A 55,939-nucleotide genomic window follows, 5' to 3' on the forward strand; every position below is an offset into this window, starting at 1 on the left:
TCCTCCACTGTCAGCGTCGCGAAGATACCACGCTCTTCCGGCACGAAGCCGATGCCGGCATGCGCCGTCCTGTGCAGCGGCACGGCCATCATGTCTTTGCCGTCGAAACGGATCTGGCCCTTTCGCTCGCGCAGGATGCCGACGATCGTGCGCAGCGTTGTCGATTTCCCCACGCCGTTGCGGCCGAGGATGGTAATCATCTCCCCTTCGCCCACCGTCATGTCGACGCCATGGAGTACGTGGCTCTCGCCATACCAGCTGTTGAGGCCCTTGACCTCCAGCAACGGTCTCATCTCAAGCCTCCTCCGTACCCATGTAGGCGACGCGGACCTGCTCATTCCGGCTGACGGTTGCATAGTCGCCCTCAGCCAGAATCTCGCCCCGCTGAAGCACGGTGACGTGATGGCAGATATTGGCCACGACCTTGAGGTTGTGCTCGACCATCAGGATGGCGCGATCCCTGGAAAGTGCGGTGATGAGGCTGGCGATGACGCCGACATCTTCCTGCCCCATCCCGGCCATCGGCTCATCCAGCAGCAGCACCTTCGGGTCGAGCGCCAGCGTGGTGGCGATCTCCAGCGCGCGTTTGCGGCCGTAGGACAGGTCGGCAGCGACACCGTTGCGCCATCTGTCGAGACCGACCATGGAAATCAGCTCGTCGGCGCGGGCGTTCAGGCAGTTCAGCGACGCCATCGGCTTCCAGAACTGTGTGGCGAGGTTGTTCGGCCGCTGCAGCGCCACGCGGACATTGTCCAGCACCGTCAGGTGCGGAAAGACCGCGGAAATCTGAAAGGACCGAACGAGACCCATGCGGGCGACCTTGTCCGGCGGCATGTTCGTGATGTCCGTCCCAAGCAGCGCAATCGTGCCTGCCGTCGGCTGAAGGAACTTCGTCAGGAGGTTGAAGACAGTCGTCTTGCCCGCGCCGTTCGGTCCGATCAGGGCGTGAACGCGGGCATGATGGACATCGAGATCGACGTTCTTCACCGCAGAGAAGCCACCGAAGTCTCGCCGAAGGCCGCGGGCGGAAAGCACCACCCGCGGATCCGGCTGCGTCTGTCGTTCAGACATAGCCATGCTTGCGTCCAGACCTACTGGCTTACCAGATCGCAGCCGCTCTTGGCCGGATCGATGAAAGCGTCCTTGCCGGGAATGGTCGCCAGCACCTTGAAGTAATCCCAATCGACATTGCTTTCGCCCGGCTTCTTCACCTCGAGCAGGTACATGTCGTGGATCATCCGGCCGTTCGCTGCAACCGTGCCATTCTTGGCGAAGACGTCGTTGACGGGCATTTCGTGCAGCGCCTTGGAAACCGCATCGGCCTCATCCGTGCCTGCCTTGTCGATCGCCTTGAGGTACTGGGTGACGGCGGAATACGTGCCCGCCTGCACCATGTTCGGCATGCGGCCGGTACGGTCGAAGAAGCGCTTGCCGAACTTTGCCGACTCCTCGTCGCGGTTCCAGTAGAAACCCTCGGTGAGCGTCAGGCCCTGGGCCGCTTCCAGGCCGAGGCCATGGACTTCGGCGAGCGTGAAGAGAAGTGCCGCAAGGCGCTGGCCGCCGGCGACGATGCCGAATTCGGCTGCCTGCTTGATGGCGTTGGCCGTGTCGAGGCCGGCATTGGCAAGGCCGATGACTTTGGCGCCGGACGACTGGGCCTGGAGGAGGAACGACGAATAGTCGGTCGTGGCGAGCGGGTGGCGGACCGAGCCTGCGACCGTGCCGCCGTTCTCCTTGACGAAGTTCGACGTGTTCTCCTCCAGCGAGTAGCCGAAGGCATAGTCGGCCGTCAGGAAGAACCAGCTGTCGCCGCCCTGCTTCACAAGCGCGCCGCCGGTACCGACCGCCAGCGAATGGGTGTCATAGGCCCAATGGAAACCGTAGGGGCTGCACTGCTTGCCGGTCAACTCGGTCGTTGCCGCACCGGTATTGATGGTGATCTTCTTCTTTTCCTTGGAAAGCGCCTGTACCGCGAGACCGACCGACGAAGACGTCAGCTCCATGATGCTGTCGACCTGTTCGGTGTCGTACCATTGGCGGGCGATGTTGGAGGCGATGTCGGCCTTGTTCTGATGGTCGGCGGTGACGACCTCGACCGGTGCGCCGGCCGCCTTGCCGCCGTAGTCCTCGACGGCCATCTTCGCCGCCTCGTAAGACCACTTTCCACCGAAATCCGCATAGACCCCGGACTGGTCGTTGAGAATGCCGATCTTGACCTTGCCGTCGGATACATCGGCAGCAATAGCAGCCGTACCCATCGAGAGCAGGATGGCTGTGGACGCAATAAGACTGTTACGCATGTATCTCCTCCCCGAGATCAAAAAATGCCGATCTGTTCAAAAATTGGCCGACTGTTCTCCCGACAGCGACCCTCCCACCGCTAGTTTCCCAAAAAACCCGATTGACGCAAGGTTCGTCTGAAATTAATTGCAAACAGGGTCTGTTCATTTTTGAACAGAAGGGACATTCATGTCGGCGTATCCGCAGTTCACCTGGGACGATCTGATGTACTTCCTGGCGGTCGCCCGGACGGGGCAGTTGTCGACGGCTGCACGACAGCTAAGGACGAGTCACGCCACGGTGTCACGCCGCATCGACCGACTGGAATTCGCACTGAAGGTGAAGTTGTTCGAGCGCAATCCGCGCGGTTACGTCCTGACCTCGATGGGCCAGCGCTTTGTCGATACGGCCGAAAAAATCGAGGCGGAGACCGACAGGCTCCAGGCGGAAGTTTCCGGAGGTGCCACCGCCCAGCGCGGCGTGATCCGCATGAGCGCACCGGAAGGCTTCGCCAACTTCTTTCTGACCCATCGGCTGCATGATTTTGCGGCCAGCCATCCGAACCTCGCGCTCGAACTGGTGACGATCCAGCAGATCATGTCGCTCTCGCGCAAGGAAGCGGACCTCGCCGTTTCGCTCGATCCGCCGAAAGCCGGCCCCTATGATTGCGAGAAGATCGCCGACTACAGCCTGCATGTATACGGCTCCCGCCGCTACATCGAAGAGAATGGCCCGGTTCAAAACCGCGACGAGTTGCTCCAGCATCCCTTCATCGGTTACATCGAGGACATGATCTTCGCACCGGGCCTCGACTATCTCGGCGACGTGCATCCCGGCATCAAGGCGCGCTTTCAGAGCTCCAGCATCTTCGCTCAGTTGACGGCAACCCGGAACGGTCTCGGCCTTTGCATCCTGCCGCATTTCGTCGCCAAGCAGCATCCCGAGCTCCAGATCGTCCTTGCCGACGAGGTTGAGCTTCGCCGCACCTACTGGCTGATCTGCCACCACGACCTGCGCAACGTGCCGCGGGTGAAAATGGTGATCGACTTTCTCTTCCGGATCGCCCGCTCGAACATATCTTCTTTCCTGCGGGAGCTCGACGACGACGTCTATCGGTAAGGCCGTTTGCCCCCGGGGTCCCTCGTCCGTGGGAGTGCAAGCGGCTACCGCGTCACAAATGGCAGGCCTGTAAACAACCGCGAGACACAAGATCCTTTCCTTCGGGATCTGAGGGACGATCCCAATGCGCTAGATTGCCAGATATCGATTGCGCAACTCCCTATCGGCGGGAACGTCACGCGCGGAGCCGACATCGACGGTCCGCCCATGGCGATGATTACCGCCCTGTCGGCAAGCTCCAGAGCAACGGCGCAAGGCCGGAGGCGAAGGCGATTTCCGGGAGAACGCGGACGAAAGCGGCGGCAGCTATCAGCAAGGCCGCCCCATGGGCCTGCCACGGCAGGTCCAGGAGATCGCGGCCCGTGTGCCGCAGGCCCGCGATGATCAGCACGGCCATCACCGCGCAACCGAGCGCCCCGACCGACAGCATGTGCAGGCCCGCGACAGGCGGAAGATCAAGGCCGAGCCGCGTTGCACCGAGCACGAGGAAACCGGCACCTGCGAAGGCGTTGCCGAACGCCAGCACGGCCACCTCGGTCTTGAAGGCGGGCTGGCCGATGAACCATTCCGCCAGCCGGTCGAGGAACGCCGCGCCCGCCGCCAGCGCTAGCCAGGCCGAGACGCCACTGTCGGGAGTGACAAGCACCGAGGCCATATAGAGCAAGGTCATCGCCGCCGCCGCGTGGCGTCGCCCGGGATGCGGCCTGTAAACGAGAGGCTTGCAACGGAGCCATCCTTCCTGCTTGGCCATCGTTATGATCACATCATAGAAATTGCCCGCCGTCAGAGAAGATAGATCGAATCCCGGATCGGTATCGAATTTGGCGAAGACGACGGGTTCGGCTGCGCATGCTGCAGTGCTGTCATCTCCCTTGATGACAATGCGGCAGCTCATTGGGGCGTCGATATCGCCGACCTGGGCCGTGGCTGCCAAAGTCGTGAAGAGCACAAAAGGGGCGGGAGGGTTGCCGGAAAGGTCACGCTGCCAAAAGGAAAAGACTTGCCGCGATCAATAGCAGGCCAGCAACCAGCGGCGTACGCGCATTGGCGCGCATGGCTACGACTTCATCCAGTTGCTCGCCCTCGGCCAAGCGATCGAGTGCCTCCTTGCGGAAACGGACTGAACCGCTCTGGCCATTTGTTTCATTGCCCACAATTTTGGACCTAAAATCCGTTGATCTGCGAACGCCCGCCGGTGTCTATGCGCGGGAAGCTTCCAATTCGCCGCTACGCTCGTCGGCCAAAAGAGTCAAGCATGGCATTCAACCAAATCTGGCGGCATCTGGGGCCGTCCTACAAGCGTTTCACACGGATGAGCGGTGATGGTTTCGTCGCGACACCGCAGCGCCTACAAGGTATGGCAGCGGAATGTGGTGCCGTAGCACTTGCCATGCTCATGGCGCACTATGGCCGGGACATCCCACTCGATGTCCTTCGGCGCCGAATCTGCTCCCCGCTGGCGGGGTCGACGTTGCGGAACCTCCGCGATGCGGCACGAGAGGAAGGCTTCTCAGCGACAGCCCGGCGGATCGACCTCGACGGCTTGGTCAATGTACCGCTCCCCGCAATCGTACATCTGCGCTTCCTTCATTTCGCAGTGCTCGAGGCTGTGTCTAAGGTCGGCGTTCGCCTTAACGATCCCGCTGAAGGGGTAGTTGAGTTGGATATGCTTGAATTTTCGCGCCAGTTCACCGGCATCGTCCTCACCATCGCATCAAATGAGCCGCGCGAAGCCGAGCGGACACACCTGATCCAATGGGACAATACGCGCGGCGGACCTGTCTGTCTTCCTGCAACGCTCCTTGCGGTTGGCGCACTCGCAGCCCCGCTAGCCCTCACCACAGGACAGGTCGGCTTGACGTTCGTCTCCGTCCTGTTTTTGCTTGCCGGGGACGGCTTAGCCATGCAGCGAACCCGCGTTGCTGCTCGCAGCAGGGCCGAGCGACATGCTGCAAGTCTCGAGGAACATGTGAAGCGCTGGCCTGCCCAAGACATGGTCCTGTCGGGACGGTACCGGCTCGATGCAATGCTGTCCGCCATTGGGGCCCTCACCGATCCGCTCACACAGCGAAACGTCATATTCCTGCCCGCGCTTGCCGCCTGTTTGGCGGTACCGCCCTTCCTTGCGAGCCTCTTGGGCCTAGCACAAAGCCTGCTGCTGCTTGCGGCATGCAGCTTTTTCATCGCCACATCCAACGGGCGGGGACAACGGCACGCCAAGAGAGGCGATTTGGAGGCCGAACCCGGCCTTCTTACAGCAATGCTGTTCGCGCCAGCTGCCCGTTGGCGCCTTGGGGCTGGCCCGCAGGCGATGTTCGTCCGCCTCTCCGGCCTGTCAACACAGACGGAAAAGCCCCTCTTTACTGCCGTCGAGAAAAACCAACGCCGTACACTTCTCTTTTTGATTGCGGTTGCGGCCAGTCTTGCGCCGGCTTTCGCCGCGAGCGGCGACAGGACACTTGCGATGCTGTGGTGCGGCCTCATGGCCATCTGGCTATGCTTTCGCCTTGTTGATGGGTTGGCAAGCAAGCGGGCGGCCGAGGCCACCTTCGCTCGTCTTTCCGACACCCCTCCGGATGGTTTGATTGGCGCACCGACCGGTGCGCGGGCGTCCGACCGGCTCCACGCCCTCGAATTTCGCGGCGTAAGCTGGCGGCCGTTCGAGCGGTCCGAGAGTGTATTCGGGCCTATCAGTTTCCAGTTTCCCCCCGGCGGATTGCTTGCTGTGGAAGGCCGCTCAGGTAGCGGCCATAGCCTCCTGTGCCGCTTGAGTAGTGGCCTCCTCTCGCCATCCGAAGGTCAAGTTTTGGTGTACGGTCATCAATGTTGCGGACCACAGGCGGGAATCATCCTTCTTGACGGCGAGGAGCCGATGCCACGGGGAAGCGTGCGACGTTTCTTGGCCGTCGAAAGCGACATGGAGAAAAATAGAACACTCGAACTAGTGGAACTGGCCGGAGCGCTTGCGCCACGCGGGGGGCTTGACCTCTATCTCACCGCCGGCGCGCCGGAGCTCAGCGGCGGCCAGAGGGCACGGTTGCAACTCGCGCGCGCCCTTCTTGCCCAGCCCCGCCTTCTCGTCATCGACGGGATGCTTGATTCGGTCGAGGCGGAGCTTGCCGAGCGCATTCTTGCGCGCCTGCACAAATCCGGCCTGACAATGGTGGTCTCGTCTTTGCGCCACCTGCCGATGGAGCTAACCAGCCATCGTGTGGCGCTTGGTTCAGCGGAAACATCGCCATGAGCGGGCGTTATTGGCGACGACGCATCCGACCGCTGGCGGGACATTGGCGCGGCGAAGACATTGGCCCAGTTCTTACCGGCGAAACCGAGGACGACGAGCATATCCATCAGCCGGGAACGACAGGATATCGCCGGCTTGCAGACATGGCGTGCGGCGACTTGAAAATATATGCCTTTGCCGAACGGGGACAGGCTTTGCGGCCTCGCCCGCCGTGGCTGGCCGCGCTCATGCAGGCCGGTTGGCTGGCACCGGGCGGCGCCCTTTGGCTTTGGCAAGCGGACACCTCAAACTGGGCCGGCTTACTCCGGCCCCTTTTCTTCGCCTTTGGGCTTTTCTTTCTCGCCTATGCCGGCCAAACCATCGCCCTGCGCAACATTCGCGATGCCCGCATAGCGATCCGTCACCGCTCTTGGGACAGGTTGCTTTCCTCGCCTGGCGACCGCCGCGCGCATGCGGACCGGCGGGAAAGCCGTGCCAATCACGCAGAATTGGTCTGCTTCTGTGCACGGATGGACTTGCAAGCTTGGCTACCGACGGGCCTGATTGCGCTCCTTGCACTTTCCCTCACGGCAGGGCCGGCGGGTACGATTGCATCGTTGCTCGTCGCAACAGTCCTCGCTGTCGCCGCCGCGATTTGCGACGGGCTGAGCATGGAGCATGGCGTGAGGATGCATGAGCGGGCGGAGGCTGCGCTACGGCGCGCAGGTCCACTCAAATATGCTCCGTGGTCCATCGGATACGGCCAGCTCGATGGGCGACTGCAGAAGGCGCGAAGCTTTTTGGCGGACCGGGTCAGCCGTCTGCACCGGCAATCCGCATTTGATGATGTTGCCCGCAGCATCGATCTTGCAGGGCTGACCTTGACGCCGCTCGCTGCCTACGCCTCGGCATCGGCAAGCAGTCGCCCTTTGGCGGCACTTTTCGCCCTTGCACTCGGCAAGGCTGCGATATCAGTTGCGAGGGCAGCGCTGCGGCTGCGAACCGCTGCCACGCCAACGGTTGCATGCCGAGCTCGCACCGGCGCGGCAGATGAACCTTCGCCCTTCATCAGCCTGGAGGCAAGAGCCGTAACCCACGCCCACGGCACCGGCGCGCCTCTGTTTCAACCCGTCTCCTTTTGGCTGAGGCCAGGAGAGGTTCTGGCACTCACCGGTCCGTCGGGGATCGGCAAATCCACGCTGATGCGCATTCTGATGGGCCTGGAAGAACCGCGGGCAGGCCGACTGCTACTGAATGGCACGCCTCTCAACGGCGCGCGCGTGCAAGCTTGGCGCGTTTCTGCCGCATGCGTCATGCAAGACGAGCGCAATGAACCCGGCACGATTTCCGCTGTGATCGGCGCAGGACTTGACGATATGTCGCCGGTCGCCATAGAGGCAGCAGCCCTGGCCGCCCACGTTCATGAGGAGATCTCGGCCCTGCCCATGGGCTATCTTACCTTGATGATCGAAGGCGCTATGCCGCGAGCGCTCAGCTCCCGCATTGCAATCGCGCGCTGTTTTGCTGCCCGCCCCAGGATCCTTTTTCTCGATGAAACGCTATCCTGCCTCGACACCGACACAGCCGCGCGGATCCTCGCCAATGCCCGCGCTCAAAATATTGCCGTCGTCATGATCTCACATCGGCCGGACGTATTGGCGCTAGCCGATCAGACTGTCGCGATCGGCGCCCCAGAGAAAGTGAACGTGGAGTAGAGGTGTCGATCGTGAAAATCTGCGAACTCCCCGGCGTACCGATCGAGAAACGCCGCCATACCTGGATGTTCCGGTCCTGTGTTGTAGCGCCAGCGCCCCGTTGGGCCGAAGGCGGCATGGTGCCGGCGACAGACCTCCACAAGAAGTGGCATCAATGCCCCCGCGCTGGTCGAGAGGCCCCGGTTGTATAGGCTGCAGAACCAAACCTCGCCCGGCCCGCTATTCTGCACCACCATCCAGCCGTCAAGGTTCATGTTGCGGTACATGAGCAGTGAGAGCTGCTGATTAACGTTTACGAGCGGGTCAAACGGACGCCAGCGACCCGGGACGCCCTCGGCTTCGAGAAGCCCATCGATCTCGGCCCGCTCGCTAGCCGTCACAGCGCCGAACTCGCGAAATTCAATGCCCGGACGGACGGTCATGCGTTCCATGCGGCGGCTGTCGGACCAGACTTTCGTCTGCTGTGCATTCGCGGAAATGCGGACGCAATCCAGCGCCGGCGTGCTCCAGCCAAGCGACGCGAGGAGCCTGGAAAGGGGCTCGGCGCCCGGCAAGCTATCCGACCAGAAAGCCGCCAGTTTGCCGGATCCGGCAGTGCAATAGATTTTCTGTGCCTGTCGCATTAACGCGCGCGCAACACCTTTTCTACGCCACACCGAAGCTGTAAAGACCGACAGAAGCCGTCTGCCGCCCTCGTCACTCTCGCGCCACAGCGCCAGTCCGCACAGTTCCGTTCCCTGAAACGCGACAAAAATGTCGTGGCCCGGCGCACCGTCCAACAACTGCCGATACGCCGGAAATGTCATTCGCTGCGCTTCCGCGCCGACAATAGCATTCCGTCTTTCGACGGTGAATGGATGAGTATTCGGGGTGAGCATTCCCGTTTTCCGCTTTTTTTGACCGGTATCCGCAAACTCTGTCGCGGATACCCGCAGGTTCACCATCCGGCCTTTTCAAGAGGCCGGAGTTTTTTAGCGGCCGAAGCCCGAACCCTTGACGATTTCCTTCATGCTCGGACGCGCCGGATAACCGCCCGAAACCATATCGAGTGCGGCATCGGGAAGCTCGTCATTGACGATGGTCTTAACGTCCTGGCTCTTGATCTTCTTGTCACTCATGTCTGTTCCTTTCGGCCCTGATCGTACAGGGCGGTTGGTTGCGAACCGTCGGTTCCGGAACCGCGCGGTCTTTTTCATTCGGCGCCAATGCCAGAGAAAAAAGCCCGCAGTTATCCCTCCGTCGATCAAACGAGACTCATTCTCGCCAGCGATCGCCGGAAAGTTACTGTTCAAAACCTGCGGTTTTTTGCTTTTCCTCTGGACAGAGGAGGTAGAATTCTCCCGGCCCGCGTTCAAGAATATTCGTTGAAGCTCCCAGATTTGGTCTGTCACGGAGCGGCCAACACCTCTTCGCCGGCAAGGTCCTGGAAGCAGCCACCGGCCCGGGCGAGTTCGTTGAAGGTCCCGGTTTCGACCACCTTGCCCCGATCGAGCACGATAATGCAGTCGGCCTGGCGAATGGTGGACAGGCGATGGGCGATGACAATGCGTGTCGCGTTCAAACCGGTCAGCGTTTCGGCCAGCCTGGCCTGCGTACAATTGTCGAGCGCACTTGTTGCTTCGTCGAGCAGGAGGATCTTCGGTTTGTTTATCAAGGCTCGAGCAATCAAAATACGCTGGCGCTGACCACCGGAAAGCGTGCTGCCGCCATCAGCCAGTATGGTATGCAGGCCCATCGGCATGGCGGCCAGATCCTCCTCCAAGCCTGCAAGTCGGGCAGCGCACAGGACCTCCTGTGGTCCACAGTCGGAGGCACCGACAATGTTGTCGTAGATCGAACCTGCCGATAGCATGCCGTTCTGCAGTACGACGCCCGTTTGGCGGCGTATGAAGCGGGGCTCCAATCCATGGACAGGAATGCCGTCAAAGAGAATTTCGCCGCTTTCCAACGTTTCGAAACCAAGCATCAGCCGGAGGAGCGTCGACTTTCCACTGCCAGACGAGCCGACGATCGCCACGAACTGCCCGCGACCCACATTGAAGCTCACGTCCTGCAAGATCGGAGGGCCATCCGCGTGATAGCGGAAGTTGACATTGCGGAAAGCGATATTGCCTTCAAGATCAAGGCCATGCTGGGCGGGACGTATGCCTTCCTCCGGCTTCGCCTCGAGCACCGGCCGGGTGCGTTCCAGCAAGGGCGCGACCGCCATAAGGCCGGAGATTGCGCCGATGCCGGCACGCATGGCAGCTGTCAACTGACCGAACGCCGTCGCAAAGCCCGCAAATGCCGCGACGGTCAACACTGTCGGCGCATCGTCGCTGTCCGCCGGGGCCGCAAGTGCGTCGAGGATCGCCTTCTTTTCATCGACATCGGCCAGCCATATCACAGCACCGTAGATCAGAAGCAAGCAAAGCCAGGGCATCGAAACCTGCAAAACGCTCTGCCACGCCCTGTAGAGCCTTGCCCGCATGAAGGCCTGCCGCTGCCGGGCGCTCTTCCATGCCCATTGGGTCAGCGCGCGTTTTTCGGCATCGGCCCCACGCAGTCGCACGATGCCGAACAGCAGTTGCAGAACGAACCCCTGCACCACGCCACGCGCCGCGACCTGTCGACGCTCTTCCAGAAGCTGCTGCCAGGAGAGCACCATCGAGACCAGCGCAAGCAAGCTTGCAGCCGAAACGCCGATCAGCGCAAGACGCCAATCGATAAGGAACAGCACCAGGGCGCTGACCAGGATCCCGAGTACGCCGAATAGGCCGGAAAGCATGCTGCCAGTAACCATTTGCCGCGCCTCCTGCAGGCTCAGCACGCGCTCGGCGAGGTCGCCGGTGGTGAACCGTTTAAAGAACCCGACGGGAAGGCGCAGAAGCCGATGGAAAATGGCGGCCTGCAGGGTTGCGTCTAGGCGGGATTCGATGCGCGCCACCGCGAAGGTCCGAACCAGATCGAAGGCCGTTTGCCCAAAGGCGATCGCCACAAGGCCGATCAGGATTTGCCAGAGATTGACCCGGTCGCCCGATGGGATCACGTGCTCGAACAGCAGGGTCGCCGCGACAGGCAGCACCAACACCGCAAGGCTCGCCATAACCGCCATCGCCAACATGCGCAGCACGTCCATGCTCGCGCCGCGAAGACCGAAGCGCAAAAGGCCGCCAAGTGTTGCGGGCGCATCGGGTAGCACGGGGTAGACCTGGATTGCTGCGGAGCGTACCCGCGCTGCGATGCGCGCGTTCGCCCGAGCGAATGTGCCGCCGGCAACGATTTTCCAGCCACCCTGTGCGGCGGGAACCAACGCGGCCGGCGTGCCGTCCTCCAGTTCGGCCAGCATTGGCAATCCGTCATAGCGCCACCAGTCCACCGCTAGCTCCACCGGGCGATAAGCAATGCCCGCCCGCCGCAGCAAGACCGGCGCTTCGACCCAGGGATCGTGGGCCGCCAGATCGCGCAATGTTTCCGTAGATATCGGATGGCCGGCCGCCTTCATGGCAGTAGCAATCGCCGTAACCAGAGGCGTGCTGACCACTTCGCTGCCGCTACCTTCGCCAGCGAAAAGCTCGAATAGCGCCAACGTCAATCCGGCATCGGCAAGTTTTTCGCGCTGCGTGGTTGGTGACGGTCGCTGCGTCATGGCGCATTCTCCCGCACCAGGGAGGCATACTCACCCTTAAGCGCAAGGAGTTCCGCGTGGTTGCCGCGCTCGACGACCCGTCCGGCCTTCATGACGATTATTTCGTCGCAATCGCGAACAGTCGCGATGCGATGGGCGATAACGATGCAGGAACATCCCCTCCGGCGCAGGCTCTCACCGATCTTCTTTTCCGTGACCGTATCCAGCGCCGAGGTCGCCTCGTCGAGGATGAGTATCTGCGGATTGCCACCAAGTGCCCGAGCAATTTCCAGACGCTGGCGTTGCCCGCCGCTGAAGTTGCCGCCGTTCTCGTCGACCGCTGCAAACAACCGCCCTTTGCGCGAAAGGATATCATCCAGCACCGCCGCATCGGCCAGCGCCTGCGTGATCGTTCCTTCGGATACGCCGTCGTTCCAGAGTGTCAGATTATCGTGAACCGTTCCTTCGAACAGGAAGATGTCCTGGTCGACATAGCCGCACAGCGCCGCGCGCCGTGCGGCGGGAATGGCCATAAGATCAACGCCACCAAGCTTGAGCGAACCACCCCACGGCTCCAGAAGCCCGGCGAGCAGGCGGCCCGCGGTGGTCTTGCCGCTGCCAGAGCCGCCAACAATCGCGATCCGCGACCCAGGCCTCAGTACCAGCGAGAGACCTTCTATCAGTGGTGGATCCAGCGGACTGTACCCGAAGCTCAGGTCTTCTGCTTCAATCACGCAATCCTTCGGAGCGCGCGCCTCGACCGCTGCCGCAAACGCCGGTGCCCGCATTACGTCGTCAGCCCGCTCCAGATCCGCACGTACCTGCTGGATCTGTCCTGCTAGCGCCAACAAGCCTGCGATCGGAGCAGAAAAACTCACAGCTAGGGCCTGGAACGCAATCAGCGTACCGGGCGTCGCTGCCCCGTCCATCACTCGGAGTCCGCCCACGCCAAGGACAAGAGCGCCGGCCAGCGCCTGCATCAGTGCGGGAACGGCCGCCAGCACCGCATCAATATGCCCCTGATCGCTGCGCAGGCCGAGGAGCCGCGCCTGATGCCCGGCCCAGCGCCGGAAGGTTTCGTTTTCGAGACCGGAAGCCTTCACCGTTTCCAAGCTGCGAATAGGCCCGATGGTAGCCGCCACTAGCTTACCGGCTGCTGCCACCTGCTGACGGGCATTGATTCCTTGTCGTCGGATGGCTTCACGCAACACCAGCGCATAGACGCTCTGAATGGCAATGAGCAGTGCCGCCAATACCGGATCGAGGGCGAGCATGATCGCCGCGTAAGCCACAATGCTTGCGAGGTTGAAGACATGCGTCGCCAGTTCCCCGGAAAGCAAGTTCGCGAGCCGCTCGTTGGCGTCGAGCCGGCTAGCAAGCTCCCCCGCATGACGTTGCGTGTAGAAGCTGATCGGCAGGCGCAGCATGTGCCAAAGCTGCCGGGTCGTCGGCAGGAAGGCGAGTCGCGTTTCCAGTTTCATTAGAAGGAGTTGCTGGAACAAAGCGACAGCAGCCTGGAACAGGATAACGCCGAAGAGCAGCAGGCAGAACGGCAGGAGCCAGTCCTTTTGTTGGCCGATCAGAATGTCGTCGATGAAGCTTCGGGAAAGCACCGGTAACACGACGCCCGGCACGACGAGAAAAAGTGAGGCCGCCAGAATGGAGAACAGGGCCGGTCGCGTTCCTCTCAACCGCTCACCGAGCGACGACAGCGGCGACATCCTCTTTCCACCGGGGCAAAACCGCTCGCCCTTCCGGAATGTCAGCGCGACGCCGGTAAAGCTTCCAGCGAGTTCCCGCATCGATATCGTCCGCCGCCCCTCGGCCGGGTCGACGATCGTGGCGACACCACCTGCAATGCGCTCCAGAACAACAAAATGGTTGAACTCCCAGTGCAGGATAGCTGGTCCCTCGATATCGCATAGCTCTCCAGGCTCGGCACGCAGCCCCCGCGCTTCCAGCCCGGCCCAGCGTGCGACACGCAACAGGTTGCTGGCCTTGGTGCCGTCGCGTGAAACGCCGGCCCGGATGCGCAATTCGTCGAGGCCTATATGCCGGCCGTGCCAGGCCAGCACTGTGGCGAGGCAGGCGACGCCGCATTCGGCGTGCTCGATCTGCAAAATCGTCGGGACCGGTCGTCTCGACGCCGGGAACAGGCGCCCCATGTCAGGTCCCAGTCAACGTGCGCAGGAACGGCAGGAGAAAATCGATGGGCGCGCGTTCCTCGATCGTCACCTTGCCCGTGCCGATTGCCCCTTGCCCCGGCGGCTCGTCCGGGCCATGGCCGCCGCGCCAGAGATAGCCTCCGGGCGTGTCTGGATCTGCCGCCAGCTCGACAACCGCCACGAAGGGCGTTCCTTTTGCCGAAAAGCGCGAAACTAGTCCGTCGTTGCGCAAAGTTGCAAACATGCCCTCACGGGTTGCCGGAAAGTCCGAAACGGAAACCACAGTGCCCTGGAGCGTACCCCATTGCTCGCGCGGGAGGCCGGCGATCTCGATATTGACAGGCATTCCCTGCCGCACGCGCTTGCCGCTCGCGGGCGGCAGATAGAGTTGCATCTGAAGCGGGCCGGTACCTGTGGCGACGCTCGCAACGGGTGTTCCGGCCGCCACCTGCGCCCCTGAAGGAGCCTTCCATTCGATCAATCGGCCCCCAGCAGGAGCGACCACTTTACCGAAATCATCCAGCTTTTGGCGCAATTGGTCGCGGTCGGCGGTCTCTCGCAACAAATCCTGCCGCAAATCCTGCAATCGCCGCAATCTCTCAGCATGAGCTGTGATCAACGCAGCATCAAGTTCAAGAAGGGCTGCACGCGTCGAGGACAAGGCTTGATTGGCCTCTTCCACCGCTTCCCGGGTTTGCTGCAGTTTCGTGGTCGTGACGGCCCCCGCACTCGCCAGCTTCTCCTGCCGGGTAAGTTGGGCGAGGTAGGTGTCGCGCCGCCGGACGGAATCCACCATCTTCTCCCGATAGGCAGCACGGAGAGCTCCAGCGTTCGCCTTTCGCGCGGCAAGCACCCGATCCTCATTCTCTTCCACCGCTTTCAGGTTGTCCCGCAACCGCTCCACCCGCTGCGACGCCGCCTCAAAACTCAGGCGCACATCCGGCTGATCGATACGAGCGAGCACGGCGTCAGCCGCAACAGCTTCACCGACGCGACTTGCAGTCGTCACAAGCGTCCCCGACACTAGCGCCGCAGCGTCTATGATCTGTCCGCCCGCCAACAGCAGGATGCCCTGGCCCTCGACGCGAGCGGGAATACGCCCGACAAGGCCCCACACTGCGAACAGGAGGAAAAGCAGAAGCATGGCAAAAAGTCCGACCCGACCGGCGGTGGTGTTGATACGCACCGCCTCTTCCAAGCGCTCAGGCGAAAAATTCCGCTCCAGCGCTTCCTTGCGGAAAAGCCCCTCATCCAGTGCACTCATCCACCCTGCTCCGAGACAATGTTCCCCACGCGATTAAAGCAGTCGAGTGCGCGGGCGAAGATGCACCCCTCACATTCAAGGGCCAAATCTGGGAGTATTGATCCGCTCTTCCATTACAAGCCGGTCGGCCGCGGCCTCCGTCCTCTCGCACAGCCTCACTGCGATCGCCCGCCTGACCCCACAGTCGGCACCGTTGCCAAAGAAAAATGAAAGGCCTCATCGAGAGCCGAGAACTTTTGCGCCTGCCACCACAAATAGTCTTCGAGGAAATGTCGGGAGAGCCAAAGGACCTTGTGCCCACGGCGCCCTTCCCAGCCGAGGCAAGCTTGCTCCTGTGCCCGTTTGAACATTCGTTTGATGTTGGTGGCGGAGATCCCATACTGCATCGCCAACGAATGAACATTGACGGGACCAACGACCACTCTGCCATCTACGGCCGTAAAATCCGAGATCTCGAACATGAACTCGTGGATAATCATCCCGCCGAATTCCGAGGCAAGGAAATGGCTGATACTATCAGGCGGGTAACGCCAAATAGGATTGGCGATCAGCGCTGCGGCCGCGTGTGGCTGCGCAGTGCGGAAGATCAGCGGATTTTCCGCACAGTCAGCGACTCGGTTGCCGCCATCCATTCGGTCCAGCCCACTCATGTGCCCCATGAACCAGCCGCGCATGGCCGCGTCGCTTGCCGGGGTTGTCCCAAGGCTTCGTATCCGCCTGTCATGCCGCGAAGGAATTTCCTGCAGAAACTTGTAGGCGAGCAACTCCTTGAGAAAGGCATCCGCGGTGTTCCGGCTCGCAACTCCGATCGACGTAACCGACTCGATAAAGCGGCTTGCATGAAGCCCGACGGCATCATTGCCTGTCGCCCTCTGCATGCACAGGGCGTACATGGATTGCGTCATGAACCACTTTCGGTGAGAAGCCTTAAGGCGCGCCAAGCGGGGCGTCTCCCGATGAATTTTGATGAGGTGAGCGGCAAGTTGTCTGTCGACGGCAGGGAAATCCGGATGGTGGAAAATTGCCTCCGCGGTCATCCAACAGGAGCCGGGCGCATTGGATAGCGCATCCTTGTCTAACAGCTCAGCCATGGGAACATCTAAAGTATAATATCAAAGTATGCCGTTTCCACGATGGATAGAGTTTATATGTTAATTAATTATTCTCGACACGTTGGAATACCGAGTATCCGTTCCACTGCACCTTCCAACTCGCGGCAGATTGTACCGAACTCCGCTACGGGTAGCGTCGCCTTAATTAGACGCAGTCGCAGCGAGAATTTGCATACCGAGACTCAGGCAGCGATCGACCACGCTGTTGCGCGCCCGGTAGAGATGGTATGGGGGCGAAGCTGGCGGTGATCGGCGGCCGTCCGATGTTTGCGATGAAAGTTGAAGAAATTGGCGATCTGACCGTGGGCGAAAACGAAACGTTGGCATTGCCGCGCTGACTACAAGCGCATCATGCGCCGTTCTAGGGTCGAGCCTCAATTGCGGGTCCACCAAGTGATAGCGGCAGCGATACAGACGGCTGACAGGAAGATGTCGGCGCGTTTGTCGTAGTGTGTGGCGATGCGGCGGAAGTCCTTCAGACGGCAGAACATGCGCTCGATGCGATTTCGGCCGCGATAGGCGTCGCGGTCTTAGGCGTGCGGGTTCTTGCGGGTCGGATTGGGTGGAATGACGGGCCCGGTTCCCCGCTCGGCGAGCCAGTCGCGTAGGCTTGCTGCATCATAGGCGCGGTCGGCCAGCAGCTTGTGGCTGGGGCAGCGGATGGCGAGCAGCGCCTTGGTGCCGGCGAGATCGTGGGCGTTCCCGGGTGTCAGGGCGAAGGCGACGGGGCGGCCGCAATCATCGCTCAGCGCGTGGATTTTGGTCGTGCGCCCACCGCGCGAAGTGCCAATGGCGTGATGACAAGCCCCCTTTTGCGCCCGCTGCCGAGCGATGGGCCTTGATGTGCGTTGAATTCACCGAGCCGGTGAACACGCCGCTCGATCCGGTCAGGGCGTAGAAGATCCGCTCCCGCACACCCTGGCGGCTCCATCGGTTCCAGCGATTGTAGATCGTGGTGCAGGGTCCATAGACCACTGGACAGTCCTTCCAGCGTCCGCCAGAGCGCAACATGTGCATGTTTCCCGAGATTTCCCGGCGGTCATCCACTCATCGCGCTCCACGCCGGCCGCTCGGCAGATGCGGTTGGATCGCCTCCCACTCCGCATCCCAAAACCAATAAACGTCCCGCTTCCTTGCCATCCGAAAACATCCGGATCACAGGGAATCAGACACTCACATCATCAGCAACCCAAATTGAGTATCGAGCCTAGTCGATAGCGACGATGTCTTCATCGAGCTGATACCAGTCATGACGACGCCTAGACCAGAAGATCGAGGCAGGTCGCGGGAAATCTGGTTCACCAAAACAGCCGATTGAGATCACGCGCTTGTCTTCAATGACCTCGGCTTCCATGTAGATGAGTGTTCCGCAGTTCGGGCAGAACACTTGGTCCATCCACCTGCCGGTGTCCGTGATGCGCCGAAACCGGCGCTTGTCGCCTTCGTCAAAGACAATCGCCTGTTTGCTGTAGAGGGCGCGATAGGCAAACGCCGACCCGGTTGCCTTCTGGCACTCCAGGCATGCACAGGCATAGACCCGCTCCGGCGCTCCCCGAACTTTCAACCGGAAACTGCCGCAAGTACACGTGGCGGTGTGCGTCTCCGTTCCGGAATCTGCAGCTGTCATTGCGAAACCATGTAGCTTGCGAGCATTGCGAAGTCGTCGTTGCCGTGCCCGTTTGCTATCGCTGCAGCAAAGTAGCTATCGAACGCATCTGTGATCGCCGGGTTCAGGCCACGTTCCGCAACAATGTGTCTCAGATGTTGGAACGCGGTATTGTGAGCTGCAATTGTTGCTAGAGTTGCCTCATCGCCCCGGTCGCGGCCGTCTCGCACCCGACTGAGCAAGTCCACTTCGGCGCCGTCGATCACCGGGCGGAAGAGTTTGAGAGAGGCGGCGTAGTCGTCCAACGCGATGCCCTCGGCCCGAGCGATGGTCGTCGCTTGAAGCGTGCCGAACAACGTGCCCCACAATTGCGCAAGGAGGGCGCCATCGAGTGCCGATGCGACACCGAAGTCCTCGCCGACGAAAGCGGACTTGCCGCCTAGCGCCGCAAACACGGCTTCGTATTTTTCGTAGCGGTCGCGCGCGCCGCTGTAGAGGATTTGAGTTTCCACTCCACCGATGAAGTCAGGAGTCGCCATGATCGCTCCATCGAGATAGTCGATCCCTTTGACCGTCGCCCACGCACCGGTGTCACGCGCTGTCTTGGGCGAACCGGAGGTGAGTTGCACCAGCAGCCGGCCTTTAAGGGCTTCGGTGACCTCTGGCCGTTGAAACAAAGCGTCGCTTGCGACGTAGTCCAACAAATTGACCATAACGATATCCGCGGCCGCGACAGCGGCTTCTGGTGTGCGCTCCGGCCGTGCTCCGAATGCCGCCAGGGCTTGGGCTTTTTCCGCCGTTCTGTTCCAGACATGGACTGTGCGCCCGGTCCTGCACAGTGCCGCGACAAGCGCCGTCCCCATTCGGCCAGCGCCGAGGAAGCCTATTGTAGTCATTGAATTCAAGCTCCATCTTCAAATAGTGTTGCTTGATAGGCTGGCCCGAAGGACCTGGTAAATTACGCACTTTCGAGTAACTGGTTACTTTGAAGTAGGGAGATATGGATGAAGCGCTTACCTGATGACGACTGCGGTTTCGCAAGCGCGCTCAATGTGATCGGTGGAAAATGGAAAATGGAGATACTCTGGGAGATCACTATGGCACCGCGCCGTTTCGGCGAGCTTAGAAGAATCCTGCCTGGTGTCAGCGAGAAGATGCTTGCGCAACAGCTTCGGGAAATGGAAGCGGACGATCTCATCTGCCGGCAAGTTTTTCCAGGTAAGGTCCAACGGGTGGAATATTCTACGACCGATTTCGGCCGCAGCTTAAACCAGGCCGTTGCGGTCATGTCGCACTGGGGCAAAGCGTATGAGATCCGGATGGCGGAAAAAGCCGGCCGCGACACGCGTGTGCGCTTAGCGCTATCGGCTTAACCGAGCAATGTCTTTACACCCAGGCGCTGCCAACTGATTGGATTGCCGGCTCCTATTTACACACTGCAACACGGGCCGCGTCGTCGTTTTGCCTATTGGCCGTTCAACGTCATCCTCGAAGTCTCAGGCGCGCCTGCGTTCAGAGACGCGACAAAGTCCCGAAGCATGGGCACCCTGCGTGGACGGAAACTCTCCTCTGTCATGCGGATATCGGCGACGCGGTCGATGCGGAACTTGCGAAAACCCTGCCTGAGGCAGCACCAGGCAAGCAGCACCAACACCCGCTCCAAATAGACGATCGCCAGCGGCAGTATCTTTCGGTCCGTCCGCTGCTGGTCCGCGTCCACATAGGCGATCACCACCGCACGCTCCAGCCAGCAGGCTTCGCGCAGAAGGCCGACATTGGCGACAGGCGGGTCCCGGCGCTCGAAGCGATAGACCTGTGAAGCGGCATGCAATGCCTGGCGCTGCAGCCTGTCGGGCAGTGTCGCCGTTATCTTCGAAAGCACGGCACCTGCTGCGGCCGCGAGATCTGGCTCGCCCATGTGCCGCACCTCGGCAAGGCCGAGCACCAGGGCTTCGAGTTCAAGCCGTGTGAATGTTTGTGGCGGCAAGGCGATGTCCTCCGTCAGCCGGTAGCCGAAACCGCGCTCGCCATCGATGACGGCGCCTGCAGCGCGCAGGCTGTCGATGTCGCGGTAGAGCGAGCGCAGCGACACGCCGGTCTCGTCGGCAAGGCGGGCGGCCGTTACCGGAGAGGGGAGAGTGCGCAGCGCCTGGAGCAGGCGGAACAGACGATCACTACGAGCCATGACTTTGGAGGATAGAGGAAGCCTACTGACGAAAACTGGCAGTTGGCCGACTGTATAAGATCGGCATTCGCAAACGCAACCGAGGATCCAGATTATGCTGACACTCTTTCACGCCCCGCGCTCGCGCTCTTCGCGCATCATCACCCTGCTTCGCGAACTCAACGCCCTCGACAAGGTGGCGATCGAGATCGTCGATATCACGCGCGGCGATGGCAGCGGCCGCAAGGATCCGAAGAACCCGCATCCGGAAGGCAAGGTGCCGCTGCTCGTGCATGACGGCGTCGTCATCTGGGAGAGCATCGCGATCATACAGTACCTGACAGATCTCTTCCCGGAAACGAAGCTGGCACCAGTTGCTGGCGACCCACAGCGCGGCCGGTATCTGAGCTGGCTCGCCTGGTATGCCGGCGTCGTTGAGCCGGTGCTGATCACGCACGCTGCCGGGCTTTCACATCCCTATCTGGATTTTACATTCCGAGGCCCAGCGGAGCTGGCGAAGCATCTTGAAGGCGCGCTCAAGGATAGCCCCTATCTGATGGGGGACCGATACACAGCTGTCGATCTGTTGTTGCAATCGCCCTTTGCCTGGTACCCCGCGGCGACGCCGGACAGCGATGTGGTCAAGGCCTGGATCGAGCGGTGCGGCACGCGGCCCTCGCTACAATGGACGACCGACTTCGATACCCGCACCGCGGCTGCGGCTTGATCGCTGACCATGGCCGCTCCTGCGGGGCGGCCTATTTTCGCTTGAGATTGACCTCGCTCGTCACCACCAGCTTTCTCGATACAAGATCGAAACATGCAGGTCACGTTGAGCGACGGGTAGGTCTCCGCGGCAAGACCTTGTGGGATTGCGCCCACCAGGCGCGAAATCGCACTCCGCTATCAGCAAGCATCGGGCCGATTCCAATCAGCCGAGCGTACGAATTGTCAATCTTGATTATTGCGCAGTGGTCTGAGCGAAGCGCCATGGATGCGGGGATCATTCTGGCCGCCATTGCAGGAAGTGATCCGAGGGACCCGACGGCGGCGGCCCAGCCAGTGCCGGATTTCGCTTCCGCTTCGCGCGGCGGGATCAGCGGTCTGCGGATAGGCTTTGATCCACAGTGGAACAACAAGGACGTGGAACCTCAGACACAGGCCGCTCGCGCCGCTGCCTCGGACGTTTTTTCCGATCTTGGCGCGCACATGGTCGATATCAGGCTCACGGACGTGAGCCAGGCCGTTGCCGATTGGGTGCCTAACTGCGCTGTGGAGGCGGCAGCCGTTCACGAGCAGGACTTTGCTGCGAACAAAGACTTGTACGGACCTATCCTTGCCGGCGTCATTGAAATGGGCAAATCCGTCTCGCAGGCTGAGTATCAGCAGATCCTTCTGCGGCGCGCGATTTTCTGCCGTGACGTCGAAGCTCTGTTTGCGACGGTCGATCTGATCCTGACCCCGGTTCAACCATTCGCTCCGCTGACGCTCGCCGTCATCGCGACTCTTGGTGAGCAGCCGGATCTGATCGCCAGACTGCAGCGCTATACTGCCCCTCGATATGAGCGGCCATCCGGCGCTGACTTTCCCTGCCGGTGTCGCGAAGGACGGGATGCCGATCGGCCTTCAATTGCTGGCCGGTCTGCTCCAGGAATTGACCCTGCTGCGCGCCGGAGCGACCTTCCAGGAGCATACGGCTTGGTACCAGCGACACCCAGGAAATGGTTGAGGGCGAGGAACGATCATGAACGCTCACCACCAGCGCCAGGGCGTCTTCTACGGATGGGTCGTTGTCGCCGCGACGTTTACACGAGCGTCGCGATCGGCACGCTGATCGGCCCAAGCCTTACCGGCTTTATCTGCGACGCCAGCAACAATTGTTTCCCTGCCATTGCGCCAGGTGGAAGTGTCAATACGGTGGCCACGCCTGTGGCGATCGTGACAAACGGGCTTGCACGTGGGAGGAGTGGACCGAGATCAACCGGGACGAACGCATGAAGGATGAATCTGGAGCATCGACCGCGCCCGCTTCCGTTGACGGGGAAGCCGACGACACCCGCAGTGCGACTCTTCTCAAAAAGATCGTCGAGGAACTTGGCTTGCGATCCGAGCTACAGACTGTCCCAATCGGCTCAGGACAGAACTCCATCGCCTATGAATTGGACAGAAAGATTCTCCGATTGCCGCGTCATGCGGGCGCCGAGCGCGATCTGGTGCGCGAAGCGGCGGCGCTTCGTGCGCTACGGCCGCGCCTTCCCGTGCCAGTTCCGGACCTCGCACTCCACAGCATCGATGGCCAGCTTGTTTCGCTGCACCCCAAGATCATTGGGGAGCCGCTGGCGGATCTGTCGGGGCTGACGGAACGCGCGCAGGGGGCCTTGGCGGCGGACCTTGCTGCGTTTCTGGGTGCGCTACATTCTATTCCGATAGCACACCTTGAGGTGCAGCCGGCCGAGGCGCTGTCATCGGAATGGGGTCGGCTTCTTTCTCAATGCGAAGCGACCGCTTTCCCGCTGCTTCCGCCGAAGGTGGCCACCGGTCTGAGAAAGAGCTTTTCCGATTTCCTGACGACCTGCGACGACCTTCCACGTTGCATCATTCACGGAGATTTCGGGAGTGGCAACATACTCGTAGAGCACGGCAGGCTTTCAGGGGTGATCGACTTTTCGGGTTGCGGTCCCGGTGATCCGGCTTACGATTTCGCCAGCCTCGCGGCGGGATTTGGTGACCGGTTCGTCGATCGAGTGCTTGATCCCTTCCCGTTGGACAAGGCAGCAAAGGACCGCATACGGTTCTATCGAATGACGTTCCCGCTCCTCGACATTCTCTACGGTGTCGAAAACGGTGACCCGGGGACACTCCGCGCCGGCGTGGGCGCCCTCGCTGTGTAGGCCGATAGGCCCGACCTGGTGGCACAACAACGCCGTGGAAGGCGCGCTCTGTTGTTACCGGGCAGCATCCAGGATCGCTTGCAGTCGTAGAGACCGCGGACGGCAATCCGTCGAATGAATGTCTGCCGCTATCAAACAGTAAGCTGTCGCGTGCAAAGGCAGGCGGTCGCCAATCTTGCTAAGTTGGGCGGCAATTTCTTGAAGGAGGTCGGATGTTGATTACGGGATGGCCCGCCCTTCCGAGGACATCGAGTATGATGATCCGTCGTTGAAGGAAGAGGAGCCGATCCATGACGATTTCAATCTTGGGCACCGATATAGGCAAGAATAGCTGCAGCGTTGTAGGAGTGGATGAGAAAGTGTTGCAGAAAATTTGCCTTTATTTGTCATGTTTTTCAAGGTGCTTTTTCGCACGTTTTTTGGCATTGGGACGCCACCGCGCCCTAGCCAAACTTCCTCCGTTGCCGCAGTTTTGGCCAGAGGATCAGCCCGCTCACAAGAACAAGGTTCACGATGTTCCAGAGGAAGCCATGCAGGAAGGCCAGGCGGTAGGATCCGGTCGCGTCGAAGATGTAGCCTGCGGCAAGCCCTCCGCAGGCCATGCCGAGCACCGTCGCCATCAGCACCAGGCTGATGCGGACACCCGCTTCGCGCGGCGGCAGGAACTGTCGAATGATCACCGCATACATCGGCACGATCCCGCCCTGGAAGAGCCCGAACAGCCCGGAGATCACATACAGCGAGGATTGGCTGTTGAAAAACAGGTAGAGCAGCAGCGCCACGGCTTGCATGGAGGAGCCGAGGATGAGCATCGGGCCGGCGCCGATCCGGTCCGCGACCACGCCGGAGGCAAGGCGGCTGACGACACCGAGGCCGAGCATTAGTGAAACGATCTGCGTGCCGACGGCAACGCCATAGCCGAGGTCACCACAATAGGCGACGATATGGACCTGCGGCATCGACATCGCCATACAGCAGGCAAAGCCCGCGACGACGAGAATGCCCTGCAGCACGTTCGGCTTGAGGCCGAGTTCGCTGCGCGCCGTTTCGGTCGCAGCCTCCGCCTCTGCAAAGGCAGCGGTCTCCAGGCGTCGCTTGAGCAAAAGACCGATCGGCACCATGACCAGAGGGATGAACAGACCGATGCCGATATGGGTGGCGCGCCAGCCCTGCGTTGCCTGAAAATGCTCGATGAGCAGCGGCCAAACGGCACCGGAAAGATAGCTGCCCGAAGCGGCGAAGGTGACGGCGAGCGCCCGCCGCTTGCAAAACCAGTGGGAAAGGTCGGAGATCAGCGGCGAGAAACCGGCAGCGGAGCCGAGGCCGATCACGGCGGAAATCGCGGCGAACTGCCAGATATTGTTGGTGAAGGCCGCCGCCACATAGCCGACGCCCAACAGAGCAGCGCCAATCAGCACAGGCGCCACGATGCCCACCCGATCGGCAAGCCGCCCCATCGCCACACCGCCCAGGGCGAAACCGAGCATGGTGGATGTATAGGGCAAGGAGGCACCGCCACGCAGCGTATCGAATTCCAGCTGGAGGGTGGGCAGCACCACCACGACGGACCAGTTGCCGACACAGGCGACAGTGCCGAGAACAAGTGTAAGCGCCAGCCGCAGCCAAGCATAGCCTGAATCGACACCGCCAGCTTGAGGAGTATTAAGCGCGCTCATTCCGTGTCCGAACCTGCCATGCCTGCCTGTCTGCATTGCAGATTGCACACTATGTTCCTTCGGTGACGTCAAGAGGCAGGGGCGTCATTTCACCCATTCCGCGGAAGATCAGCGGGCCGACGCAATTCGGCAGGATGTGCCGGAAGATCGTATAGGCTTTTGAATCGCCCGTGACCCAGGAGCCGCGATATATCCTTCCCCCGCAGTGACAGCATGGTTCCCCTAGCGACACGCGCAACCGAGGGCGTATCGCCGCCGTCAATCACGCTCTGGCTGCGCATGCCAGCTGCCAGCGGAGATGGGCACAATCAGCAAGCAGGGTTGCAATTGCCGCCCACCCATCGCCGTCGTGCCATGCTAGCGCTTCATCAATCTCGTTTGTGGTTTCAGGTTGTTTCTCGGGCGGGCGCGCGTCGTCGTTCTCCCGCGATTGTCACAGCAGGAATCAATCTTGACTCTCTGCCGAGCCATGGCACTTTGCCCGGATGAAGAGGGCATCGGAAAACCGCTACGCCATTCGCAAGGACGGCACGGGCCTGTGGGCGGTCTATGACATTTTCACGGGGATGACGGCGGAGGTAAACGGGGAGCCGCAAGACGGGCTGGGAGTAGAGCAAGCCGATAGCCTGGTTGACCTGTTGAATGCCGAATATATTGCCAGGCGCAAGGGGATGACACATTGAGGAGCATTATTGCCGTCGCCTGCATCTTGATTGCCACCACATCACTTGCGAGCTGCGCCGGGCGTCAATGCAGCGATTGGCCGGGGACATGCATCATTCAGTGATGGTGGGCCCAAGGGTACGACGTATCGAATAGCTAGGCACGGCGTGCATGAAGGACATCTTCGAATGGATACCTGAGAACGGCTTGGAGCCGTGGTTCGAAACGAACCCCTATCAACCCAGGCGCTTGGTGCCAATCGTTCCCTAGGGGCGCCGCTCTCTCTGGACCCTCATGGCAGGGATGGCTTCTGCTATACCTCTCGTGCTGCTGCTGGCCCATTTTGACCCCCACTACTTGGTGGTACTGGCCGCGATCCTCTTGGTTGAGGTCGGTTTTCCGGTATGGTTTCTCTGGAGGATACGAGGGCGGGTTAGGGAGACGACATAGGGCGGGCGCTACCGATATGCCATAGGCCCATGGTATTCTTGCCGCCCGTGGTAAAGTCGGCGCTCTACAAGATCAAGCGGTACCTAGCTTGACTTTGTGCCGTTCGATAGGCTCCCCGGATGTGCGGTTCTCTTCTATCGCCATGCTTATGAAGTAACACAGCAGGGCGTTCTCCTGCTGTACGGCCAAAAGTTTCGCCATTGTGAGAAGATGCCCAATTTCCTGCCTTGCGTTCTGCATATCCGTCCGCTCCAGCGTTGCAAGAATATCTGCAAATGCAACCAGAACGGTGAACCCGCTTGATTAACGAAAACTTAATGTACCTGCTTCCCCCAAATAATTTCTCTACATCGCTGGCAGTCGATAAGCCTTTCCCCTACGGAGCTTGGGCGAGCTCCGACACGGCTGGATTGAGAGAACCGAGCTTGCCGGGGGGGTGTTGCTCTTTGGTTGGCATGGGGGGAAGGTTGGGCGCAATCACAAGCCGCACTGACGCACTGGAGCCCCGCTTCCCGGTCCCAGGCGGGTGAAGTGGCGAAGGCTTTGGCTCTTAAGGGATTTCAGTATGGATGTTCGCGCTCGCCTCCGCCGGATGATAAAAAACGAGCAATCGATACTCGACCTACAGCAAAACGGCATTCGTGGCATCGGCACGGAGCAGACGGCGGCGTACGAAATCGAGAGCGATGCTATTGCCGAGGCGAAGCGTCGGGTCGCCATGTATGAAATGCTCCTGGCCGATCTCGAGAAGCTATAGGCAGTGTTGCGACCTGGAGGCACAGCACATTGATGCGGCCGCGCTTGATCTGTAGAACGCCATCAGCCCTCTCAGCTTCCCTATAGGTTTAGCGGGTCAGAGTGTGGCATGCGGCAGAAACCCGGATGCCACGCTCGCAGGCCAACGAACGGCTCAACTGTAGCTGCAGGAATCCTGCTAAAGCAGGAACAAAACAGGGCAGGCGTTCTTCTCACCCTGAAGATATGGAGAAACGCATATGGAAAGCCTTGTGACGCCTGCCCTCTTGCTACCCGCAGGAATATCACTCGGGTTAGTCGCTTTCCATCTCGCTGCTGGCGGTCCGGAGGTCGTTCGTCCTTTGCTTTCTTCGCGCGAGCTGCCGCCTGAGGTAGTTTATACGCTCTATCTCTGCTGGCATATCGTCACAATCGTTCTGATCGCTTCTCTCCTGGTTTATGCAGCCGCAGCGATCGATTCAGGATTTCGTCCTTACGCGCTTGCTGCCACCGTGATTGCTGGCGCCGTTTCCCTCTTGAGTTTTGTAGTTGTGGTTTGGAAGCGGCAAAAGCATCGGGAAATGCCCCAGTGGGCAGTGTTTCTTTTGCTGGCACTTGCCGGGATGTGGGCATTAAGCTGAGTTCTTTCGTGACCCCCCATTACTCTGCCGCCTGGACCAGGCATTTCCAATCGATGCAATAGGCAGTGCTCACACGACTTCAAGGCGCAGTCGCCCGCTCAGATTTCGGGGCTTGCGAACTTGCGGATCCGCCTTTGGTAGTAAGGCCCTACATGCCGCCTTCTTTGGCGAGTGTATCAACGGTTGCAATGGTCGGCTGAGAGCGAGTCGAGAAAAGCGCAATACTCAGCACGGACCCGAATATAGCGAGGAAAGTCGCGAGCAGGCAGAAACCGATGAGGTTGTTTGTTCGCTTCATAGCAGCACGCCAATCAAAAGGGAGCCAGCGAAAGACGGGATGGTGCTCGGTCCTGCCCTGGATCGTCTGGGGTCTGGATCCTCTGTGTAAGCGTTACCCTGGCGTTCGGCGACAACCTTCATGGCGGCGTAAACAACCATTGGCTGCCAGCCAGCTTGAATGATGGCATCGACAAGCTCGCGCACCGGAAGCTCTATGGCCGCTTCGCAAGTAATTTGTGAATCTACGTCGCTCATCGCTTGGCCCGGGGACGGTATAGAGGTCGTCATAGCGTTCTCCATAATCAGGATATCGCAACGGCTCCGGCAGTCATTGTGTTCCCAACATCAAGCAGGCGCCGGGCTTCAATCAGCCAAAGCTAACATTGCCTTTCTCCAGAGTGCCGTTTCCTCGCGGGAGTGACATTTCTCACTCCACCCTGTTCCTTGGGTATGGAAGGAGCGTTCTAAGTGCATGTGTCTAGGGAACATCGCGCCCGCATCTTTGTTTTCAATAAATCACGAAAACACGGGAGGAGGAGATGTTTCAGGCATCCCTCGGAGGCGGCTTCGGCGCGCAGGAATATGGGCTGCAAGCCTCAATTCGGGCCGCGGTCGCTTATGATGACGTTTGCTGTGAATACAAGGTCGAACTGGCGTTCGAGCCTCAGGCCATCATCGTTCACGGCCGGGTTCCGCCGGATGTAGCGCGCCGCGCCCGGGAAATTATCATCGCCGTCGCTGGCCCTGTTCCTGTCTGGGATCGGACGTTCTGGATATAATTGGAAAAGGATTCGTAGTCCGCGCCGTGACGGTTAGAAGGCGCGGTTGCCCTGGAGGGCCACTTGCCGCGAGCGACTGGCCGTGCATGGTCGCGGTATCGAACAAGTATTGAATCAGGGTGTTCCGCGCTAAGATCACTTCGTATCGCTGGCCGAACAGGAACAATGCGTTCATGCGGCTGTTCCTCAGGTTCGAGGAGACCGCTATGGCCCACGCCCCGGAAGACCCGAAGAAGCCCTTGGAAGTCCCGCCGGAAGATTCGCCAGACTCTTTGCCCGACATCCCGGAGCGTCCGATTGAAGAACCAGGGCCTGATGTCGTACCCGAGGAGGCGCCCGACATTACGCCTGCACCGGGTGAGGAGGTGCCAGCAAAAATGTGATGCCAAGCAGCCCTTCGAATGCAGGGAGAAAACAGCCCTAGTATGCTTTCCCGAGATCCGGCTCCAAATAGAGGCGGAACGATTTTTGAGGAATCATGATGGAAGATGCAAACGAAGCCGCCCATCAGCGATGCGATCAATCCGTCCTGGCCGAATTGATCGCCGTAGGATGCGCCCCGGACAATTCCAGATACCTCCATGTTGTCGGGCCCACGTTGGTTTGATCAGTGTTTTGAAGTCGACCCGGAGCATACTGTTGGTTTTGCTAGCAGCTTTAATCAGGTGTTCGATATCGGATTGGCGAAAAGAGAATCTTGATTAAGCTATCTGGTGCGCGAGTCCTGTTCGCAAACGCCAATTGTAGCGCTTGGCAAAATTCCTCGACGCCGATAGGCGACCACATTTGTCCCGACTACCATCTTAGTTCGAAGTACCATCCGGCGTAACAGTATGGGTTTCACCGCCAGTACCCAACTCCGGGGTGGGATATCGATCTGTGGGGACGGTCTGCGTGGCGCCCGGTATTTAGTTGTCTATCGTGCCTTGTGTCGGGTTCACAGGAGATCGTCGCCGTCTGCTGCGTATTCTCGGGTCTCGGGTCAAGGTAGTTACCCCAGAGCTCAACCGCAGCCCAAACCATGACAACCAGCGCTAGGCTGGTGCCGAGCACCGCTAGTACTAGGAAGCCGCGGCCACTTTGACGGGCCTCCACTGCGGACCGGCCTTTCCATCACTGATGTTGGCTGGCGTGACGGCAATCTCCTCGACAAGAGCGGTCTCGGCGTCGGCGCCGACATGCGCCTTGAAGCCATGGACCACTGGTCGATCCTTGTGTTTGACCCAGCAACCCTCCCCCTCCTCTTTGCTTGCCGAAGCAGCAACCGTCGCATCGACGAGTGTGTCGGCATTCACCCGAATTGCCTTTGCCTTAAGCTGGCCGGTGATCGTGTCAAACAGGGATTTGTCCAAACCATAGGCGGACAAGGCTCCGGCGAAAGCGAACGAAGGCGGTGCGCTCTGGCGTTTGCCGCGGCCCTGGAGCAGCCGCAGAACCAACGGAAGGAAGCACGATCATCCAGAGCTTCAGCCCGTTTCACGTCCGACAGGTCGTACCTGATTGACACAGGGCGGTTACGCCGCCTCCAATTCCACCCGCTGGTAGCGCTCTTCCAGGAGAGAGAACAACCGGTCATGATCGACTTCCGTCATGACAAGGCAGTTCGGTGCCCGTCCTGCAAGCTCCCGCTCGGTCACGCTGACGACGCTTTGGCCGATTGCGAGCGTCGATACGCAATCCACCTCGACGAAGCCTTCGACGCCGGAGAAGATCTCCGGCTCGATGAGATAGGCAATGACGCAGGGGTCGTGCAGGCAGGGGTCGCCCGCACCGTAGGCGTTCAGCATGTCGGCAATGGTGCTGCCGATGCTGCCAAGGCGCTTCAACCGTTCCGTCCGTTCCTGTGTGATGATCGCCTTGTGCGTGACATCGAGGCCGAACATGACCATCGGGATGCCAGACGCCATGACCGCCTGGGCGGCGTGGGGATCGAAATAGAAATTGAACTCCGCGCGTTCCTTGATGTTGCCCGGGCAGAAGGCGGCACCGCCCATAAAGACAATGCGCTTGATCAGCGGCGCTATGCCGGGATCGATCGAGAGCGCCACCGCTATATTCGTCATCGGGCCAAGCACAGCCAGGGTCACATCGCCCGGCGCAGCACGAACCTGATCGATGATGAACTGGACGGCGGTGCGCGCAGCCGGCGTCGAGGCGGGCTTCGGCAAACCGATATCGCCCAGTCCATCCATGCCATGCACGGTGACACCGGCGCGGGCCGGGTAGAGGAGCGGGCGCCCGCAACCCTGGAAGACGGGAATATCCGTCCGGTTGGCAAGCTCGCAGATCAGCCGGGCATTGGCCTCCGTCTTTTCGAGGGGGATATTGCCGGCAACCGCTGTGATGCCGAGGATCTCGACTTCGCTCGACCCGAAGGCCAGCAGGATAGCGGCCGCATCGTCAACGCCAGGGTCGCAATCAATGATAATACGTTCGGTCATTCAACGCTCTTTCGTATAAGGTAGGCCGCCGGCCTTGGGGGGGATGGCGCGGCCCATGAAGCCGGCCAGCAGAACCACCGTAAGGACATAGGGGAGAGACTGGACGATCTGTGTCGAAAGCTCCGGCCCCAACCCAAAATCGAAGGCCTGGAAGCGGATCGAGAGAGCTTCCAGGAAGCCGAAGAGAAGGCAGGCGAAAAGGACGGGGACGGGACGCCATTTGGCGAAGATCAATGCCGCCAGCGCCATGTAGCCCTTCCCCGCCGACATTTCCCGGACAAAGCCCGCGGACTGGGCAACTGACAGATAAGCTCCTGCAATGCCGCACAGGATCGCACCGCAAAGCAGGGCCCTGTAGCGAAGCCAATCGACGGAAATCCCGGCCGTATCGACGGCCGCAGGGTTTTCACCGACGGCGCGCAGGCGAAGGCCGAACCGCGTGTGGTGGAACACCCACCATGTCACGGGCACCGCGGCGAAAGCGGCATAGACAAGGATGTTATAGCCGGAAATCAGATCAGCATAGATCGTACCGATGACGGGAACCGAGCGCATTTCTTCAGCAAATGGAAACACGATCGTGGGGAACCGCGCGCCCGGCTGCAGCTGCGGCGTCCTGCCGCCAAGCGCAAACCACCCTACCGCCAGAAGGACGGTCAGTCCGGACGAGATGAAGTTGATCGCGACCCCGGAGATTATCTGGTTGCCGTGATGCGTCACGGAGGCGAAGCCGTGAACAAGACTGAGAAGCACGGCAACGAGGATCGCGAAGAACAACCCCGCCCAGGCGGAATCAAACTGGTAGGCTGCTGCGGCGGCGGCAAAAGCCGCAAACAGCATTTTTCCCTCAAGACCGATATCCCAAACGCCCGAACGTTCGGAGAAGAGACCGGCCAGCCCACACAGAATGAGCGGCACGGACAGACGAAGCGTAGAACCCAGGAGAAGAATGACCGTGGACATGAACTCCTGCATCGCTCAGACCTCCGGCTTCGAGAAACGAAGGAGATCGACCAGGGAATAGACCGAACTCCGGAACATCAGGCTCAAGGCCCCGGCAAAGAGAATGACGAGCCCCTGGATGAGCATGATGAGCTCGCGCGTGATGTTCGGCATCCAGAAGGAGATTTCCGCACCACCCTGATAGAGGACGCCGAAAAGAACCGACGCGACCATGATCCCGACCGGGTGGCCGCGGCCCATCAGGGCGACAGCGACCCCGACCAGGCCGATGCCTGCCGGGAAATCGAGCTGCAGCTTGCCGAGATCGCCCATCAGGATATTGATGCCGGCGAGCCCCGCGAGAGCCCCGGATATCAGCATGCAGACGATGGTGATCTTGACGTAGCTGATGCCTGCATTGCGGGCTGCCGCCGGATTTGCACCCGTCGCCCTGATCTCGAAACCCAGCTTCGTCTTCCAGATAAGCACCCAGACGAAAACCGCCGCGGCGATGGCGATGAACAGGCTGACATTCAGCGGCGCGGTTCCGATATTGACGGGCAGGACGTCGCCCAGCTTCGGCACAAGGCCACCGCTATCGAAGAGGCGCGTCTGCGGCGCCATGCTGCCCGGTTCCTTGATCACGTTGACGAGCACGTAGATCATGATCGACGAGGCTATGAAGTTGAACATGATTGTCGTGATGACGAGATGGCTGCCGCGCTTGGCCTGGAGATAGGCAGGAATGAATGCCCATGCGGCGCCAAACAACATTCCGGCTGCGGCCGCCGGCACAAGCGTCACATACCAGGGGACGACGCGGTCGAGCGCCAGGCAGACAAGCGCAATGCCGAGACCGCCGAGATAGGCCTGCCCCTCGGCACCGATCGTGAAAAGCCCGGCATGGGACGCTACCGCCACTGCAAGCCCGGTAAACATGAAGCTGGTGGCAAAGTAGAGCGTGAAGCCGATCCCTTCGCCCGAGCCCAGCGCACCGCTGACGAGATAGCCCACCGCCTCCAGTGGGTTCTGCCCAACGAAGAGCACCACCAGCCCCGATATAAGCAGGGCGACGGCGACATTCATGAGCGGCAGGACCGCGAAATCGACGATCTGCTTTATGTTGAGAACGCTGGCCACCTAGGCTCTCCCTTGATCTTCTTGCGTGACACCGGCCATGAGCAGTCCCAGTTCGCGCTCCGAGGCATCCGGGCTCGCTTCCCCGACAATCGCACCATCGAACATGACGAGGATGCGGTCGGAGAGCGCTCTGATCTCATCGAGTTCCACGGACACGAGAAGGATCGCCTTGTTCTGCTCGCGCAACTCGATCAGCCTGCGATGGATGAATTCGATGGCACCGATATCGACACCCCGTGTCGGCTGGCCGACCAGCAACATTTCGGGATCGTGCTCGATCTCGCGCGCCAGCACGATCTTCTGCTGGTTCCCGCCTGAAAAGAGCGAGGTGCGAAGATCGGGATTGGGCGGACGTATGTCGTAGTCGGAAATGTAATCCTGCGCGTAGTGCTGGAGCTGCGACCGCTTCAGCATCGGGTTCGTGCCGAATTCCGGGCGCCGATGATAGCCGAGACTCGCATTCTCCCGCAGCGGGAACGACAGGATGAGACCGATGGCATGTCTGTCCTCGGGCACATGGGCGACCCCAGCTGCACGGCGCTTGAACGGGTCGGCGGCAATCTCCTTGCCGTTGAGAAGGACCGTACCGGAATCCGGCACACGGTTGCCCGCCAGCGCCTCAAGAAGCTCTGTCTGGCCATTGCCGGCAACCCCCGCAATGCCGACAATTTCCCCGGCACGGACTGAAAGCGAGACATCCTTGACCATACGCACGCCGCGCTGATCGCGAACGTTCAGTCCCTTCACGTCGAAGACAACCTGTCCCGGCCTGGAAGGTGATTTGTCGACACGCAGCAGGACCCGCCGGCCGACCATAAGCTCCGCGAGGCTCTCCTTGGTGATGGTTGCAGTCGGGGCGGTGGCGATCAGCTCGCCACGCCGCATCACCGACACCGTGTCCGTCGCATCCATGATCTCGCGCAGCTTGTGCGTGATGAGGATGACGCTCTTGCCCTCATCGCGAAGCCGCCGAAGGATCCGGAACAGATGATCGGCCTCGCTTGGCGTCAGCACACCCGTCGGCTCGTCAAGGATCAGGATTCTCGCCTGGCGATAGAGTGCTTTCAGGATTTCCACACGCTGCTGGACGCCGACGGGAAGGTCTTCCGTGATCGCCTCGAGATCGACCTGCAGCTCGTATTCCCTTGCAAGGCGCTGAAGTTCGAGGCGCGCCTTACGCCGGCTGGAGGGCAGAAAGGGGCCCTCTTCCGCACCGAGGACAATGTTCTCCAGAACCGTGAAGTTCTCGACGAGCTTGAAATGCTGGTGGACCATGCCGATGCCATGGGCGATCGCCGCACGGCTGTCGGGAATCCCGACGTCCTTGCCATCGATGCGGATCGTACCGGAATCGGCCTGATAGAAGCCGTAGAGAATGGACATCAGGGTCGACTTCCCGGCGCCATTCTCGCCGACGATGCCATGAATGCTGCCGGTCTTGACCGAAAGGGTCACATCCTTGTTCGCAACGACCGAGCCAAAGCTCTTGCCGATACCGATGAGCTCCAGAACATTCTGCGCGGAGCTGATTTCTGCCTTCATGACTCCCTCCAGACGGCCTCGACCGGGCGAGCGCCGAGGCGCCCGCCCATTGCCCCTTAAAGGGGGCACTTGTCGTCCGACATGTAGTCGTGGACCTTGAGGGTGCCGGCGGCGATGTCTTCCTTCGCCTTCTTGGCCGCAGCCTCGACATCCCCAGTGATCAGGCCGCGGTTGTGCTCGTCCAGCGCCCAGTCGACACCGTTTTCCGCCAGCCCCAGCGAGTGCACCCCGCCAGTGAACTTGCCGTCCTTGGCATCCTTCAACGCGTTGTAGACCGCAACATCGACGCGCTTGACCATGGAGGTCAGCATGACGCCGGGATGCATGTAGTTCTGGTTGGAATCGACGCCGATCGCGAACTTTCCGGCATCCGCAACCTTCTGGAGGACACCGATACCCGTTCCGCCGGCCGCAGCGAAGATCACATCCGCCCCCTGCCCCATCTGAGACGCCGCGATTTCGCCGCCCTTGACCGGGTCGTTGAAGGCAGCATTCGTCGTGCCGGTCATGTTGCGGATGATGTTCGTCGCACCACCGGCGGCCGCGCCCTGCGCATAGCCGCAGCCGAACTTGCGGATGATCGGGATATCCATACCGCCGATGAAGCCCACCGCCTTGCTCTTGGAGGAAAGCGCCGCGATCAGGCCGACCACATAGGAGCCCTGCTCTTCCTTGAAGGTGATGGAGCGAACATTGGGCAAATCCACAACATCGTCGAGCATCACGAAATCAGTGTCGGGGAACTCCCTGGCGACCTTGGCCAACTGGTCCTTGTAGCCAAAATTCGTGACGATGACCGGGCTGAAGCCCCGGCTTGCGAAGTTGCGAATCCCCTGCTCCGCCTGGGAGTCCGCCTGCGCTTCGAAATCGCGGTAGCTGGAGCCGGTGTCCGCCTTGAACTTTTCCGCACCTGTATAGGCCATCTCGTTGAACGACTTGTCGAACTTGCCACTCGTTCCGTAGACGATGGCCGGATTGAAGTCGGCAGCGGTCGCGCCGGTCGTCATTGCCGCCAATGCGACTGTCACCATCAGATGTTTCAGCATTGTCATTCCCCTCCCTGGAGGCCGGAGCATGCAGCACCGGCGAGGCTGATCGTAATGTCTATACAAATGACGACCAGGATATCTGTTGTCAATCAGATTCTGGTCGTTTTCGCTTTAGTTAAACGTGTACCTAAGCGTAGGTAAACGTGTACTTTGATAAAACCCGCCTCGTCAAGGCCTCCTAAAGCGCGCGCTAAACAACCTTGTCTGGAACGGGAAAACGGCACGATTTCGCATTCGCCGCGGCCTGCACGGCGCCACCTCGGAACGGCTCCTGAACGCCGTCTCGATCTCCTGTACTTTCAGCTATGTCGTGGTCCGGCTGACGACCGTGGGCATGATCGTTATGGCATCGCCCTTGCGGTCCGGATTGTCGAGGAAATCGATGAGGGCATTGGTGGCAACGCGCCCGGAATGTGCAATGCGCCTGTCCACCGTCGAGAGCGGATGCTCAAGCAGCGGAGAGAGGTAGATGTTGTCGAAGCCGATTACCGCGCAATCTTCCGGCACGCGCCTGCCGCGCTCACGCAATGCCACCATCGCACCAATCGCCAGCATGTCGTTCATGCAGCAGATCGCGGAGAAATCGGTGCGATCAAGCAGATCCAGTGTCGCCTGATGGCCAAACCGATGCTGGAATTCCTTGCAGCGGATCAGTTCCGCATCGAAGGGGATGCCGGCCTCGGCCAGCGCATCCTTGTAGCCCGAAAGGCGGATCTGCGTGTTCGACCGATGCGGCGCGCCGCTCAGGAAGGCGATGCGGGTATGACCTTTCTCGATCAGATGGCGTGTCGCCTGCAATGCGCCGCACCGATAGTCCGTATCGACCGTCGCTACGAGCCCCTCCACCGGACCGATCTCCCGGTCCATGCAGACAAAAGGGATACGAAGGGCATCGAGAAGCTCTGTATCGGGAATGACGTCGCTGGCAGCAAGCAGCACCCCATCCACACGATGCCCGCCGAAGGAGGTCAGGTGTGCCGTCTCGATTTCCGCTATGCCCTCGGAATTGCAAACGAGAGTCGTATAGCCGCGCAGGCGGGCCGCATCGTCGCACGCCCTCACCAGTTCGGTGAAATATGGATTGAGGATATCAGGAACGATGATGCCGATGACATGCGATTTGCGCGTAACGAGCGAACGCGCCAGCGAATTCGGCGTGTAGTTCAGCTCCCGCGCAAGCGACAGCACTTTCTGGCGTGTCTCGTCCCCGATCACCGAATCCTTCCGGTTCAGGACCTTCGACACCGTTGCCGTCGAAACGCCGGCCTGCCTAGCAATGTCCTTGATCGTAACTGCCACGTGCCCCACCGCTGCCGGCCTATCGCATCCGCCATCGACGAATCCAGACACCCCGTCTAGCCCGCGACCGGCTTGAATGTCCAGCCGCAGGAGCGGCGACTGCGCTGGCAGGAACCGAAATGCTGGAGGCCGGTCCATCGCCGTCAGCAAGACGAAGGCGAGCTTCCGGAAGAGCCCGTGCTTCCACAGCCAGCGACCTATTGAGACAGGAACGCAACCTGGATCGCTGCGAGATTGGCGCACATCACGCTGGCGACATCGGCGGCCGCTGCCCCGGCAGTCGAAAGCCGGAGCGACCCAAGCTCCTTCGCGACCTTTGAAAGCCCAGGCTCCGGCTCCACATGAAGCGACACGCCTGGCACACCATTATCCTTCAGCCAGATTGTCACCACGTCCCGGGGACGCAAGCAGCATTTGAAAAGATGGAGGCGACCGCGCGAGGCGATGGAGCGCTATTCCACGAACACCCGGCCGTCGGAAAGCTTGCGAGCGGTACGCAGGAACGAGCACTCGCCCAATCCTCCGGGAGCCTTACCGTCCAGCCGCAGGAGAATTTCCATATTGCCGCTCGGGTGCTCGACGGCAACTGTCTTGGCGTCCCCTTCTGGCAGCACGGCAAGGGCGGCGGCAGGGCTTTCGGGGAACATGCAGGCCGTTGCCACGCTAAGTGCGCCGAACACTCCGATGGACGCATGAACGCGGTGGGGAATGAAGCTGCGCGTCATGATGGCTCCGCCACCCGTCGGCGGAGCGACGAGCGTCATCTTGGGTACGGACTTCTTTTCGACATCGCCGAGATTCATCAAGGGACCTGCGGCGAGCCGGATGCGTTCGATACGTGCTTTGGCGTCCACGTTCGCCTCCAGTTCCTCGCGGCTTTCATAGCCCGTCAGGCCGAAATCCGCGGCACGCATCACGACGACGGGCATGCCGTTGTCGATCAGCGTGCAGGTGACGCCGTCGATTTCCGTCGCGGCCGAGCCGGTCGGCAAAAGGGCCCCACAGCTCGAACCGGCGGCATCCGTGAAGGCAAGGTAGACGGGTGCCGACGATCCCGGCACGCCGTCGATGCGCGCGTCGCCGGCATAGACGGGCCGGCCGGCCTTCGTGCGGATGCGCGCCACGGCGGATTGCGCCGTGTTCTCCATGTAGATGTGAACGGTGGTTTCACCTTCGTCGGCCTGCACCAACCCGCGCTCGACGGCAAAGGCGCCGACGCCGGCGAGGATGTTGCCGCAGTTCTGGCTGTCGCTGACGAGCGGCTGGTCGACAAAGACCTGAAGGAACAGGAAATCGACATCGAAGCCCGGCCGCGCCGAGGCCCGCACTACGGCCACCTTGCTGGTCAGGGGATCCGCACCGCCGATGCCGTCGATCTGGCGGGGATCGGGCGAACCCATAATGCGCAGAAGCAGCCGATCGCGCTCCGCCGGGTCCGAAGGCAGGTCATCGGCAAGGAAGTAGGCCCCCTTCGACGTGCCGCCTCTCATCATCATGCAGGGGATGCCATCCGCCGTCATGTCCGTTTCTCCTATCGGTCGAGGGCATCTCCAGCCGGAGCGGCACCGCTTCGGCGTCGGAGAATGCGGTAAAAATCAAGGAACCGGAGCACGCCCGGTCAGGGAAGCGGCAGCTCCAGCAGCTTGCCGAACAAGCCCCAGGCGATCAGCCAGAAGCCGCCCCCCGTCGCAACCGCCCGCACCAACGGCTTTTCACCGGGGAAAAGCAGTGTCGCAACGCCTGTGCCAATGCCGAGACAAAGGGCGAGCCCGATCCAGTTCGCGCTGAGCACCGCTGCGACGAAGAGGCCGAGCAAACCTGTCACGCGCGCTATGTCGATCCGCTCGCTCGCCCCGCCGAGATCCACGCCGCGCAACACCTGCACGAGATAGACCGCCGAGACGACAAGACCGAAGATAGACACCTGCATCGGCAGCGAACCCGGCCCGACATCGCCCCGCGAATGGCCGGCCGGAAGCGCAAGGCTCATGAAGAGAAAGCCCGCATTCCACGCCAGTGACACACAAGCGGCCACGAGGTTCTGCCAGAAGTGCCGGCGGGGCGCCTCTCCCCCCGATGCGGGGGAGAGGTTCGAGCCCGGAACAACCGAAGCCTGGTTGGTCATTGGGCGTATCCGTTCGCCTTGAGGAATTCGAGCTGGTTGGCGAGATCGCTTTCCGCGCGCTTGGTGAATTCCTCCTCCTTCCAGTCGGGGCTATCCTGGAATTGTTCGGTCTGGAACTTCTTCCAGTCCTCGGAGGCCGTAACCTTGTCCACGGCCGCCTGGATCGTATCGACGACGTCATCCGGCGTTCCGGCCTTCACGGCGATACCGCGCCAGACCGCCCCCTCGATGTCGTAGCCGAGCTCCTTGAAAGTCGGCACGTCGGGCAGGAAGTCACTGCGCTTCTCGGTGGAGATGCCCAGAAGCTTGATGTCGCCGCTCTTGACCTGCGCCAGGCCGGTCGAGGGGGTCATCATCGCCGCGTCGATGTGTTTGCCAAGCAGGGCGAGCGTCACCTTGCCGGAAGCGTCGTGCGGGATCCAGCCACTCTCGAAGCCGCCCGCCTTCATCAGCTGGTAGAGCATGTACTGGTGGAAGCCGCCGGGCGCATGGCCGCCGACCTTCAGCCCGTTCGGATTGTCCTTCATGTGCTTCACGAAGTCGCCGACCGACCTGTAGGGACTATCGGACAATACGGCCAGCGAGGACGGCTCAGACTGCATGGCGCGCAGCATGCGGAAGTCCTTGAGTTCGAAGGGAATGAGTCCCTGGGCGATGCCGAAGGTCAGCGTTCCCGTAAAGACGAGGATGTTGTAACCGTCCGCCGGCTGGGTCATGATCTGGGACACGCCGACGGCACCGCTGCCGCCCGGCCGGTTGTCGACCTTCACGGTCCAGCCGGACTCCTTTTCCAGGAGTTCGGCAAGCTTGCGGCCATAGGTATCGAGCGCCCCTCCAGCGCCCGCCCAGACCACCAGTGTCACGGACTTTTCCGGGAAGCCGGCGGCGGCGGCAGGGCCCGGCAGGGCGACGCTCGAAAGCGCAAGCGCCAGTCCAAGAGCAGCCCCTGCCATGCGCGTGCCGAATGTTCTTCTGTTGATCGTCATGTCTTCTCCTCCAGTTTGTTGAGTATCTAGCGCAAGGCGCCGTTTGCGGTTTCGTCGAGCCGGCGCATGCGGCGTGCCTGGAGCCGGCGCCACAGCGGTGTCAGCAGGCTGACGAGGCTGAGAACGAGGAACAGCAGGCTGACGGGATCAGTGATGAAAATCGTGTAATCGCCCTGCGAGGACACCAACGCGGTCCGGTAGTTCGATTCCACGAGATAGCCGAGCACCATGGCAAGGATGATCGGTGCGACAGGGAAGCGCAGCTTCTTCATGAGGTAGCCGACGACGCCGAAGCCGAGCATCAGATAGACATCGAACATCAGGTTGCGGATGGCGAAGGCACCGAGCACGGCAAAGGCCATGATGCCGACGGCGATCACCGCATCCGGCAGGCGCATCACCCGCGCCATCAGGGGCAGAAACAGCGAGCCCGCGGCATACTGCACCAGCGATGCGATGATCGTGCCAAAGAGGATCGCATAGACCAGCGACGGCGCTTCGGTGAAGAGCTGGGGTCCCGGATGCAGGCCATGCATGATCAGCGCACCGACCATGATGGCGGTCGTGGGTGAACCCGGCACACCGAGTGCGAGCAGCGGAACGAGCGCACCGCCGACCGTCGCGTTGTTGGAGGCTTCCGGGGCAGCAATGCCGTTGGCCGAGCCATGGCCATATTCCTCCGGGTGCGGATCGCGCGCCCGGGCATAGTCCCGCGCCACCCAGCAGGCGATGTTGCCGCCGACGCCGGGCAGGATGCCGAGCAGGGTGCCGATGATCGAGCCCGACAGCATGGAGCGCCAGGTCTCCTTCCAGAGCGCGCCCGACATGAAGACATGACCGACCTTGTCCTTGATGATGGGCGCTGCGGCAACGCGGCTCTCGATCATGACGAGCGCCTCAGAGACGGCAAAGAGGCCGATGAGCGCGGCAAGGAAGGGGACGCCTTCGTAGAGCTCGAACAGGCCGAAGGTGAAACGCGGCGTGCCGGCAATGGGATCGATCCCGATTGTCGCCAGTGCAAGCCCGAAAGCGGCGCAGACCAGGCCCTTCACCAGCGAACCACCGGACAGGGCTGCCACCGAGGTGAGGCCAAACACGCCGACGGCGAAGTAGCCCGCCGGGCCGAACTTCAGGGCGAGCGAGGCAAGCGGCATGGCCAGCAGCAGCAGGGCCAGCCCACCAAAGACACCCCCCACGGTCGATGCGGTCAGCGAGATCGAGATCGCCTCGTTGGCCTTGCCCTTGCGCGCCATGGCATAACCATCGATGGCGGTCGCGGCCGCCGCCGCCGTTCCGGGTGTCGAAAGAAGGATTGCGCTGATCGACCCGCCATATTCGGCCGAGGTGTAGAGCGAGATCATCATCAGCATGCTCAGCTCTGGGCCGAGATTGTAGGTGAAGGGGATGAGGAGGCTGAGCCCGATCGACGGGCCGAGGCCCGGCAGGGCGCCGATCACGATTCCGAGCAGAGCGCCGACGATGAGGACCGCCAGACCCGAAAAGCTGAAGATGACGCCGAGCGACTGGAGAATACCGTCCATCTCAGAGATCCTTTGCCACGCGGCGCGCCATCACCGGCACGAAACCGCGGTATCCGTCGGCCACGGCAAGGCCCTGGTCCTTCATCGCCGCATGGGCGGCGGCGATGGTCTTGCAGGCGGCCCGTGACATGGAAGCCTCCAGGCCGAACGATTCGATCGTCTCGGCCGCTTCGGTCATCTCGGTCACGCGGCGCGCGCCGTGCTCGAAGGTTCGCGATAGGTAGTAGTCCGCCACCTGTCGCCAGTCGAGCCCGGGAAAGGTTTCCTGCACGGAATCAAGGATGCGCTCGGTCACGCCCGCCCGCTCCGCGGAGGATAGCGCTTCGATCAACAGCGCTTCCACGCCCTTGATCATGACCGAGCGAATCATCTTCAGCGACGAGGCCTGGCCCGGCGTCTCGCCGACGACCTCCAGATTCATGCCGAGCGCGTTCAGCCGTTCAGCCGCCTCGCCCGCCCGTGCGCCGGCGACGAGGATCGGCACCTTCTCGGCATAGGGAGGGACGCGAGCCATGACGGCCCCTTCGACGAAGCTTCCCCGGCCGATCGCGATTTCCCCGGCGGCAAGCGCCTTGGTGTCGGGGCCCACCGAATTGAGATCGATGAAGATCGCCCGTTCGGAGAGATGCGGTGCTGCCGAAGCGGCGACGGCCCGTGTCGCAGAGCCGACGACGAGCGACAGGACGACATCCGCCGTGGCAATGCCCGCGATGTCGGCAAGCGGCTCCACACCGCGCTGCGCGGCCCGGTCAAGCAGGCCGGCGGACGCCGCCGGATCTGCAAAGCGCAGATCATAGGCTGCAAGCTTTGCAGCCTTGCGACCAGCAAGGCCGCCGGCGATGGATTGCGCCGCCTCGCCGAAGCCGATGAAAGCAATCGTGGTCATTCGTCCTCCCTTGCGGAAAAAGGTTCCTCCCCCTTTCCCGGCTTCGATCAATCGAGGTAGGTCAGCCCCTTGGCCGCCAACGCCTCGCGCATCCTGTAGATGTCGAGCCCGAGTTCACCGGCAGCGAGCCGCACGCGTGTCTGCTGCTCCTTGTCGAGCCGCGCTCGCGAGGCCTGAAGCGCCGCCTCCGCCCCGGCCTTCGGAACGATCATCACCCCGTCGTCATCAGCGATGACGACGTCGCCGGGCGCGATCGCGGCACCGGCGCAGACGATCGGAACGTTGACGGAGCCCAGCGTCGCCTTGACCGTGCCTTGCGCAGACACGAACCGCGACCAGACGGGAAAGCCCATCGCCTCAAGCTCCGCAACATCGCGAACACCGGCCTCGATCACCAGGCCGCGCACACCGCGCACCTGAAGCGAGGTTGCGAGCAGTTCGCCGAAATAGCCGGCATCGCAGGGCGAGGTCGGGGCAACGACGAGAATGTCGCCCTCCCGGCACTGCTCCACAGCGACATGAATCATCCAGTTGTCCGCCGGTGGAATGGAGACCGTCACCGCCGTACCCGCAATGCGCGCGCCGCGCCAGATCGGACGCATATGGGACTGCATCAGGCCGATGCGCCCCATGGCCTCGTGCACCGTCGCCACGCCGCATGCCGCAAGACCGTCGACGATGTCGAGCGGTGCACGCTCGATGTTGCGATAGACCACGCTCATGCCAGCGCTCCATGACCGAGCGTGCCCGTCACATGCGGAAACACCGCTTCATAAGCCTCGCCATGGACAATCTTGTGATCCGAATTGCGTGAAGCCTGCACGCCGCGCTGCAGGGCAACCCGGGTATAATATTCCCAGAGGTGCTCCTGCCCCTCCATGCACTTGATTGCTGCCAGTTTCCTCTCCCAGTCCGCACTGATATCCAGCAGGAAATTGGGCTTCCAGTTGCACTGTTCGGGCTGGTGCGGCTCGAAGAGGTAGACGGGCGGCGCGCCAAGCACCGGCACCTCGGGCTTGTGGCCATGCGCCTGCGCGATGACCCGCGCGTGCTGGGCGAACTCGGTCGCCATCGGATGGTCGAAATTGTACGGGTCCTGCCGGGAATGCGTCAGCATGAACTCCGGTCGGAGCGCACGATAGAGATCGACAAGCCGATCGAAGGCTTCCGGCGTGACCTGCATCGGATAGTCCCCGAGATCGTAGAACTGAATATCATGGACACCGAGGGCCCGCGCGGCGTTTTCCGCCTCGCGGCGGCGGTCCGCCTTAACGGCTTCGAGCGTCATGCCGGGCTTGCGCCAAAGCTTTGCCGACTCGCCCCTTTCCCCGAACGACAGGCAGACGACAGTGATGTCGTAGCCCTGCCTTGCGTGCGCCGCGATCGCGCCACCGGCCCTCCAGACGAAATCCGCCGAGTGTGCGCTGACGACGAGTCCGGTCTTGTTCTGCATATCCATGCTCCTCAAATTTTCGAGGCAACACTGGCATCGATCGTATCCCAAGTGCTAATACGAAAGCTGTGCCGTGTTATAGCTTTTTGCGAATCTGATTCTAGAGATTGCATGATCGCCACCGACCTCAACCTCCGCCACTTGCGCGTCTTCATGCAGGTCTGCGAGATGGGCAGCCTCAACCGTGCCGCTGCGCAGCTGAACGTCTCCCAGCCGTCTGTCACGGTGGCGCTGGCCGGCATCGAGGCCCGCTTTGGCGCACGGCTCCTCGACCGCTATGCCGCCGGCAGCCAGCCGACGCCGGCTGGCACGGTGCTGCTCGCCCGATTGCGCCGCATGGATGACCAGCTCACTGCCGCCCTCGGTCAGGCGCTCGGCGCCAGTTCACAGCGCGACCCGGCCCTGATCTCCAAGGCGCTGGTGCGCATCGGCTTTCGCCAGATCGAGGCGCTGATCGCGCTTTCCGGCAGCGGCTCCATAACGGAAGCCGCCCGCAGCGGCGGCAGCTCGCCGACCGCGCTGCACCGGATCCTCCACGAATTGCAGGCGAATGTCGGAAAGACGATCTTCGTGCGGGGTCCGAGCGGCGTGGCGCCGAACGCGGTCGGGCACAGGCTTGCCATGCGGTGGCGCGTGGCACTGACCGAACTCGAACAGGCCGTTGACGAACTGCGGGAACTCGAAGGCCGTATGGAGGGGCGCATCAAGATCGCAAGCCTGCCGCTTGCTCGCACCTTGCTGCTCGCCCGCGCGATCAACCCGCTGCTGGCAGCCTATCCCAATGCTCGGATCGAGATCGCCGACGGCTCCTATGAACTCCTCTCCCAGCAATTGCGCATCGGCGCGAGCGACATTCTCATCGGCGCGCTGCGCTCGGGAAGCGATCTTGCCGGCCTGAGGACGGAGGCACTGTTCGACGATCCCTATGCAATCGTCGGCCGGCCGGGTCACCCGCTCCTCGCAGGTGGCGCGACGGGCGCCTCACTCGACGATCTCGCAAAACAGGAATGGGTGGCCCAGCGGCCGGGTACACCCATCCGCGCGGCCTTCGATGCCCTGTTCGAAGGTTCGTCCGCGCCGCCGCGCGCCAGCATCGAAACCAGTTCGCTCGTCCTGACCCGCGCCATCATCCTGGAAAGCGATCGCCTGTCCATGCTCTCCCGCCGGCAGATTGCCATCGAGGAACGCGAAAACCTGTTGAGCCTCATCCCCGTCGCAGAAGATGTGCGCGCACGGCTCGGCATGCGCACCATCGGCATCACGATGCGTGAAAACTGGCTGCCAAGCGGGCTGCAATCCCGCTTTCTCGAGCATCTAAGACGCCAGCCGAGTTTCCCCGATTTTTGAGATCAGAGAGGCGATGCCGGCTCGGCTATCCCCTCACTCACGGTCCATCGTTTTTCGCGATGCGAACTGCCTCCAGGAAGGCCAGGATGATCGGGCTGGAACCGTTCTGCGTGCGGTAGGCGATGCGATGCATCGAGGAAAAATCGAAGCTCGCCGGCTTCAACGCGCGAAGACGGCCCTCCTTCACCCAGGGCGCGGCAAAGTGGCAGGGCAGGAAACCGATGAAATGGCCCGACAGGAGCATCATGGCCTGCCCCTCCATTTCCACCACCGACGCGCTCGCGCGCGGATGGCCGACCAGATAGAGATCGTCGAAGTAGCGGTAGCGCCGAACGGAGAAACGGCTGTTCTCGATATCACGCAGGTCGATGTCGCTGTCCTTCTTGCCAAAGAGCGGATGCTTCGCCCCGCAATAGAGCGAATGGGGCTCCGACGTGAAGTCGATATAGGTGACGCTCGGGGCTTTCTGGGAAAACGGGCCGATCGCAACGTCGAGCTCGCCATCGGCAACCATCTGCTCCAGCTCCGAAGGCGTTCCAAGCGTCAGCTCGATGAAGACATCCGCACCACCCGCCAGCAGGCGGTCGATGGCGCGATGCAGCCCAAGCTGCTCGCTCGTATAGATCCCGTCGGAAGCCCCGACCCGTAGCCGCCCCGAGAGATTTCCCGTGGCGGAACTGACGCGCAGCGTGAAATTGTCAAGGTCGAGGAACAGTTTCTGCGCCGCATCATAGGTCGCCTGGCCGATCTCCGTCAGCCGGAACTGCTGTTTCCCGCGAAAGCACAACTGCGCGCCAATGCGCTTTTCCAGCTCCGCGAGATGGGTGCTCAGCGTGGATTGCGAGAGGTTGAGCGCGATCTGCGCATCGGCAAAGCCCCGCGCATCGGCAAGGGCGACGAAGACCCGCAGCAGGCGGATATCGATATTGTCGAGCCGGCGCATTGCAAATACTCATACATCGGTAATTTTCAATGCAACATTGCAAACAATTTGATTTACTTCAATGCATGAAATGGCAAATCTGCCCCCATAACAAACAAGGGGATCGACAATGAACGCCATCTTCAAGCTGGCTGCAGCCACAGCCATGTCTCTTACGACTGTATCGGCGGCCCACAGTGCCGAGCAAATCAGGATACTCACGCCCACCTGGCTCGGCTTTGCCCCTGTGCATGTCGCCATCAAGAACGAGTGCTTTGCCAAGCGCAATCTCGACGTCACCATCCGCTTCGAAGACGACCTTGCCAATGTGATGGCCGCCATGACCCGGGGGGACATCGAGGTCCAGATGCGCTCGGTCGGCGAATATCAGGGGCGCCCGCGCGACAAGGACACGCCTGGCATCATCATCGGTATTATTGACGAATCCGTCGGAAGCGACGGCATCATTGCCGATGACAAGATCAAGACCGTCGCCGACCTCAAGGGCAAGACGATCGCTGCCGAACCCAACATCCCGGCGCGGCTGCTCCTGCAGATGGCCTTGCGGGAAGCCGGGCTGTCGCTCGCCGACCTCAGCCTCAAGGATATCGCCTCGGCGGACACCGCGGCGGTCTTTGCCGATGACAGCATCGCCGCCGTCGCCACCTACGAGCCGTTCATGTCGCAGGCGATCGCAAATTCCAGCCGCCCCGGCGCCAAGCAGTTCCTGACCTCCAAGGACTATCCCGGCCTGATCGTCGACGCGATCATCGCCCGCAACGACGATCTCAAGGCCTCACCCGAGAAGTACGCGGCCTTCCTCGCCTGCATCTACGAAGCCGTCGATTTCATCCACGCCGAACCGCAGCAGTTCGCGGAAATGGTGGCTCCCGAGTTCGGGCTGACACCCGATGAGGTGACCGGCATCGTGAAGGGCAGCCTCGCCTACACGACCCTGGCACAGGCCCGGGACTATATGGGCACCGGCGGCACGCTCGGCAAACTCGGCACCGTCTTCGATACCGTCATGGACCTGAACCTGGAGAACGGCGCAGCCGACAACAAGCTCGTGGCAAGCGAGCAGATCGACAACTCGATCATCAGCACACTGCCCGCCACTCCGTAACGCTCCGGAAACCGGAAGGCCTTTACTCGGCGCCTGCCAAGGTGCCGAGGCCCCTTCTCTTTGCCCTGGTTTGCCCATGTTCAAGAACCTTTTCGTCTTCAGAGGCCGGGCCACGCCGTTCGTGGAAGCACTCGTCGGAGCCGCCGCGGCCATTCTGCTGCTGGCCATCTGGGAGATTGCCGCCCGAACCGGACTGATCAGCCCGCAGTTTCTCCCCGCGCCAAGCCGCGTCTTCACGGCCCTGTGGAGCATGTTCACGCAGCAGTCGCTGCTCTATCACACCGGGGTCTCCGCCGCCCGGGTCTGGGGCGCCTTCCTGATTGCGGCCGTGATGGCCATTCCGATCGGCATCCTGATGAGCAGCTACCGGATCGTCGGCGCCGCCCTCGAACCGATCGTCGACTTCATCCGATACCTGCCGGTCCCAGCCCTCGTACCATTGTCGATCATCTGGTTCGGCGTCGGCGAGCCGACCAAGATCTTCCTCCTGTGGCTGGGCACCTTCTTCCAGCTCGTTCTCTTCGTCGCCGATGACATGCGCCGCGTGCCGAACGAGTTCGTCGAGGTCGCAAGGACGCTCGGTGCGAACTCCCGCCACGTCATGACCGATGTCGCGCTGCGCGCCATGGCGCCGTCGCTGGTCGACAACCTGCGCATCACCCTCGGCTGGTGCTGGACCTATCTCATCATCGCGGAGATCGTCGCCGCCGATTCCGGCATAGGTTACGTCATCTGGTCTGCGCGTCGGTTCGTCAAAACACCGGAGGTCATTGCGGGGGTCGTCGTCATCGGCCTGATCGGGCTCATCACCGACCAGCTGCTGCGCCTCGCGCACCGGCGCCTGTTCCGTTACCTGTGAGGCCGACCATGCAAGACTACCTTCAGTTCGACAACATCACGAAGGTCTTCGGGCCGGTCAACGTCGTCAGCCGTACGAGCCTTGCCATCGAGCGCACCCAGTTCGTCGTCTTCCTCGGCCCGTCGGGCTGCGGCAAGACGACCCTGATGCGCATGGCCGGCGGCCTCGATACCCCGACGGAAGGCTGTGTGCGGCTGGATCGGGAGATCATCGACAAACCCGACCGGCGGCGCGGCATGGTGTTCCAGTCCTATTCCTCCTTTCCCTGGTTGACGGTCGAAGGCAACATCGAGTTCGGCATGCGCTACAGGACGGATCTCACGAAAGAGGAAAAGACGGCCCGCACCCGGCACTATCTTCGCCTCGTCGGCCTCGAGGATTTCGCCGGCGCCTACCCGAACCGCATTTCCGGTGGCATGCGGCAGCGGGTGGCGATCGCACGGTCCCTTGCCGCTGGATCCGACGTGCTGCTGATGGACGAACCGTTCGGCGCGCTCGACGCCCTGACACGCGAGCGACTGCAGGTGGAGCTCCGGCGGATCCACAGCCGCGAGAAGAAGACAATCATCTTCGTGACGCACGATGTGGAAGAGGCCGTCTTCCTGGCCGACCGCATCATCGTGTTCTCGCGCCGCCCTGCCCGGGTGGTCGCGGATATCGATGTCGCCGCTAGGCTCGGCACCGATCGTACGCTCGAATCCCGCGAATTGCCCGAATTCTTCGCGCTGCGGAACCACGTTCTCCACCTCATTCGCAACGAAACGGGAGACATGATGTGAACCTTTCATTCCAGGGAAAAACCGTGCTCGTCACGGGGGCGAGCCGCGGCATCGGCCTGGGTGTCGCCAGGGGGTTTGCCGCCCTTGGCGGTGACGTCCACATTCTTGCCGACGACGACGGCGTGTTCGGCGCGGCAAAGGAACTCGGCGCCCGGCCCTACAAGGTCGACATCACCGACGGCGATGCCGTGCAGGACGCCTTGTCGACCATTCCGCGCATCGATGTCCTCATCAACAATGCCGGCTTCGAGCGCATGACGCCGCTCGTCTCGGAGAGCGAGCGTGTCGAGGAGGTCTTCCGACGGATCATCGAGATCAATATCATCGGAACCAGCACGGTAACCCGCCGGTCGATCGCCCGCATGCGGCCGGGCAGTACGATCGTCAACACGGCATCGATCTGGGGGCGCGTCGCCGAGGCGCAGTTCGATGCATATGTGGCCTCCAAGCACGCCATCATCGGCCTCACGAAAACCTGGGCGAAGGAACTCGGCCCGCTCGGCATCCGAGTCAATGCGGTCTGCCCCGGCTGGGTGCGCACGGAAGCATCCATGCGGTCGCTCAGCCTGATGGCTGCCGCGCGCGGCACGAACGAGGCGGGTCTTCTGGCGGACATTGTCGCCGGTCAGGCCCTCGCAGGCCTGATGGAACCCGACGACCTGCAGGAGGCCTATCTGTTCCTCGCTTCGGAACGCGCCACCAACATCACGGGTCAATCCCTGGGGGTAGACCGGGGAGAGGTGCCATGGTGAAACCGCTTGCAGGAAAGAAAGCGATCGTCACGGGCGCAGCCAGCGGCATCGGAAAAGCGGCGGCGATCGCATTGAAGGAGGCCGGAGCCGAAATCATCGGCCTCGACCGCGCGACACCGAGCCTCGATCTGGAGATATTGCGCTGCGACCTGACCGTCGAGGCGGAGGTCATCGACGCGGTCTCGCGCGCTGCCGCCCGGCTCGGCGGCCTCGATATTGTCGTCAACAATGCCGGCATCATCGAGGAGGTCCCGCTCGCGGACATGTCCGCAGAGCACGCTGACAGGATGTATGCCGTCAATGTCCGCGGCGCGATCTTCGTCGCGCGCGAAGCCCTTCCCCATCTGCCGGCGGGCGGCAGGATCATCAACATCGTCTCGGAACTGGCCTATCTCGGACGCGCGAACGCCTCGATGTACTGCGCGACGAAGGCCGCTCTGCTGGCGTTGACCCGATCCTGGGCCCGCGAGCTGGCTCCGCGCATCCTCGTCAACGCCATAGCCCCCGGCCCGACCGATACGCCGCTTCTCGATTTCGAGAACATGAGCATGGATATGAAAGCCGCCGAGACCGCCAATCCGCTCGGCCGGATCGGGCACCCCGAGGAGGTGGCGGCGAGCGTCATCTTCCTCGCGGGCCCCGGGGCGACCTTGTTTACCGGACAGTGCCTGGGGGCAAACTGTGGCGCGGTGATGCTGTGAAGGAGAGCACAATGAAGAATTCCGTATTCTGGGGCGAAATGACATGGGCCGAAATCGCCGAGAAGGTCGCCTCCGGCGCACCTGTCTTTCTGCCGCTCGGCGCGACGGAGCAGCACGGCCGACACATGGCCGTGAATGTCGACGTCGTGCTGCCGACGGCGATCTGCGAACGCGTCGCCCGGGCCGTTGGCGGCATCGTGCTGCCGACCATTCCCTACGGCAATCGCTCGCAGCCACGCTCGGGTGGCGGCCCCGCCTTTCCCGGCACGCTCAATCTTACCGCCAACACGTTCTCGCTCGTCGTCAGGGACGTGATCACCGAACTCTACCGGCAGAACATCCGGCGCATCGTCGTCCTCAACGGCCACTACGAGAATATCTGGCCGTCCGTCGAGGGGATCGAGCTGGCGCTCGACGCCATCGGCCGCGAAAAGGCCAGTGACCTCACGATCCTGCGTATGGACCATTGGGAACTGGCACAGCCTGCGACCATCGACAGGATCTTCCCGGACGGCTATCCCGGCATCGAGCTCGAACATGCAAGCGTGATCGAAACCTCGATGATGCTGGCGGTCCGCCCCGACCTCGTCGATCTTGACCGGGCGCTGCATGATGGTCCCGCGGCCTTCAAACCCTATGACCGGTACCCGAAGCCTGCCGAGGAAGTGCCGCCATCCGGGGTACTGTCCCTGACTGCCGGATCGTCGGCCGAGAAGGGCGAATGGTTGCTCGCCGACTGCGAAAGCCGGATCGTCGACATCCTGCGCCAAGAGTTCAACTAGGAAACCGCCATGCAGAACGCCTTCCACCAACCCGTCGATGCGGCGAAGGTACCACGCTTCGCCGGCCATTCGACCTTTATGCGCCTGCCGGCGGTCGAGACCGCCGTGGGCCTCGACATCGCGCTTGTCGGCATTCCCTGGGACGGCGGCACGACGAACCGCGCCGGCGCCCGCCATGGCCCCCGGGAGGTGCGCAGCGCCTCAAGCCTGATGCGCAGCACCCATCACGCCTCGAAGACCCAGCCCTTCACAATCGCCAACATCGCCGATGTCGGCGATCTGCCGATCAACCCCATCGACCTCATGGATGCGCTGAAGCTGATCGAAGGCGGCATGCGCACCGTCATCGAGGCCGGTGCGCTGCCGCTTGCCGTGGGGGGCGACCATCTCACGACGCTGCCCGTCCTGCGCGCCGTTGCCGCGTCCGGACCGGTGGGCCTTATCCATTTCGATGCCCATTCCGACACCAACGACACCTATTTCGGTGACAATCCCTATACGCACGGCACCCCCTTCCGCCGAGCCATCGAGGAAAGCCTCATCGATCCGCGCCGCACCGTGCAGATCGGCATCCGCGGCTCGATCTATGCCCCCGACGAACACGACTGGGCGGTGAAGCAGGGTATCCGCATCATCTATATGGAGGAGTTCGTCGAACGCGGCGTCGCTGCGGTGATGGCGGAGGCCCGCCAGATCGTCGGGGATGCGCCGACTTATGTCACGTTCGACATCGATTCCATCGATCCGTCGATGGCACCGGGCACCGGCACGCCGGAGCTCGGCGGCTTTTCGACCCGGGAGGCGCAGCACCTCGTGCGTCTGCTCGAGGGCGTAAACATCGTCGGCGCGGACGTGGTCGAAGTCGCCCCGCCCTTCGACCTGGCCGGGATGACGTCGCTTGCCGGTGCGACGATCATGTTCGAGCTTCTGTGCGTCATGGCGCGCCTCGTGGCGCGCAGGAGGGCAGGAGGCCGGGCGTGATCGTGCGTTTCCGGCCAGCCACACAAACGGGCGGTGCGCGACAGGCTCTGGACCATCGCCTGTTTCCGGGGCGAGAACCCCCGGCCTAGTTGATGCGCAGACCCGTTGCGGTATCGAACAGGTGGATGGCCTCCATGTTCGGCCGCACATGGATCGTCTCACCGACGCGGATCGGTGTGTTGCGCGGAAATTCGACGGTCAGCATGCGCGCTTCGCCGATTTCCACATAGCCGTAGGTCTGGCTTCCCAGCCGCTCGGCAACGGCAAGCTCACCGCTGAACCAGGCCTCCTCCGGCGGACAGGCGACAAGGTCCTCCGGGCGAATGCCGAAAACGACCTCGCTGGCGGGCATCGGCTGTCCCCCCATGCCTGCCAGCGACAGGGTGCGCTCCTTCAGGCGCAGCGCGCTGCCACTGCCGTCAGCAACGATCGTGGCCGGCAGGGTGTTCATGGTCGGGCTGCCGATGAAGCGCGCGACAAACAGGCTTGCCGGGCGATGATAGAGTTCGAGCGGCGGGCCGATCTGCTCGATCCTGCCGGCATTCAGCACGACGATGCGGTCGGCCAGCGTCATCGCCTCCACCTGGTCGTGGGTCACGTAGACGGTCGTCGCCTTCATACGGTTATGCAGCTTGGCGATTTCCAGGCGCATCTCGACGCGCAGCGCCGCATCGAGATTGGAGAGCGGCTCATCGAAGAGGAAGGCCGAGGGTTCGCGTACGATGGCCCGGCCCATGGCAACGCGCTGGCGCTGGCCGCCTGAGAGCTGCGCCGGCCGCCGTTCGAGGAAGGGCTGGATCTTCAAGATGTCGGCGGCATGCGATACCCGGCGGTCGATCGTCTCGTCAGCCGTGCCGCGCATCTTCAGGCCGAAGGCCATGTTCTCGCGTACGCTCATATGCGGATAGAGTGCGTAATCCTGAAACACCATGGCGATGTCGCGGTCGGACGGCGGCAGCGCGTTCACCACCTTGCCGCCAATATCGAGAATGCCGCCGGAAATCTCCTCCAGGCCTGCAATCATGCGCAGGAGCGTGGACTTGCCACAGCCGGAGGGGCCGACGAGGACCAGGAACTCGCCGCTTGCAATGTCGATGTCGACATCGTGGATGACTTGCAGCGTGCCATAGGTTTTCCGGATCTGCCTCAATGCGATTGCCGTCACGGTTTTCTCCTCCAAAAGGTCAACTCGACCCTTGACCTTCATTATCGATATCAATATCAATAATGATAGCAGTGACGATTGGCAACTCCGAGAGCCCGCCGATGACGTATTTTTCTACAGCCCCGAATGCCCGCAGCCCGGCCAAGCCCGCAAAGTCGGCCGCCACCTTCAATGCACTGAAGCGCGACATCATGCTGGGCGTGCTTCCAGCTGGGGCAGCGTTGACCGAGCTGGATCTGGCAGCTCATTTCGCCTGCAGCCAAGGCACTGTGCGCGAGGCCTTGCTGCAACTGCAGGAAGAGGGCCTGGTTCGCCGGCAGGGTCATCGCGGCACGCAGGTCTCCGAATGCACGGAGGCAGAGGCCGTCGAAATGTTCCGCGTGCGCCTGCAGGTCGAGTGCAGCGGCATCGTCCGGACACTCCAGGCACCCAGCCGCACGCTGGTCGGCGATCTCAAGGCGCTCTTTGCCGAAATGCTCGACGCCGCCAAGGTGGGCGACGAGCTGGAACTGGCCTCCTTCGACCGGGATTTCCATCGCCGCATCTTCCAGGATGCGCAGCTTCCGGCGCTCGATCCGATCCTGCATCGCTGCCTGGTGCACAATCACCGCTTCAAGATCTCGCGCAGCATCACCCCGCGCGATCTGGTGGCGACCGCCCAGCGGCACGGCTCGATCATCGAGGCGATCGAGAGCGGTGACGTGGCAAGGGCAAGCGCCGCCTTGCGCCACCACATCGCAACGATCGTCGATCTCGGCCCCGACGTCTTTCCGGACGCGACCCAATGAGCGCGATGCCGAACCCGTCGCAGCTGTCGCCGGAGATGGCGGCGCTGCTTGCGCGCGTCGCCGCTGAAACCGGGCCGCTGGTCGATCCGACGACCCTTCCGCCCGCCGAAGGCCGCGCACTTTCGGAAGAAGGCAACCGGCGCTGGAATGTCGACCTGCCCGCCATGGCGGCGATCGGTGAAGCCTTCGTCGCTGATGACGCAGACCTCGGCACGGGGCGGGTACGCCTCAAGGTGCTGGTGCCTCCGGGTGCAGGCACCGGCGCGATCATCTTCGTACATGGCGGTGGTTTCGCCTTCTGCAGCCCGGAGACACACGAGCGTTGCGCCCGCGTCCTCGCGCTGGAATCCGGCTTGCCGGTGCTGCTGCCGGAGTATCGCCTGGCGCCCGAACATCCCTATCCCGCGGGCCTGATGGATGTCATCGCCACGATCCGCCGCGCCTTCGTAGCCTCGGCGCCGTTTGGCGTGGTGGCCGGCCCGCTCATCGTGTCCGGCGATTCTGCGGGCGCCAATCTCGCATTGGCCGCCCTGCTGCACGAAGCGAAGAACGGACGCCAGCCAGTTGCCGGCGCTCTTCTCTTCTACGGCACCTATGCCGGTGATTTCCGCACCGAATCCTACCGGGATTTCGAGAACGGACCAGGACTGACGACGGCGAAGATGCAGCGCTACTGGCATTGGTATGTCGGCGATCGCGACGCCTCGGCCGATCCGCTCGCCTGTCCCCTGCTCGCCTCGGACGAGGCGCTTGCGGCCCTGCCACCGCTCCACCTGATGGCAGCAGGGGTCGACCCCCTGCTGTCCGACAGCATCGCACTGCACGAGCGCCTGAAGCATCTCGAACGCGAGGAAACGCTGACGGTGGTGCCGGGCGTTACGCACGGTTTTCTGCAGAACACGCTCGATCTTGCCGCCGCGCGGGAGGCGCTTCGGGCGGCAGGATCGGATGCCCGGCGTATGGCCGGTGCAAACTGAATTCGATTTTCAAAGGAGGAGACAATGAAAATCTGGAAGACACTGGCCGTAAGTGCCGCATTCGCAACGTCGCTGCTGGCGAGCACCGCATCGGCGGAAACCGTTCGTTTCTGGTATCACTTCGACAATCCGGAAAATCCGATGGCGGATCTTGTCGCGAAGTTCGAGGCTGCCAATCCGGGCATCGAGATCGAAGCGGAAAACGTTCCGTGGAACAGCTACTACGACAATCTCTACACCGCGCTCGTTGGCGGCAATGCGCCGGATGCCGCAATGGTGAAGCTCTTCGCCCAGCCGCGCCTGCTTGAAATGGGCGCGCTGGAGCCGCTGGGCGCGAAGATCGACGGCTGGGCCGGCAAGGCCGACCTGCTCGACAACCTTCTCGAGCTCAACAAGGGGCCGGACGGCCAGCAATACTACCTGCCCATCCAGTATGTCGTGCTCTATCTCTACTATCGCGCCGACCTGTTCGAAGCCGCCGGCCTGACACCACCGAAGACCTGTGACGAATTCCGCGATGCGGCCATCAAGCTCACCAAGGCACCGACGACCTACGGCTTCGGCCTGCGCGGCGGCAAGGGCGGGTGGGACCAGTGGGGCGCCTTCGTCCTGTCGCAGGGTGCCAAGCTCGAGCCGGGTGGCCTGACGACACCGCAGGCGATCGCCGCCAACCAGTGGCTGATCGACCTCTTCCAGAAGGACAAGGTCATTCCTGCGTCCGCGCCGAACGACGGCTTCCAGGAAATCACCGCGGCCTTCAAGAACGGCACGACGGCCATGACCATCCATCACGTCGGCTCGTCGAACGACATGGTCAAGGCGCTCGGCGACAAGGTCTCGGCCGTTCCGGTGCCGGAATGCGGCGGTGGCCACTGGACCTCCTATGGCGATGAATCCCTGGCGATCTTCTCTTCCTCCGAAGTGAAGGATGCTGCCTGGAAGTGGATCTCCTTCCTTGCCGAGGGCGAGAACAACGTCGCCTTCAAC

55 protein-coding genes and 2 pseudogenes (2 of these 57 only partly in view) are annotated in these 55,939 nt (G+C 61.8%); 23 read left to right on the forward strand and 34 right to left on the reverse strand.

Features of this window, described 5'->3' with window-relative positions; translation table 11 throughout:
* The 3 genes in view from P9A16_RS20360 to P9A16_RS20370 are tightly spaced (at most 14 nt apart) and all read right to left on the reverse strand, a layout consistent with a single transcriptional unit that may run on beyond the window.
* Nucleotides 1-293 carry the 5' end (the start) of an ABC transporter ATP-binding protein gene (locus tag P9A16_RS20360; protein ID WP_023513519.1) on the reverse strand. The gene continues 409 nt to the left of window position 1, outside the view, so only the first 293 of its 702 coding nucleotides appear in the window; the start codon lies at nucleotides 291-293; its stop codon lies off the left edge, out of view.
* 1 nt (nucleotide 294) lies between these two features.
* Entirely contained in the window at nucleotides 295-1,077 is a 783-nt protein-coding gene (locus P9A16_RS20365) for an ABC transporter ATP-binding protein (RefSeq protein ID WP_023513520.1), read from the reverse strand.
* Between the two features lie 14 nt (nucleotides 1,078-1,091).
* A complete protein-coding gene (locus P9A16_RS20370) occupies nucleotides 1,092-2,300 on the reverse strand; it encodes an ABC transporter substrate-binding protein (RefSeq protein ID WP_024271007.1) in 1,209 nt (402 codons plus the stop codon).
* Nucleotides 2,301-2,469: 169 nt separating this feature from the next.
* Between P9A16_RS20370 and P9A16_RS20375 the strand changes: the two genes are divergently transcribed.
* The gene (locus P9A16_RS20375) at nucleotides 2,470-3,399 is read left to right on the forward strand and encodes a LysR family transcriptional regulator (RefSeq protein ID WP_024271006.1); all 930 of its coding nucleotides are present in this window, start codon (nucleotides 2,470-2,472) and stop codon (nucleotides 3,397-3,399) included.
* Nucleotides 3,400-3,616: 217 nt separating this feature from the next.
* Here the strand turns inward: P9A16_RS20375 and P9A16_RS20380 are convergent, their stop codons facing one another.
* Together P9A16_RS20380 and P9A16_RS20385 are read right to left on the reverse strand one after the other, a co-directional pair.
* The gene (locus P9A16_RS20380; protein WP_081870674.1) at nucleotides 3,617-4,294 is read right to left on the reverse strand and encodes an NnrS family protein; all 678 of its coding nucleotides are present in this window, start codon (nucleotides 4,292-4,294) and stop codon (nucleotides 3,617-3,619) included.
* 82 nt (nucleotides 4,295-4,376) lie between these two features.
* Nucleotides 4,377-4,553: a hypothetical protein gene (locus P9A16_RS20385; protein ID WP_156032042.1), complete on the reverse strand. Its 177-nt coding sequence runs from the start codon at nucleotides 4,551-4,553 to the stop codon at nucleotides 4,377-4,379.
* Between the two features lie 101 nt (nucleotides 4,554-4,654).
* Between P9A16_RS20385 and P9A16_RS20390 the strand changes: the two genes are divergently transcribed.
* Complete coding sequence (locus tag P9A16_RS20390) at nucleotides 4,655-6,643, forward strand: cysteine peptidase family C39 domain-containing protein (protein ID WP_024271005.1); 1,989 nt, start codon at nucleotides 4,655-4,657, stop codon at nucleotides 6,641-6,643.
* Entirely contained in the window at nucleotides 6,640-8,337 is a 1,698-nt protein-coding gene (locus P9A16_RS20395) for an ATP-binding cassette domain-containing protein (RefSeq protein WP_023512178.1), read from the forward strand. Before P9A16_RS20390 ends, P9A16_RS20395 begins: the two co-directional genes overlap by 4 nt.
* On the opposite strand, the gene P9A16_RS20400 is transcribed toward P9A16_RS20395, so the two are convergent.
* From P9A16_RS20400 to P9A16_RS20445, 10 genes and pseudogenes are all read right to left on the reverse strand, one after another.
* The gene (locus tag P9A16_RS20400) at nucleotides 8,292-9,281 is read right to left on the reverse strand and encodes a GNAT family N-acetyltransferase (RefSeq protein ID WP_037408249.1); all 990 of its coding nucleotides are present in this window, start codon (nucleotides 9,279-9,281) and stop codon (nucleotides 8,292-8,294) included. The two genes, P9A16_RS20395 and P9A16_RS20400, sit on opposite strands and share 46 nt — an antisense overlap.
* 27 nt (nucleotides 9,282-9,308) lie before the next feature.
* Nucleotides 9,309-9,455, reverse strand: coding sequence for a hypothetical protein (locus P9A16_RS20405; protein WP_024271004.1), 147 nt, complete (start codon nucleotides 9,453-9,455; stop codon nucleotides 9,309-9,311).
* Between the two features lie 269 nt (nucleotides 9,456-9,724).
* Nucleotides 9,725-11,965 (reverse strand): ATP-binding cassette domain-containing protein, encoded by a 2,241-nt coding sequence (locus tag P9A16_RS20410; RefSeq protein ID WP_023515200.1) that lies wholly within the window; start codon nucleotides 11,963-11,965, stop codon nucleotides 9,725-9,727.
* Nucleotides 11,962-14,109: a cysteine peptidase family C39 domain-containing protein gene (locus P9A16_RS20415; protein ID WP_024271003.1), complete on the reverse strand. Its 2,148-nt coding sequence runs from the start codon at nucleotides 14,107-14,109 to the stop codon at nucleotides 11,962-11,964. The genes P9A16_RS20410 and P9A16_RS20415 overlap by 4 nt, the downstream gene beginning before the upstream one ends.
* A 1-nt stretch (nucleotide 14,110) precedes the next feature.
* Nucleotides 14,111-15,373, reverse strand: coding sequence for an NHLP bacteriocin system secretion protein (locus tag P9A16_RS20420; protein ID WP_023515202.1), 1,263 nt, complete (start codon nucleotides 15,371-15,373; stop codon nucleotides 14,111-14,113).
* A 155-nt stretch (nucleotides 15,374-15,528) separates the two neighbouring features.
* On the reverse strand, nucleotides 15,529-16,464 hold the full coding sequence (locus P9A16_RS20425) for a hypothetical protein (protein WP_024271002.1): 936 nt from the start codon (nucleotides 16,462-16,464) through the stop codon (nucleotides 15,529-15,531).
* Between the two features lie 203 nt (nucleotides 16,465-16,667).
* Nucleotides 16,668-16,847, reverse strand: a pseudogene (locus P9A16_RS20430) (IS6 family transposase); the annotation flags it as partial.
* A 12-nt stretch (nucleotides 16,848-16,859) separates the two neighbouring features.
* Nucleotides 16,860-17,625, reverse strand: a pseudogene (locus P9A16_RS20435) (IS5 family transposase).
* Nucleotides 17,626-17,692: 67 nt separating this feature from the next.
* A complete protein-coding gene (locus P9A16_RS20440; protein ID WP_024271001.1) occupies nucleotides 17,693-18,112 on the reverse strand; it encodes a GFA family protein in 420 nt (139 codons plus the stop codon).
* A complete protein-coding gene (locus tag P9A16_RS20445) occupies nucleotides 18,109-18,987 on the reverse strand; it encodes an NAD(P)-dependent oxidoreductase (RefSeq protein WP_024271000.1) in 879 nt (292 codons plus the stop codon). The genes P9A16_RS20440 and P9A16_RS20445 overlap by 4 nt, the downstream gene beginning before the upstream one ends.
* A 108-nt stretch (nucleotides 18,988-19,095) precedes the next feature.
* Here P9A16_RS20445 and P9A16_RS20450 point away from each other — a divergent pair, with 108 nt between their 5' ends.
* Nucleotides 19,096-19,464, forward strand: a complete 369-nt coding sequence (locus P9A16_RS20450) for a winged helix-turn-helix transcriptional regulator (protein ID WP_024270999.1) — start codon at nucleotides 19,096-19,098, stop codon at nucleotides 19,462-19,464.
* Between the two features lie 92 nt (nucleotides 19,465-19,556).
* On the opposite strand, the gene P9A16_RS20455 is transcribed toward P9A16_RS20450, so the two are convergent.
* Nucleotides 19,557-20,276, reverse strand: coding sequence for a helix-turn-helix transcriptional regulator (locus tag P9A16_RS20455; protein WP_024270998.1), 720 nt, complete (start codon nucleotides 20,274-20,276; stop codon nucleotides 19,557-19,559).
* 94 nt (nucleotides 20,277-20,370) lie between these two features.
* Here P9A16_RS20455 and P9A16_RS20460 point away from each other — a divergent pair, with 94 nt between their 5' ends.
* The 3 genes from P9A16_RS20460 to P9A16_RS20470 all read left to right on the forward strand — a co-directional run bounded on the left by P9A16_RS20460 (nucleotide 20,371) and on the right by P9A16_RS20470 (nucleotide 23,146).
* Nucleotides 20,371-20,982: a glutathione S-transferase family protein gene (locus P9A16_RS20460; protein ID WP_024270997.1), complete on the forward strand. Its 612-nt coding sequence runs from the start codon at nucleotides 20,371-20,373 to the stop codon at nucleotides 20,980-20,982.
* A 263-nt stretch (nucleotides 20,983-21,245) separates the two neighbouring features.
* Nucleotides 21,246-22,253, forward strand: coding sequence for an amidase family protein (locus P9A16_RS20465; protein ID WP_024270996.1), 1,008 nt, complete (start codon nucleotides 21,246-21,248; stop codon nucleotides 22,251-22,253).
* On the forward strand, nucleotides 22,250-23,146 hold the full coding sequence (locus tag P9A16_RS20470; protein WP_024270995.1) for a phosphotransferase family protein: 897 nt from the start codon (nucleotides 22,250-22,252) through the stop codon (nucleotides 23,144-23,146). The genes P9A16_RS20465 and P9A16_RS20470 overlap by 4 nt, the downstream gene beginning before the upstream one ends.
* A gap of 443 nt (nucleotides 23,147-23,589) precedes the next feature.
* Here the strand turns inward: P9A16_RS20470 and P9A16_RS20475 are convergent, their stop codons facing one another.
* Nucleotides 23,590-24,822, reverse strand: a complete 1,233-nt coding sequence (locus P9A16_RS20475; protein WP_023517038.1) for an MFS transporter — start codon at nucleotides 24,820-24,822, stop codon at nucleotides 23,590-23,592.
* A gap of 485 nt (nucleotides 24,823-25,307) precedes the next feature.
* On the opposite strand from P9A16_RS20475, the gene P9A16_RS20480 reads away from it, so the two are divergent.
* The 3 genes from P9A16_RS20480 (at nucleotide 25,308) to P9A16_RS20490 (ending at nucleotide 27,311) form a co-directional block, all read left to right on the forward strand.
* Nucleotides 25,308-25,505, forward strand: coding sequence for a hypothetical protein (locus tag P9A16_RS20480; protein ID WP_023517037.1), 198 nt, complete (start codon nucleotides 25,308-25,310; stop codon nucleotides 25,503-25,505).
* A gap of 995 nt (nucleotides 25,506-26,500) precedes the next feature.
* A complete protein-coding gene (locus P9A16_RS20485) occupies nucleotides 26,501-26,692 on the forward strand; it encodes a hypothetical protein (protein ID WP_024270992.1) in 192 nt (63 codons plus the stop codon).
* Between the two features lie 238 nt (nucleotides 26,693-26,930).
* Nucleotides 26,931-27,311, forward strand: coding sequence for a hypothetical protein (locus P9A16_RS20490; RefSeq protein WP_023517537.1), 381 nt, complete (start codon nucleotides 26,931-26,933; stop codon nucleotides 27,309-27,311).
* A 294-nt stretch (nucleotides 27,312-27,605) separates the two neighbouring features.
* On the opposite strand, the gene P9A16_RS20495 is transcribed toward P9A16_RS20490, so the two are convergent.
* Nucleotides 27,606-27,845, reverse strand: coding sequence for a hypothetical protein (locus P9A16_RS20495; RefSeq protein ID WP_156032039.1), 240 nt, complete (start codon nucleotides 27,843-27,845; stop codon nucleotides 27,606-27,608).
* A 284-nt stretch (nucleotides 27,846-28,129) separates the two neighbouring features.
* Here P9A16_RS20495 and P9A16_RS20500 point away from each other — a divergent pair, with 284 nt between their 5' ends.
* Both P9A16_RS20500 and P9A16_RS20505 read left to right on the forward strand, forming a co-directional pair.
* The gene (locus P9A16_RS20500) at nucleotides 28,130-28,369 is read left to right on the forward strand and encodes a hypothetical protein (protein WP_024270990.1); all 240 of its coding nucleotides are present in this window, start codon (nucleotides 28,130-28,132) and stop codon (nucleotides 28,367-28,369) included.
* Between the two features lie 173 nt (nucleotides 28,370-28,542).
* Nucleotides 28,543-28,752, forward strand: coding sequence for a hypothetical protein (locus P9A16_RS20505; protein ID WP_037408243.1), 210 nt, complete (start codon nucleotides 28,543-28,545; stop codon nucleotides 28,750-28,752).
* 678 nt (nucleotides 28,753-29,430) lie between these two features.
* On the opposite strand, the gene P9A16_RS20510 is transcribed toward P9A16_RS20505, so the two are convergent.
* From P9A16_RS20510 to P9A16_RS20575, 14 genes are all read right to left on the reverse strand, one after another.
* Nucleotides 29,431-29,736, reverse strand: a complete 306-nt coding sequence (locus P9A16_RS20510; protein WP_245290407.1) for a transposase — start codon at nucleotides 29,734-29,736, stop codon at nucleotides 29,431-29,433.
* 147 nt (nucleotides 29,737-29,883) lie between these two features.
* Nucleotides 29,884-30,810 carry a nucleoside hydrolase gene (locus P9A16_RS20515; RefSeq protein WP_023515340.1) on the reverse strand — a complete coding sequence of 309 codons (927 nt, stop codon included), beginning with the start codon at nucleotides 30,808-30,810 and terminating at the stop codon, nucleotides 29,884-29,886.
* Entirely contained in the window at nucleotides 30,811-31,785 is a 975-nt protein-coding gene (locus P9A16_RS20520; protein WP_024270987.1) for an ABC transporter permease, read from the reverse strand.
* 3 nt (nucleotides 31,786-31,788) lie between these two features.
* The gene (locus tag P9A16_RS20525; protein WP_051758739.1) at nucleotides 31,789-32,838 is read right to left on the reverse strand and encodes an ABC transporter permease; all 1,050 of its coding nucleotides are present in this window, start codon (nucleotides 32,836-32,838) and stop codon (nucleotides 31,789-31,791) included.
* Nucleotides 32,839-32,892: 54 nt separating this feature from the next.
* A complete protein-coding gene (locus P9A16_RS20530; protein ID WP_024270985.1) occupies nucleotides 32,893-34,434 on the reverse strand; it encodes an ABC transporter ATP-binding protein in 1,542 nt (513 codons plus the stop codon).
* Between the two features lie 56 nt (nucleotides 34,435-34,490).
* A complete protein-coding gene (locus P9A16_RS20535; RefSeq protein ID WP_023517464.1) occupies nucleotides 34,491-35,480 on the reverse strand; it encodes a BMP family lipoprotein in 990 nt (329 codons plus the stop codon).
* Nucleotides 35,481-35,786: 306 nt separating this feature from the next.
* Nucleotides 35,787-36,782, reverse strand: a complete 996-nt coding sequence (locus tag P9A16_RS20540) for a LacI family DNA-binding transcriptional regulator (RefSeq protein ID WP_051758733.1) — start codon at nucleotides 36,780-36,782, stop codon at nucleotides 35,787-35,789.
* Between the two features lie 452 nt (nucleotides 36,783-37,234).
* Complete coding sequence (locus P9A16_RS20545) at nucleotides 37,235-38,302, reverse strand: 4-oxalomesaconate tautomerase (RefSeq protein WP_023512338.1); 1,068 nt, start codon at nucleotides 38,300-38,302, stop codon at nucleotides 37,235-37,237.
* 98 nt (nucleotides 38,303-38,400) lie between these two features.
* Complete coding sequence (locus P9A16_RS20550; protein ID WP_023512339.1) at nucleotides 38,401-38,907, reverse strand: tripartite tricarboxylate transporter TctB family protein; 507 nt, start codon at nucleotides 38,905-38,907, stop codon at nucleotides 38,401-38,403.
* Nucleotides 38,904-39,893, reverse strand: coding sequence for a tripartite tricarboxylate transporter substrate binding protein (locus P9A16_RS20555; RefSeq protein WP_023512340.1), 990 nt, complete (start codon nucleotides 39,891-39,893; stop codon nucleotides 38,904-38,906). Before P9A16_RS20555 ends, P9A16_RS20550 begins: the two co-directional genes overlap by 4 nt.
* Nucleotides 39,894-39,919: 26 nt before the next feature.
* Nucleotides 39,920-41,434 (reverse strand): tripartite tricarboxylate transporter permease, encoded by a 1,515-nt coding sequence (locus tag P9A16_RS20560; RefSeq protein ID WP_023512341.1) that lies wholly within the window; start codon nucleotides 41,432-41,434, stop codon nucleotides 39,920-39,922.
* Nucleotide 41,435: 1 nt separating this feature from the next.
* On the reverse strand, nucleotides 41,436-42,320 hold the full coding sequence (locus P9A16_RS20565) for an NAD(P)-dependent oxidoreductase (protein ID WP_023512342.1): 885 nt from the start codon (nucleotides 42,318-42,320) through the stop codon (nucleotides 41,436-41,438).
* A 47-nt stretch (nucleotides 42,321-42,367) separates the two neighbouring features.
* Nucleotides 42,368-43,042 carry a 4-carboxy-4-hydroxy-2-oxoadipate aldolase/oxaloacetate decarboxylase gene (locus tag P9A16_RS20570; protein ID WP_023512343.1) on the reverse strand — a complete coding sequence of 225 codons (675 nt, stop codon included), beginning with the start codon at nucleotides 43,040-43,042 and terminating at the stop codon, nucleotides 42,368-42,370.
* Nucleotides 43,039-43,773, reverse strand: a complete 735-nt coding sequence (locus tag P9A16_RS20575) for a PIG-L deacetylase family protein (protein ID WP_024270746.1) — start codon at nucleotides 43,771-43,773, stop codon at nucleotides 43,039-43,041. Before P9A16_RS20575 ends, P9A16_RS20570 begins: the two co-directional genes overlap by 4 nt.
* Before the next feature lie 111 nt (nucleotides 43,774-43,884).
* On the opposite strand from P9A16_RS20575, the gene P9A16_RS20580 reads away from it, so the two are divergent.
* Entirely contained in the window at nucleotides 43,885-45,120 is a 1,236-nt protein-coding gene (locus P9A16_RS20580; protein WP_023514315.1) for a LysR family transcriptional regulator, read from the forward strand.
* 37 nt (nucleotides 45,121-45,157) lie between these two features.
* On the opposite strand, the gene P9A16_RS20585 is transcribed toward P9A16_RS20580, so the two are convergent.
* Nucleotides 45,158-46,063: a LysR family transcriptional regulator gene (locus tag P9A16_RS20585; protein WP_024270745.1), complete on the reverse strand. Its 906-nt coding sequence runs from the start codon at nucleotides 46,061-46,063 to the stop codon at nucleotides 45,158-45,160.
* Nucleotides 46,064-46,172: 109 nt separating this feature from the next.
* Between P9A16_RS20585 and P9A16_RS20590 the strand changes: the two genes are divergently transcribed.
* The 7 genes from P9A16_RS20590 (at nucleotide 46,173) to speB (ending at nucleotide 52,022) form a co-directional block, all read left to right on the forward strand.
* Nucleotides 46,173-47,168, forward strand: a complete 996-nt coding sequence (locus P9A16_RS20590) for an ABC transporter substrate-binding protein (RefSeq protein WP_023514965.1) — start codon at nucleotides 46,173-46,175, stop codon at nucleotides 47,166-47,168.
* Nucleotides 47,169-47,244: 76 nt separating this feature from the next.
* Nucleotides 47,245-48,027 carry an ABC transporter permease gene (locus P9A16_RS20595; protein ID WP_023514964.1) on the forward strand — a complete coding sequence of 261 codons (783 nt, stop codon included), beginning with the start codon at nucleotides 47,245-47,247 and terminating at the stop codon, nucleotides 48,025-48,027.
* 8 nt (nucleotides 48,028-48,035) lie between these two features.
* The gene (locus tag P9A16_RS20600) at nucleotides 48,036-48,806 is read left to right on the forward strand and encodes an ABC transporter ATP-binding protein (protein ID WP_023514963.1); all 771 of its coding nucleotides are present in this window, start codon (nucleotides 48,036-48,038) and stop codon (nucleotides 48,804-48,806) included.
* Nucleotides 48,803-49,558 carry an SDR family NAD(P)-dependent oxidoreductase gene (locus P9A16_RS20605; RefSeq protein ID WP_023514962.1) on the forward strand — a complete coding sequence of 252 codons (756 nt, stop codon included), beginning with the start codon at nucleotides 48,803-48,805 and terminating at the stop codon, nucleotides 49,556-49,558. The genes P9A16_RS20600 and P9A16_RS20605 overlap by 4 nt, the downstream gene beginning before the upstream one ends.
* Nucleotides 49,552-50,259: an SDR family NAD(P)-dependent oxidoreductase gene (locus P9A16_RS20610; RefSeq protein ID WP_023514961.1), complete on the forward strand. Its 708-nt coding sequence runs from the start codon at nucleotides 49,552-49,554 to the stop codon at nucleotides 50,257-50,259. The genes P9A16_RS20605 and P9A16_RS20610 overlap by 7 nt, the downstream gene beginning before the upstream one ends.
* Before the next feature lie 11 nt (nucleotides 50,260-50,270).
* On the forward strand, nucleotides 50,271-51,041 hold the full coding sequence (locus P9A16_RS20615) for a creatininase (RefSeq protein WP_023514960.1): 771 nt from the start codon (nucleotides 50,271-50,273) through the stop codon (nucleotides 51,039-51,041).
* Nucleotides 51,042-51,050: 9 nt separating this feature from the next.
* Entirely contained in the window at nucleotides 51,051-52,022 is a 972-nt protein-coding gene (speB, locus tag P9A16_RS20620) for an agmatinase (protein ID WP_023514959.1), read from the forward strand.
* Nucleotides 52,023-52,107: 85 nt separating this feature from the next.
* Here speB and P9A16_RS20625 read toward each other — a convergent pair whose 3' ends face one another.
* The gene (locus P9A16_RS20625) at nucleotides 52,108-53,187 is read right to left on the reverse strand and encodes an ABC transporter ATP-binding protein (protein ID WP_023514958.1); all 1,080 of its coding nucleotides are present in this window, start codon (nucleotides 53,185-53,187) and stop codon (nucleotides 52,108-52,110) included.
* Nucleotides 53,188-53,288: 101 nt separating this feature from the next.
* Here P9A16_RS20625 and P9A16_RS20630 point away from each other — a divergent pair, with 101 nt between their 5' ends.
* The 3 genes in view from P9A16_RS20630 to P9A16_RS20640 are tightly spaced (at most 24 nt apart) and all read left to right on the forward strand, a layout consistent with a single transcriptional unit that may run on beyond the window.
* Nucleotides 53,289-53,975 (forward strand): GntR family transcriptional regulator, encoded by a 687-nt coding sequence (locus P9A16_RS20630; protein WP_023514957.1) that lies wholly within the window; start codon nucleotides 53,289-53,291, stop codon nucleotides 53,973-53,975.
* A complete protein-coding gene (locus P9A16_RS20635) occupies nucleotides 53,972-54,952 on the forward strand; it encodes an alpha/beta hydrolase (RefSeq protein ID WP_023514956.1) in 981 nt (326 codons plus the stop codon). Before P9A16_RS20630 ends, P9A16_RS20635 begins: the two co-directional genes overlap by 4 nt.
* A gap of 24 nt (nucleotides 54,953-54,976) precedes the next feature.
* Nucleotides 54,977-55,939, forward strand: the 5' portion of a protein-coding gene (locus P9A16_RS20640; RefSeq protein WP_023514955.1) for an ABC transporter substrate-binding protein. Its footprint extends 240 nt past the window's final position; 963 of the gene's 1,203 nt are visible here — the first part of the coding sequence; it begins with the start codon at nucleotides 54,977-54,979; the stop codon falls past the right edge of the window.

This window comes from Shinella sp. 838 (assembly GCF_029623935.1).
GTDB lineage: Bacteria > Pseudomonadota > Alphaproteobacteria > Rhizobiales > Rhizobiaceae > Shinella.

Bases quoted from the DNA above. Each gene is read 5' to 3' on its own strand.
- P9A16_RS20365 (WP_023513520.1), bottom strand. From the start codon at position 1,077: ATGGCTATGTCTGAACGACAGACGCAGCCGGATCCGCGGGTGGTGCTT.
- P9A16_RS20370 (WP_024271007.1), bottom strand. From the start codon at position 2,300: ATGCGTAACAGTCTTATTGCGTCCACAGCCATCCTGCTCTCGATGGGT.
- P9A16_RS20375 (WP_024271006.1), top strand. From the start codon at position 2,470: ATGTCGGCGTATCCGCAGTTCACCTGGGACGATCTGATGTACTTCCTG.
- P9A16_RS20380 (WP_081870674.1), bottom strand. From the start codon at position 4,294: ATGAGCTGCCGCATTGTCATCAAGGGAGATGACAGCACTGCAGCATGC.
- P9A16_RS20390 (WP_024271005.1), top strand. From the start codon at position 4,655: ATGGCATTCAACCAAATCTGGCGGCATCTGGGGCCGTCCTACAAGCGT.
- P9A16_RS20395 (WP_023512178.1), top strand. From the start codon at position 6,640: ATGAGCGGGCGTTATTGGCGACGACGCATCCGACCGCTGGCGGGACAT.
- P9A16_RS20400 (WP_037408249.1), bottom strand. From the start codon at position 9,281: ATGGTGAACCTGCGGGTATCCGCGACAGAGTTTGCGGATACCGGTCAA.
- P9A16_RS20405 (WP_024271004.1), bottom strand. From the start codon at position 9,455: ATGAGTGACAAGAAGATCAAGAGCCAGGACGTTAAGACCATCGTCAAT.
- P9A16_RS20410 (WP_023515200.1), bottom strand. From the start codon at position 11,965: ATGACGCAGCGACCGTCACCAACCACGCAGCGCGAAAAACTTGCCGAT.
- P9A16_RS20415 (WP_024271003.1), bottom strand. From the start codon at position 14,109: ATGGGGCGCCTGTTCCCGGCGTCGAGACGACCGGTCCCGACGATTTTG.
- P9A16_RS20420 (WP_023515202.1), bottom strand. From the start codon at position 15,373: ATGAGTGCACTGGATGAGGGGCTTTTCCGCAAGGAAGCGCTGGAGCGG.
- P9A16_RS20425 (WP_024271002.1), bottom strand. From the start codon at position 16,464: ATGGCTGAGCTGTTAGACAAGGATGCGCTATCCAATGCGCCCGGCTCC.
- P9A16_RS20440 (WP_024271001.1), bottom strand. From the start codon at position 18,112: ATGACAGCTGCAGATTCCGGAACGGAGACGCACACCGCCACGTGTACT.
- P9A16_RS20445 (WP_024271000.1), bottom strand. From the start codon at position 18,987: ATGACTACAATAGGCTTCCTCGGCGCTGGCCGAATGGGGACGGCGCTT.
- P9A16_RS20450 (WP_024270999.1), top strand. From the start codon at position 19,096: ATGAAGCGCTTACCTGATGACGACTGCGGTTTCGCAAGCGCGCTCAAT.
- P9A16_RS20455 (WP_024270998.1), bottom strand. From the start codon at position 20,276: ATGGCTCGTAGTGATCGTCTGTTCCGCCTGCTCCAGGCGCTGCGCACT.
- P9A16_RS20460 (WP_024270997.1), top strand. From the start codon at position 20,371: ATGCTGACACTCTTTCACGCCCCGCGCTCGCGCTCTTCGCGCATCATC.
- P9A16_RS20465 (WP_024270996.1), top strand. From the start codon at position 21,246: ATGGATGCGGGGATCATTCTGGCCGCCATTGCAGGAAGTGATCCGAGG.
- P9A16_RS20470 (WP_024270995.1), top strand. From the start codon at position 22,250: ATGAAGGATGAATCTGGAGCATCGACCGCGCCCGCTTCCGTTGACGGG.
- P9A16_RS20475 (WP_023517038.1), bottom strand. From the start codon at position 24,822: ATGAGCGCGCTTAATACTCCTCAAGCTGGCGGTGTCGATTCAGGCTAT.
- P9A16_RS20480 (WP_023517037.1), top strand. From the start codon at position 25,308: ATGAAGAGGGCATCGGAAAACCGCTACGCCATTCGCAAGGACGGCACG.
- P9A16_RS20485 (WP_024270992.1), top strand. From the start codon at position 26,501: ATGGATGTTCGCGCTCGCCTCCGCCGGATGATAAAAAACGAGCAATCG.
- P9A16_RS20490 (WP_023517537.1), top strand. From the start codon at position 26,931: ATGGAAAGCCTTGTGACGCCTGCCCTCTTGCTACCCGCAGGAATATCA.
- P9A16_RS20495 (WP_156032039.1), bottom strand. From the start codon at position 27,845: ATGAGCGACGTAGATTCACAAATTACTTGCGAAGCGGCCATAGAGCTT.
- P9A16_RS20500 (WP_024270990.1), top strand. From the start codon at position 28,130: ATGTTTCAGGCATCCCTCGGAGGCGGCTTCGGCGCGCAGGAATATGGG.
- P9A16_RS20505 (WP_037408243.1), top strand. From the start codon at position 28,543: ATGCGGCTGTTCCTCAGGTTCGAGGAGACCGCTATGGCCCACGCCCCG.
- P9A16_RS20515 (WP_023515340.1), bottom strand. From the start codon at position 30,810: ATGACCGAACGTATTATCATTGATTGCGACCCTGGCGTTGACGATGCG.
- P9A16_RS20520 (WP_024270987.1), bottom strand. From the start codon at position 31,785: ATGCAGGAGTTCATGTCCACGGTCATTCTTCTCCTGGGTTCTACGCTT.
- P9A16_RS20525 (WP_051758739.1), bottom strand. From the start codon at position 32,838: ATGAATGTCGCCGTCGCCCTGCTTATATCGGGGCTGGTGGTGCTCTTC.
- P9A16_RS20530 (WP_024270985.1), bottom strand. From the start codon at position 34,434: ATGAAGGCAGAAATCAGCTCCGCGCAGAATGTTCTGGAGCTCATCGGT.
- P9A16_RS20535 (WP_023517464.1), bottom strand. From the start codon at position 35,480: ATGCTGAAACATCTGATGGTGACAGTCGCATTGGCGGCAATGACGACC.
- P9A16_RS20545 (WP_023512338.1), bottom strand. From the start codon at position 38,302: ATGACGGCGGATGGCATCCCCTGCATGATGATGAGAGGCGGCACGTCG.
- P9A16_RS20550 (WP_023512339.1), bottom strand. From the start codon at position 38,907: ATGACCAACCAGGCTTCGGTTGTTCCGGGCTCGAACCTCTCCCCCGCA.
- P9A16_RS20555 (WP_023512340.1), bottom strand. From the start codon at position 39,893: ATGACGATCAACAGAAGAACATTCGGCACGCGCATGGCAGGGGCTGCT.
- P9A16_RS20560 (WP_023512341.1), bottom strand. From the start codon at position 41,434: ATGGACGGTATTCTCCAGTCGCTCGGCGTCATCTTCAGCTTTTCGGGT.
- P9A16_RS20565 (WP_023512342.1), bottom strand. From the start codon at position 42,320: ATGACCACGATTGCTTTCATCGGCTTCGGCGAGGCGGCGCAATCCATC.
- P9A16_RS20570 (WP_023512343.1), bottom strand. From the start codon at position 43,042: ATGAGCGTGGTCTATCGCAACATCGAGCGTGCACCGCTCGACATCGTC.
- P9A16_RS20575 (WP_024270746.1), bottom strand. From the start codon at position 43,773: ATGCAGAACAAGACCGGACTCGTCGTCAGCGCACACTCGGCGGATTTC.
- P9A16_RS20580 (WP_023514315.1), top strand. From the start codon at position 43,885: ATGATCGCCACCGACCTCAACCTCCGCCACTTGCGCGTCTTCATGCAG.
- P9A16_RS20585 (WP_024270745.1), bottom strand. From the start codon at position 46,063: ATGCGCCGGCTCGACAATATCGATATCCGCCTGCTGCGGGTCTTCGTC.
- P9A16_RS20590 (WP_023514965.1), top strand. From the start codon at position 46,173: ATGAACGCCATCTTCAAGCTGGCTGCAGCCACAGCCATGTCTCTTACG.
- P9A16_RS20595 (WP_023514964.1), top strand. From the start codon at position 47,245: ATGTTCAAGAACCTTTTCGTCTTCAGAGGCCGGGCCACGCCGTTCGTG.
- P9A16_RS20600 (WP_023514963.1), top strand. From the start codon at position 48,036: ATGCAAGACTACCTTCAGTTCGACAACATCACGAAGGTCTTCGGGCCG.
- P9A16_RS20610 (WP_023514961.1), top strand. From the start codon at position 49,552: ATGGTGAAACCGCTTGCAGGAAAGAAAGCGATCGTCACGGGCGCAGCC.
- P9A16_RS20615 (WP_023514960.1), top strand. From the start codon at position 50,271: ATGAAGAATTCCGTATTCTGGGGCGAAATGACATGGGCCGAAATCGCC.
- speB (WP_023514959.1), top strand. From the start codon at position 51,051: ATGCAGAACGCCTTCCACCAACCCGTCGATGCGGCGAAGGTACCACGC.
- P9A16_RS20630 (WP_023514957.1), top strand. From the start codon at position 53,289: ATGACGTATTTTTCTACAGCCCCGAATGCCCGCAGCCCGGCCAAGCCC.
- P9A16_RS20635 (WP_023514956.1), top strand. From the start codon at position 53,972: ATGAGCGCGATGCCGAACCCGTCGCAGCTGTCGCCGGAGATGGCGGCG.